Here is a 57671-nt window from a genome sequence, read left to right as displayed (position 1 = left end):
TACTGAACTAGCTATATAAAAAAGTGACGACTACTCGTCACCCTTTTCAAGCGTATTTTTAGAGCTACTATACAATCCGCTGGCAGCCAATCCAAGCATCGCCCCTACCAACACGCCTTGCTTCCAATCGTAATCAGCAACGTAGACCACGCCTACTGCAATACCTATCACCAATGCAATAAACGGTAAGTACTTCTTGCTAACCCCCGCTTTTTTAAACAACTCGACTAGTCCAATTATCAAAGGTATTATTACTACATCGTATATCTCAAACATCTAATCACCCCCTCCCTTTTAATATTTTATGCGCGACTTGTCCTTCCGGTAACGGCGGTTATATTTTTACAATCAAAAAAACGCCCCGAAAGGCGTTTCTAAATTAAAACTCTATTATTATTGGTGGATTTGATTCTGTTTTATTTAAAAGTTAGCTAATGTCATCGAATCACTTAATCCTTTGACTCAGCAACCTCTTTCACCCTTTGCACAAAACCCAGTGAAACTTTATTGCTCGCGAACATCGAAAACAACCTTACATATAATTTCAAAGCTCGGTTCGTTGACGTATATTTAAACAGTGTTTTATGATCATCTAGTTTGATCAGTTCATAACCCCTCGTCACTTCAAATATATCTGAAAGGGTGAACCCAATTTTCTTCTTTTTTCCATCAGGATTGTTTACGTATTCTAATGTTTCAACCATGTACTCCATTACCTGCTTACCTTCTTGGAATTTTTGTAAATGTATACTTCCTATTCCCTCTTCCGTTTGCTCTACTGGGTCATTTGCAATTACTTGCGGCATAATTTTTTGCATATCTTTCAGCGATCCATCAAACAACGCCCAAACCTTATCAATCGGTGCATCAATTTCTATTTCACTTGACCATTTCTTCATTATGTTTTGACTCCCTTTTTTAAAGTATTCACTCTTTCCTGTCCATAAAAAATAATACTTAGTTCATTATGATTATATATAAGTTGAACTAAAGATTATAGGAATACGGCGTACTTGAACGAACCGTTAATTTCTGTTTAAATAAAGCTCATCCATTACAAACGAATGTCAAACAATAAAATGAACTAAATACCTCTCTTCAATTCTAATTTATGGAATTCTACAATCGACTCCTATAGTATATTTCTTAGCTATGTAGCTCGAAATAAGTGCACCAAAAAGTCACAACTTCACTATTTACACTTGACAGTTTTGTGACTGCATACTTTTTTGATAAATCTTTGCTATAATCATTACTGTAGCAAATTCTGTCCATACACTGGGCAAGCATTCCACTGGATTTTGAAAGGAGTTTCCAAAAATGAATAATAAAAAGAAAAAACGGTTTTTCATACGCTTGATTGTCTTAATCGCGTTGGCCGCTGCAATTATTTTCACAATATATAATGCGCTAACAAAGGATACCAAAGATATGTTGAAGGTCGGCGACGCTGCCCCTAACTTTGAATTGGTTGACTTAGATGGTGAAACACATCAATTGTCTGATTATCAAGGACAAGGTGTATTCTTAAACTTCTGGGGAACTTGGTGCGCACCGTGTAAGAAGGAAATGCCTGCAATGGGTAGACAATACGAAGTTTATAAAGATCAAGGGGTTCAAATATTGGCAGTAAATATTGCGGAATCTGACTTAAAGGTACAAGCTTTCGCAGATCAATATGGAATGGTCTTCCCTACCTTAATTGATAAAACAAAAGGTGTCATGCAAGCTTATAGTATTCGACCTTTACCTACTACTCTGCTTATCAACAGCGAAGGTAAAATCGTGAAAATCATTACAGGTGAAATGAGCGAAGAAGACATCATAGAATATATGGAACAAATAAAACCAATTTAACAGCTTTTAATTAATCCAGTCCTTTTAAATGGTCGATGGCCCCTACAGTGGGATCATCGACCTTTTTCGTTCGCATTACAACAACGAATAACCATTTAACCGCACTACAAGGAATCTGCTATTCGTAAATTCTGCATCTATATAATAAACAATTTAATGTAGCGCCTTCTCTATAATGCCTGTCCTGTATAGTTCCAATATAACAAAAAAACTTAATCTTATTTTTTATGTGCTATTATTGAGTTAAGAGTTCATGGCCATTTTAGAAATGGTGATACTGTTGTGTATCCACAACAATTTTTCAGGAGGTAATATTGATGAATAATAATGATATATTAATTAGACTAAGATATGCTTTGGATTTAAAAAATTCGGAAATGAAGGAAATCTTTGAACTTGGTGGCGCTGAAGTAACTATAGAAGAAGTGGTCATGCTGCTAAAGAAATCAAAAAACAACTACCAAGATGAAAGCGAAAATGTCGGCAATATGGAATGCACGAATGACATGTTAGATGCATTTTTAAATGGCTTTATTACTTTTAAAAGAGGTAAACAGGAACCAAAACCAGGACAATCCGAAAAGCCAACACTCTCTATAACGAATAATGAAAGTGTGAATAATATCATTCTAAAGAAATTGAAAATAGCGCTGACATTAACAAGTGAAGAAATGCTTGATATATTGGACGAAGCAGGAATCACCGTTACAAAAGGTGAATTAAGTGCCGTATTAAGAAAAGAAGGCCATAAAAATTACAAAGAGTGCGGAGATAGATACGTGCGGAATTTCTTGAAAGGGTTAGCTCTAAAATACAGAGACCAATAAGCCGTTCGATTCTCAACAGATTTGACCTATCCTAGCACTCCAAAAAGAGCCTTAATCAGAATTTGATTAAGGCTCTTTTTAACTATTCATTATCGGGGTTCAATTTCTATTAAGATTAATTAACCTCTCGACTTCCATAAAAACAATGCTTCGATATGACCTTGGTTAATCATTTAGCAGTGTTGTCAGTACATAAATTCACATACATTAGTAAGCTTCCTTCATGGCATTATTTATAACTTTACAAATTAATTCATACAACTTTATTTAGTATCATTAATTTATATACTTTCCTAGGCCTTCCACGTCCTGGAGGTTGTTCTTCCCCTATTACTTTTGCCAAACCCGAAGTCTCCAAGTGCTTTAACAGTCTACTAGAAGTTCTTGCGGAAACATCAAATGCTTCGGCTAGTTGATGAACTGTTAAATTATCATTATTATTTTGTTCAAGCAAAGACAATATCCGAGATATTGTCACCGCACTTAAATTTGTTTGCTTCGAAATACTTTTTAAATGAGCATCCTCTAAAAGCGTAGAAAATGTAAGTGGTACATTGTCCCCTTTTTGTAAGGGCCCGCTAATATTCCCATTCGGGAAAGTAATATATGCACGTGAACCATTCTTACTTTCAGCAAACTTCATCGCTTTTTCAGCATTATATTCCGCTACCGATGTCTCATCACCGACCCCTATTCCAATAGAAATAATATTCCCCATGTTCTTTTCTAATTCTAATATTAATGGAAAACAGTGATAATTATTCGTGTATTTTTTCATGAAAAATTTGTTCGTGTAAATAGTAGCTTCATACTCATTAACAAATGTTAACGCTGCTTTATACTCTTCACAAAAATCGAGAATATGTTTCTCAAACTCCATTTTCTTTCGATAAAAATCATACCGGTTTTTTGAACGTCGATCTGATTCATGCCACTTTATCTTTATCGCTGTGGTCTGTAAATCATTGCTCAGAAGCACTTTATAGTTAGCATACAGAAGTTCTAGGCCTGCACGAATAGATGCAAAGGTCGGGCCTACTCTTTTAACCGGAACATTTCTATTCTCTAATTCTTTAGCAACGCTAGCCATACAGGTTAATGCAAACTTACTTCGCCCATTCTTATAATTTGCCTCGTGTAAATCAGCCCATTCATCCGTAGAAAATGATGTATTTCCTTCAACTTTAATGACATCCCTATCTAACAAATGTACTTCCTTCAGGACTTCTTGAATTTCAGAATTACTTAAAATGTCAATTGTAAAGGGTGTGAAAGACGAAAGATTCCCCTTACTTTCCATGGCAACATCAAACAAAGTCTTGTAAACAGCTGAGCCATCATAGCGTAGGGTGATTAAGGATGAATCATCATTTTCCCTACTCGTTAATCTATTTTCAAAATAAATATCGTACGTCAATTGCCCCGCGAAGAATAGTAAATCACATTTATTTAACATGCCATTATCAAGCATTCTAATCTCTTCAATTGTGTCTGTATTAAATTCTTTAATGTCAACATTCAGCATCTCTTTTGGATCTAACTGGTTCACGATTCTTGTAACTATATCCCCCGGACCTATAAATCCTACTACTAAGTTAGCCATTTTACACCATCCCCCTTGCATGATTAATATGCGAACACATATATTAAGCGTAATTTATGTATGAATAAACACTAAGAAAAAGCGCCCCTAAAAAGGTAGTATCTGACTCTTTTCGAAATAGTCTTGCAATCCCTTATACAATGTCATACTATTTAAACATAAGCAAATTAAAGACTATTAAACAACCATGTCAATAATTATTTTTGTTGTAATCGTCTGGACCTAAACAAGGGGGAAAATAATGAAACAATCAAAAGAAATGGCGCTTTTAAAAGATTGGAAGCTTCATTTAATCGTCTTTATTATCGTTTTAATTACCGAGAGGATTGGCCAGTTTTCAATTAAGGTAGGCCCAGGTGCAATTTTACTATTACCTATGCTTTATGCATTAATTATTGGATTAGCGCTTTATTTCACACCTATTATTAAAGAAAAGCAATCTATTAATGCTGAACCCTTAATTATAATTGGTGTGGGTATGTTAGTTGCAAAGATTGGTGTAATTATCGGACCCCAAATTATTAGTATCATTGAGATGGGACCGGCATTATTATTACAAGAGCTAGGTAATCTAGGCACCATATTCGTAGCATTGCCTATTGCAATTCTATTGGGTATGAAACGCGAAGCGATTGGTATGACTCACTCGATTGGTAGAGAGCCTAATATCGGCTTAATCGTTGATAAGTTTGGATTCGACTCTGCAGAAGGTCGCGGCGTTATGACAATGTATATTTTCGGAACTGTTTTCGGAGCAGCATTTCTAGGACTAATTTCGGGGTTTCTTGCTACATATACACCAATGAGCCCGTTATCATTTGCAATGGCATCTGGAGTTGGTAGCGGTAGCATGATGGCTGCAGGTAGTGGCGCATTAGTTGCTGCTTACCCCGAGATGGCTGATCAAATTGTTGCTTTAGCTGGTGCAAGTAACTTGATTTCAACTGCTTTCGGATTGTACTTCAGCATCTTTATTGGATTACCTATTGCAGAGAGACTATATAACTTAATGACGAGAAACAGAGATAAAAAAGCGTTAAAAGGAGTTGATTGATAAATGGCTAAAATTATAGAATGGTTTATAATTTTATTAATATTCGGTGCTGTTGCTGTAGTTGGTAACTGGGTGGGTTACGATGTTCTTCCGCTTACTGCAATTCCAGGTATGTTAATTTTAGTTCTCATAACTTTGACAGGTATGACTTTAGCTAAAATTATTCCTGGTAATTTCCCAAGTGTTGGTTATATCGCTCTTGTCGGCATTATCATTTCACTACCAGTATTCCCAGGCGGAGAACAAGTTGTAGAGTGGACAAGCCATATAAGTATCCTTGCAATTGCAACCCCTATTTTAGCCTATGCTGGTATATCAATCGGACGGAGCTGGGGAGACTTTACTAAATTAGGGTGGCGTGCTTTAGTCGTTGCCACATTTGTATTCTTAGGAACTTTCCTCGGTTCTGCAGTTATAGCCGAAATCGTTTTACGAATTCAAGGTATTATTTAAACTTTAATGGATCCCACCCTAATCACTTGATTAGGGTGTTTTTATTTCCAATAACATTAAGTTTTCTAGTATGAAGTAGCTCTATCTGCATTCTTCGAAGAAATATCGCAAGCATTTAAGCCCCGAACTCCACCTTATTCCCCTACATTCATCGAAGTTGGTCAAACCTTCTAGTTTTGCAAGGTGAAAACACTTCCCCTGGCGCAATAATCAGTTGATAATAATGACCATAAAACCGGCCAATATCATTTACGCTATAGAAAATGTTCGCGGTGGCTGTTGTGTAGCCACTAATATTTACGAATTAGTGCGAGCCGTACATTACTAGAAATTACTATACCAATACAAACCCCTAAAAGGTTAACTTCTCGGTAGTTGGCCTAACACAAAGCTCCTACAGTCGGTTGAAGTTCATCTTGAATGTTATTATTAAGGTTATAAGTTTCCAAACCTACAGCAGTAATAATAATTATGGTTGAGAGTATCGCAGATATAATCCATTTATAGGGTCGGGGCACCATTATTATCTTTCCGTTTTTCTTATTCGACTCCAAAGTAATGAGATGCGCAAAAAATGAGATGATAATAATAAAGAGAACTGTCATAAAGATGACCATCAGATTAAAATTACCGGGAATCATGTAGCCCAGCATCGCCCCCATCATACCGCCCATGACACCTGCCCCTAATCCTTCCATAATCGCTAGCTGATTTACCGATTTCCCCGCAAAATAGCCAAGTACAATTCCATATATGATTGAAACTATCGTTGATAAGGTCAGGTCATTTGCAAAATAAATCCCCACAATAATTCCTATGGTAACACTTGAGAGCGTAACAAAAACCATCACAACCGTCATCCCTATCATCTTTTCAAAGTTATCTTTGTTCACATTCATCTTAAAAATATAGACAACGGAATACAACAATACAATACATGAACAAATTAAGAGAATCATGCGCTGAACAACCTCCTATCATGTTTTAGTTGTGTATTTAGAAAAGAAGAAGCTGAGGGAGCATTCCCCTCAACTTCAGTGCCTGTTTCTATTCTATTTAATGACATGACGCCCCTTTTTCAGCTGTTGGACGTGGTAAATCTAATGCTGGGTTACCGTCAAAGAAGCCATGAGGTTTTAGTGTGAACCCGATGTATTCTGTCGGCATTACTGGCCAGTCTTCCGGCCGTACAATGTGATGCATCCCCATATTATACCAAACAACAATATCTTCATTTTCAATATTGCGGTTAGCTTTCACCCAGTGGTCTAGAGTGCCACTGCCACCTTTGTGTTGGTTAGGATATTTCCCAGAAGCATACATTTGATCTCGGTCATATTTTGTAACGTGTAAGTGATTTTTAATAAATCCTGCACGTTTCATTACGCTTGATTCCTCGCTAAGAAACGGAACAGAGTTGTGGCCAGGTACAAGCGTATAGCCCACTGGTTGTCCAACATAGTTCTTAGAATTCGGATTAATAATTCTCCAACCTCTTGCTGTTTCGAGATTCAATCTCCGCTGTGATTCTAATTCAGTTTGTAATATTGTCGTTTCACGATAGAAACCATTTAATTTTGGATTGTTTACTGGATCAGGCTTCGATGCAACTGTGTTCCATTCTTCAACAGAGTTCTTTTGTCCATCTATATTCATATCTATTCGATAGTTAAAGATGTGTTGGTGAATTGGGGCAGCAATTTGCGGTGCAACCTCCGTTGTATATCTTGTATTTTGTCCTTCTTCAATTGCGCCAGCATTTAATACACCTGTCAATTTGGCTTCATGTTCAATTTTCCCATCTGTATAGAAGTACCAGAAGAATCCATAGTCATAATTTGCGACTGTAGTGAAGAAAGATATTACTAATCTACGTGACCGACGTACTTCCACTTCTTCTGTTCTCCAGTCAGTATGCTTCCATGCAATTCCATAATCTTCTTCATGAATACATATTGCATTTGGAACTGTGTGAACTCCACCTTGACTCGTTGCCATTATGGCATCTAGATAACGGATTTCACCTAAGCAGTCACATCCCAAAGTTAAAGAGTTTGCTAATTGCCCTATACCGTACTCGCCGCCATCAAAAGCACATTGCCAATTATGAGCTGGATTCGTATCCCCATAAGGAACAACCATTTCTGATAATGCCGCACGATATAATACTGGCCTCTTTTTTCCTTTATCGTAATAATCGACCGTATTCAGTACTAGTCCTTCCCTAGCTGTATACCCAACTCGAATGTCCCACTTTTGCCATTTAATGTTGTGGCCGTTAACTTCAAAGCTTGGCCCTTCAGGTTGCGTAATATATAATGGCTTTAAGTCTGTTCGAACTTGGATTTCTGAGCTTTGCTCGGGAATATATGCGCCCGCTGTTGGTGCGATTGGCTTTACTCCGTGATCTTCAATTCGGACGACTTCCATTTTAGCTAGATCAACAATAGGAATTAGTCCTGTAAGTGGGTATGCATAAGCATTATCACCAGGGAATTTCCTCACAAAACATAAGGCTTTTGCAAGTCTTTTTCCATCGTCTTCTGGTATTCCAGTGTCACCAACCGACCATGGATCAACCATAACTAAATCTGGATCATCGATACCTCGTTTTTTTAGAGCCGCATGAAATTCAGGGCTACTTTTCACAGTTAATTCAAGTTCCGAATATTCTTCAAAAAGAAATGATGGCTGAACACCTGGAATGTGTTCATAGGATACAACTTCTTCGTCTGTAATAGAGACAACCGCTTCATACGTTTTACTATCGCTAGTGTTTACAACAATAGCAAATGCTTCCCGTATAATTGGATCGCCTTCTTTAAAGTTTAATACAACGTCCTTTAAAGGCTCATGTAACCCAACCTGTTCGAATCTTGAGGCTTGCGTCAAATTCTTTTTATCCTTTAAGATTGCAACCGCTTTCAAAATCTCTTGTCCCGTTAGAGGTTCTAGCGGATGGTCTACTCTCGTTAAAACCGAATCTTTCATTCCCATAAAAAATATCCCCCTCAGTATTGTCAGATGATTTTGATTCACCCCAACATTAACCCAGTTACGCTCAGAGTGTCAACGTTATAATTAACAAAATTTACGAGTTTTTCTTCTGTTTTTCACGCCTTTTTGCTGTAATTTGTCGTTTGGCGCGATTTCCCGGGAAAGGATTATTTTATCTAAACACTCTAAACACTGCTAGACGAGTTTAGCAGTCGGCATAACGAAAAACCTCCTAAACCGTTGATGTAACAGGGTTTAGGAGGTTCTAAATTTATTAAATTGGTACAAAAATACATAGTTAATTTCTTGATTATTTCCTAAAAGGTCTACAATTTTTTAGTTAAGGTAATGCTTAACCATAATTTGTTCACATTCGCTTGGCGATATTGGTTTGCTAAAGTAAAACCCTTGAGCTTCATCGCAGCCTAATGCTTTCAAGATAGCAGCTTGTTCTTCGCACTCAACACCCTCGGCAATAATATTAAGCCCGGCGATCTCTGCTAACTTTATAATTGCATTGACAATCGCCCGACTATCTTCGCATTTATGGATATCCCGCACAAAGGAAATATCGATTTTTAACGTATCAGCGGGCAACTCCTTTATATAGCTGAATGTACTATAGCCTGTCCCAAAATCGTCGATGGACACCGTAATACCAAGTGCTCTTATTTCTCGAATCGTCTCTCGCATGCATTCTTTATCTGCAAATGAACTTTCGGTTAATTCAATCTCAATCAAATCTGTTGTAACACCCGTTTCATCAAGAATATCTTTAATTGTATTTATTATGTATGGTTCTTCCAATTGGACCGCTGACATGTTGACTGCTATAGGAAGAGGCTTGTATCCTTTATCTTGCCATTCCCTCGCCTGTCTGCACGATTCACGTAAAATCAATTCTCCAAGAGGTAAAATAATTTTCGTTTCTTCAGCGACTGGTATGAATTTACCTGGTGATATCATTCCAAGTTCAGGATGATTCCAGCGAACTAACGCCTCAAGCCCAATCCATTCTTCAGTTAGCAAGTTTACCTTAGGCTGATAATCTAAGTGGAATTGTTCAAGATGAACACCTTTCCTTAATTCATTCTCTAGTAAGATTCTCTCCAATCTCCTAGAAGATATGCCAAGTTCATAAATTTTGTAATCCCTTCCGCCATTCTCCCTTACAGCAGAAATAGCTTTTTCGGATTTTACTGAAAGCTCTGATGAACTTGTAGCGTGTTCAGGATAAATTGCGACGCCAAAACTTATCGACAAGGTATATGGTTCTCCCATTATATCAATTGGTTCTTGCAAGGCTTTTTGTAATTGTTTCGTAAGCTGCTCAACATGTTCCGCTCCATTAATAGGTTTGAGAACTAATGCAAATTCATCGGCTGAAATTCTAGCGATAATATGTTGACCTTGTAGAACCTCTTTCAGCCTCTTTGCTACGACAGTCAAAATATAGTCACCCGCCTCAAATCCAAGTGAGTCGTTGACAAAACGGAAACCATCTATATTAAGAGTGACTAATGCTAGTTTCTCATCGTTCTTTTTTGCTTTCAGTACTGCTTCAAAAGACAATCTTTGGAATGAAGTACGATTCGGTAAATCAGTCAACTGATCATTATATGCCAAGTCTTGTATCATGAGCTCAGCATTTTTTTTTGCAGTAATATCATATCGAATAGATATATATTGATAAGGTCTCCCCTTATCATTTAGAAGTGGAACAATTGTCGTATCCACCCAATAGATAGTTTCGGCTTTTGTTTTATTACAGACTTCCCCACGCCAGATAGCTCCCCGCCCTATAGTACGCCACATATCTTTGAAAAACGTTGCTGGATGATATCCAGAGTTAATGATTCGATGATTAGCTCCCACAAGCTCAGAAACACTATATTGAGATATCTTGGTGAACAGCTCGTTGACATGTACAATATTCCCTTTTTGATCGGTAATAGCAACGATAGCCGACTTATCAAGTGCGTAAATAATATCACGAAGTAACTTTTCTTTGCTAAGGTTACCATTTTGACGAACTAGGTCATTAATCATGTTATTATCTTCCTGCATAAAATCACATCTCTTCTATTGAATATATTTTTTCTTTGGTTTCTTGACGTTCTTCCACACTGATCATCGAGAGGGTTATTCCGCCGATAGTATTTCATCAACTGGAATCTTCAAATATTAATTCGACATTTTTCGAGAAATCGCTACGTGCTTATCAGAAATAAGTAAACAAGTTCTTCCTTTTTATTATATCTAGTAGGCTTTTATCATACTATTACCTACTTAGAATGTCCCTTCTTTCGATTAAATATAGAGATTATAAAAAGCTATATTTCCAAAGAAAACAAACAATATAAGTGCAAATTATGACAGCATATTTTAAATTTCCTCCTTATATGACAGCTGTCACTAGTACTCTATTAATTTGTAGTGTACGTTATCGTTAGTAGAAACTTTATTCGGACATGAAATTTAGATTAAGAGGAGAAGATTTTAATGAAGAAAGTAGCTTGGATTACGGATACAGCTGCACAATTAGATGATGATTTCATCCAAAAACATAATGTACATATCCTGCCACTTGGTGTTGTTTTTTCCAATAAGTCATATAGAGAATCCATCGATCTTACACAGGAATTGTTTTACGAAAAATTACAACTATCGAAAGTGTCACCTAAAACTTCACAACCTGCAATTGGAGAAATCCAATCTTTATTTGATAAACTGGAGTTAGAAGGTTACGATTTTGCAATTGCTTTACACGTATCAAGTGGAATTTCCGGGACTTTTGAAACCGCACAGTCAGCTGCAAAAATGACGAACTTCAAAGTGTATACTATTGATTCGAAAATTGGTTCTTTTCCAATGGTTAAAATGATTGAAATTGGCAATGAGCTTTTTGAAGAAGGTAAAGACGTAGATGAAGTTGTTGCAACAATAAATGACATCACAACCAAATCGAGGTTGTCCTTTATTCCCGCCAGCCTCAACCAACTACATAAAAGTGGCCGAGTTTCTGGAACACAAACATTATTAAGTAATTTGCTGAACATTAAGGTGGTTATTAGTTTTGAGGATGGAGTACCTGTCACGACAGCAAAAGTCCGTTCAAATAAGCGAGCAAAGAATAACGTAACTTCTTTACTTCGTACAGATATGTCTATAGGTTCCGTACCAGAAGTTGCTGTTATTCATTGCAATAATGTCCGTGACGCTGAAGTATGGAAAAACGAGCTATTGCAAGAGTTTCCAACTTTAAAAGTACAAGTTATCCCACTCAGCGTCTGCGTAGGTGTACATGCAGGTTCAGGAACTACAGGATTAAGCTGGGTTACCTATTAATTTTGTATTACACGAGTTTATTGACACACTAGAATAAACATAAAAAGGCACCTGATTAGTTGGTTCAACTAATCAGGTGCCTTTCTGTGCCTAAATTTTATTTAAATATTACTTTCTTAATTAAGCAGCTTATCCTCTGTCAATATCTCTTTAAATGTTCCAGTACCATAAATAAGACGGGTTCCACTCACTTCAGATTGTATCCACTTATCCGCGATACCCCCCTCAGAGAATTCAAGGTATATTGGAATGTGAGGTAATTGATTGGATAATTCAATGCCTGCCAACAAATCCAGTTTATCCTCGTGTAAGCAAACATAGATATGAGTCAATTGCGTATCTTGTCCATTAATAATTGACTCTAACGGATCTACTTCAACATCAAAAGGGCGTAAGGAAATATTTATACGCGTATCTATTTGGGAATAATTTCGTTCCCAATCCTGTTTGATTTTATTCATATGTTTATCAATAGCCGTAATCTGCAGTGTGCTCTTTTCAAACTGCTCACTTTGAGTAGCTGCTTTAAGAGCTATCTGCTGTCCCAGCCGTCCAAAACCAATGATAAATATATGCTTAGAATCGCCTTCTTGGTCTGTAGTGTAGATCGGATGCTTTTCAAATAAGGTATCTACAAATAATTCGTATAGATTGATAAGTTTGACACTGAAATGTCGATCACTCTCCTCAACTGTACCTTCTAAATCTAGGTACAACTTTTTAGAAGTGACATCTTGAAGGTGTATATAGACTGAAAGTCCAAGATTCTTTTTCACACGTTTCTTAAAATAAGACTGAATTTCCATGAATTCATTTAAATTATCGACATCTTCTTCATGTAATAAAACAACTGTATTCGCTCGCGCCACTCTACATTTCGTATAGATATTTTCCCCAGTGTCACCAGGATTCAGGATGACAACTTTGAGTTCTTCTAAATAGTCGATGGCTTCATTTGACATTTGATCCGCCACTAAGATCACGCGCTTCTTTCTTTTGCGTAAATCTTCTATGAATGCAGCACTGTTTTCGTTATAACCAAAAACTACGTAATGATTACCTACGATTTGATAATAGACTAGTAAAATAGATGTTTCTAGCAGTCTGTACATTGCGATAAACAATGTTGAAATTGTATATAAAGCCGCGGACCAACGCGCAATTTCTAAAATCAACGGATATTGAAGTAAACTGGAACCATCTTCTGTAAATACTTCCGTCACAACAAGTAAATAAAGTTGAAAAGTAAAATAAAGTGCATTTAATATCGAATGTGACTCAACTGAATATTGATAGAAACTATAAAATCCAGTAATAAAAGCTAGTAATAATAAGAAAATATGTACAGCGTATTTCCGTGTATATAAAATTACAACTGGAAACAATACGACATATACCGCCAAAATTATTATGATCGTCGCATCAACCGTCTCGTCGTTCCTTACATACCATCCAAAGAGCAGTACAGCAATCCCAACCACTATGTAATAATGCGCAATTAGCCTTCTATTTTGCAGCAATTGCTCCATCATCAGTCCATCCCCCACTTCCACATATATATTATCTTAGTTTAGCATAGAACCGGGCCAGTTAAGAATACTACCTAATTATCACTACATCTTAGTCTATTTGTTTGAAACGCCAAAAACGGAAATGCCTCAACAGAGCACTACCGTTTTGTCTGATTTTCACATTTTTCATTTACTACACAAATTACTTTCAATATGTATTAATTTTCGACTACATCAATTAAATCAGCATGAATACTAATAAAGTATCTTTCTAATAAACTGTCTATCCCCTGATTAAGCTTGTCGTATTCATCGTCAGCTTTTTCAACGATATTATAAAATTCATCCTCATCAATCTCGTCATTCTCTAACGCAGCGTGCAATCTCCACATTTTTCGACCATAATTCTTCTCAATTTCGGCATAATCGTGTGCACCAATTTTCTCAAGGATAGCTATTAATTCGTTTAAATAACTTTCAATACTTACCTCATTGATATACGAACCCATCCAGGTGAGTAAGCTCTCGTGCCCCCCACTCTCAAGCTCAGAATGATATTGAAACACAATAAAAGCCTCTTTTAAAACTGTGTCTTTAGTTGACAAATCACAGTCACTTACCACCGACACAACAGCGTTCCATATATCGTTCTTGTCCAATAAATCTTTTCTATTCATTTTAGGTTTCATAGTATTCTCCTTTTTTTCTTGTAGCCAGCTCAAACTACTTAGCCTATTTTCGTTCCCAAGCATGTCTCCAAAACATGCAGAGATTATTGGTAGCACTTTTAGGTCTTTATCCAAACGCCACATCCAAAATCATCATAACTGTAAAACCAATCATTAAGCTAACTGATGCCAGATCTCTATTTCCATTTTCTTGAGAACCTGGAATAACTTCTTCTACTACAACAAAAATCATTGCTCCTGCTGCAAAACTTAAAGCGAACGGAAGAAGTGGCGCCATCAGCGTTACAGCCAGAACTCCTATCACCGCGGAAATAGGCTCAACCATTCCTGAAAACTGACCATATAAGAAACTTTTCCGACGAGACATTCCATCTCTTCGTAAAGGCATTGATACAGCTGTCCCCTCGGGAAAGTTTTGGATTCCTATACCAATCGCCAAAGCAATCGCCGCGGGCAACGTAGCAGAGGGAAAACCTGCGGCTACAGCACCAAATGCTACTCCAATTGCAAGCCCTTCTGGTATGTTGTGAAGCGTAATTGCAAAAACAAGTAGCGTGCTTCGTCGCTTATTTTCAGGATTTATTCCCTCTGCATCTTGCATTGGAGATGTTGGATGCACGTGAGGGATAACTTTGTCAGCCATCCACAGGAAAAAACCACCTAGTAAAAATCCTACAGCAGCGGGAAACCAGGATGGAAAAGGACCCGTTTTCGCCATTTCAATTGAAGGTGAAAGCAACGACCAAAAACTCGCTGCAATCATAACACCCCCTGCAAAGCCAAGCATTCCATCCATTAATTTTTGGTTAACCTTCTTAGTTGTAAATACTAATGCCGCTCCTAGCGCAGTCATTCCCCAGGTAAAAAAGGTTGCTATTAATGCCTGCATTACCGGACTTAGCGATGCAAAAAAATCAATCATATTATCCCCCCAACCATATCCGTAATATTGAAGTCTTTCCCTTATCCTATCCGTACGTAACATACTCAATAAGTTTTTGTTTAATATGATCAGGCTTATTATTCATTAAAAGGGAAAAATCCATTTTGTGAATTGGTACATACCAAATAACATAAAGAATGCAATGGATATTAGAACTACGAAGGCGCCGAAAATATACAATTTATCTCCCCATGTACCTTCGTAACCTTCGAATTCCTCTGATTCTAAATTCCTTCGAATTACTAGAATCGCTTGAAGTAACTCCATATCGTTTATTATATTAGGCTCACCTTTGAACTTCAGAGCTCTTGCTATTGATTTTACGTCGTTCCCATAGACTTTTCGAAAAGCGTACACGCCTCTTTCATTTCCACTGTTTTATTCTGCTCTAAATACTAATATCGACCTGCCATTGAAGGATCCTTAAGGGTAAGGTAAATTTCCCCTAACTTCCTGCGAAGTTCTAAGTCATTTGGATAAGTAGAGATTAAGCCATGCAACCTATCCCTAGCTTTACCTAAATCATTTCTTTCAATGTTCTCTTCTATCTTCTTTAAGGTTCCAGCAGGTATCTGTTTTATATCGAACACCTCATTCTTTAAATAGCCTAAATTTGAGCTTGTTTTTAATTTTCAACTGAATCATTCAAGGAAGATTTACCTTATTAAAAAATAATCAAACTTCAATTATTATTATAACATTAACTTTTCAGTCTAATAGGATTTATTATCTATGTTCATACAATCGTTTATTAATTCGCTCCAATGAACAGAATATTAGCTAAATTACGCTAAAAATGTTTATCCTTGGATTATCAAATCCTGTTGGCGATGCCGATTACTTCCTAACTCAATTATTCCACTCAGATAATCAAGGTGAAGCTGGAAACCGCTCATTCTACGAGAACAAAGAAGTAGATAAATTACTTGAAGCAGGTCGTCAAGATATTGATCCTGACAAACGTCAAGAGTATTATAATGAAGTTCAAGAGATTCTAATCGAAGAAGCACCAATGTTTTATGTACATCACCAAGCATACTTAACTGGTGTAAGTGATAAAATTGAAGGATACCGCATTAATAGTTCTGGATACTATATGCTACAACATGTTAAATTTGTAGATAAACCATCTTAAAATATTTTTGCGCAAAACCTTTTGAAAAGGTTTTGCGCTTTTTTATTATGTGGAAAATCATCAATAATTAGCGTATTAAATAAAAATAGGCTGGTTCAAGTCCAATAGAATACCGGACTCAAACCAACCAAATAACTCTTGAAGCACTCCATCAAATTTCGCTTTTTTTCTTGGAGCCTTCACTTTAGAGTATTACTTTACTACAATCACAATTTTCCCTTTAGCATGATGTGTCGCACTCAACTCATGTGCTTCACGTACCCCATCAGCCGTGAGTGGAAACTCATGACCTACCTGAGCCTTAACCTTCCCTTGTTCCATTAATTCACCAAGTTCGGCGAGCTGCTTACCGTTCGGGTTAAGCCAAAGTGACTCTGCTGTAATTTGATTCGCCTCTGCCTTTTCTGCATCAGGCTGTCCCGTGATCGAAACAAGACGACCACCTTTTTTTATGACACTTTGGCTTTTATCTAGAATATCGCCACCCATTGTGTCGACTACTAGATCTACATCCTTGACTACTTCAGTAAAATCAGTTGTTTCATAGTTAATGAATTCATCAACACCTAGTTCTTTCAAGAAAGCTTCATTTTTCCCACTAGCAGTTGAGATAACATGAGCTCCAAAACTTTTTGCGATTTGGATACCTAAACTCCCTACTCCGCCGGATCCAGCATGAATTAATACCTTATCTCCCTCTTTGATCTGACCAAAGTCGACCAGACACTGCCAGGCTGTTAATCCTGCAAGAGGCACTGATGCTGCTTCTTCAAAGCTCAGACTCTTTGGTTTTAAAGCAACTAAATCTTCTTCAACTGCAACATATTCACTATAAGTCCCGCTTGGCATAGCCGGACGGGCAAAGACCTCGTCCCCTACTTTGAAGTTCGTCACGTCTTCGCCTATCTCACTCACAACACCCGCAGCATCCCAACCTAAAATTAGCGGAAATTCAAAAGGAATCATTTCTTTCAAATATCCCTCTCGTACTTTCCAGTCAATTGGGTTGATTGACGTTGCACGCATTTCTATCAACACTTGATTATCTTGAATTACCGGTTTTGGAAGTTCTTTCTCTACGAGTTCTTCTGCCCCACCATATTGTTCTATAACGATTGCTTTCATCTGTAGCACTCTCCCTTTTTTTCATCATACAATACATACACTAATATTTACGTAAGTATGCTCATTTTAAAAACAGACATGCTATTACAAATTGCCAAAATATTATCATACAGAGGGAAAATTGGTTTATAATCCTATACTTTCCCATCATACAACTTTTAATATTCGTGCCCTTACGTCAAATAGTTGCCAAGTCATAATGAAAATAGTGTAGCTATCACTTTGGGATAATGTTTTATTACTACAGTTTCACATCCCTACCTTCTACCTCGCTTTCCATGGATAACGAAACCTTCAGATGATTCCCCGTTAATACTTATCAGGGCTGTTAACCGACTAACACCTAGTAAGCAAGGTTGTTATGCTACAGTATAGATAGAGCACAAGTAAATCTAGTCCCTTTTTGTATTGCAATTGTCTAGGTTAGAAGGATATAAACGTTTGTGATTCTACTATTTATGTATTGTCTAGACAATATTACAAATATCTACAAGAAAGACGCATAAATGCAAGTCTAGTTTAAGAGACTAACCTTTATTGTATAATTTGGTAATAGTAAATTGCATAACAAAATGGACTCTATTACAAATAAACATAAAAGGAGATACAACATGAGTATGAAAAACAGATTATCAAATGAAACTAAACATTACGATGCAATAGTTGTTGGAGCAGGTTTTGCAGGATTATACATGCTTCATCGCTTAAGAGAGGCCGGCCTTTCGGTTCTTGTTTATGAAGCAGCCAAAGGTGTGGGAGGGGTATGGCATTGGAATACTTATCCAGGGGCTCGTTGCGACACGGATTCAATTTATTATAATTACACATTTTCTGAAGAATTATACCAAGAATGGACTTGGTCAGAAAGATACGCAAGCCAACCAGAAATTCTTCGTTACTTAAACTACGTTGCGGATAAATTTGAGTTACGAGAAGATATACAATTTGAAACACGTGTTTCTGCCGCTCATTTTGAAGATTCAACCAATCAATGGGACATCTATTTAGCAGATGGAACGAACGTGACTTCGAAATACTTTATAACTGGTGTAGGTGTCTTATCCACATTGAACATCCCTGACTTTAAAGGCAAGGATTCATTTAAAGGACAAGCCTTCCATACAGCTGATTGGCCAGAAGATTTAGACCTCAAAGGAAAAAAGGTTGGCGTCATTGGCACAGGTTCCAGTGGTGTACAATCAATTCCAGAAATCGCCAAAGAAGCAGGTCATTTAACGATTTTCCAACGTTCAGGGCAATATACTGCACCAGCAAACAACTACTCATATGATGAAGAAGATGTAAAAGAAATTAAAGCAAACTTCAAAGCAATGCGAGCGAAAATGCATAGCACTTATGATGGTATACCTATCGACCGACCTGATCGATCAGTGTTGGATCATACACCAGAACAACAAAATCAAGTATTCAAAGAAGCATGGAATAAAGGTGGAGTCCCCTATTTACTTGCGACGTATAGTGACCTGAAAACAAATAAAGAGTCCAACGAGGCGATGGCCGACTTTGTTCGCAATAAGATATACGGTTTAGTCGAAGATCAGGAACTCGCAGAAAAGCTGCAGCCACTTGATTATTTCGGTACTAAACGACCAATTTCTCATATCGGCTTTTATGATGCCCTAGAACGGGACAACGTAACATTTCTAAATATGTCTGAAGCCCATATCGAAGAGATTACCCCAAATGGTGTAAAAACACCTGAAGCAGAATATGATTTGGATATTATCATTTATGCAACTGGTTTTGATGCAATTACAGGCAGTCTCTTCAAAATTGACCTTCGTGGCAAAGACGGTATTTCGCTCAAGGAAAAGTGGGATAACGGTAAAAAAACGAAAACGAATCTTGGACTCTCCACAGCAGGATTCCCGAACCTATTCATCATTACAGGTCCAGAAAGTCCTTCAGTAACGACCAACATGCCGATGGCTATTGAACAGCATGTCAACTGGATTACAGACTGCATCAATTACCTTGAAGAAAATAACATCGAGGCAATTGAAGCTACCACTGAAGCCGAAGACGCTTGGAGTAAATCTGTAAGCGACGTGGCTAATAAAACACTTTTCGTCAAGACAAAATCATGGTATACCGGCGGAAATATCGATGGAGAATCCTTGCGTTTCCCGATTTATTTAGGTGGTATGCCTAAGTATGGTAAAATTATTGATGATGTAGCGAAGAATGGCTATGAAGGTTTCCACTTAACTCACGAGAAGAATCTGTGAAAAATTAAGCTCACTTACCAAAATTTCAGATCTAATTCTTTCCCACAGATCCTCGTTTGACGACTTCAAACAGCATACTACTGCCTTTACTTCCAAACAGGAGTAGAGGCTTTCTCTTTCTTAATGACAAAATATCATTGAGCTAAGGATGAAGCTGTAGTAACCGCAATGGAAATTGAGTCAAATAGTAGCTTTGATATTCCTCCCGTTTACAAAACTGACATTAGAAACGCCAACATAAAACTTCACGAAAGCACCCTAATTTCGTTTACAGACTACTTCATTGATGTACCTATATAAATGTTCTTGACGCGCTAATATCAATGATTTTTGAACTTCTATGTGCTAAATTGAGCTAAGGCAACAACAAGAAAATTAAATACCCAGAGCCAGGCATGCATAAGGACGATAAGAGTTGTTAAAATGGATCAAAAACCACGTCAGTCTTTATGATCCATCTTGATTAAAATAGCACGACCACTACCTCCGAGAATTACTTTGTATAAAACAGATTTACTTTTTGTCGTTTTCTACAGACTTCCTAAAAACAAAAAGTGCTACTAACATTGTTGTAACGTTAGTAGCACTTTCTATAGTTTTTTCAATACTATCTTTTAGTACTTTACATAGAAATTGCAGTTATTAAATGTGACTAGAGTCTACCCTAATCAAGTTTCTCCTTAACCCTCTTTAGCGTCGCTACTATTAGAAAGCTAACTATCACTAATAAGACCCACGAACTTACCTTCCCTAAATGAACGAGACTCCATGTATCATTTTGGTTTGGATAGTTCCAAGCTCCAAAGAAGGTAGCGATATTTTCGGCTATCCATATAAAAAAACCGATGAGCATAAAAGAAAATACGAGTGGCATCCGGTACCGGGTTCCACCAACTACATATGTAACCCATGATTTCCAAAAGACGATAATTACAATTCCAGATAGCCACCAACGAAAATCAATCAAATAATGGTGGATAAAGAAATTCATATATATCGCAGTAGCAAGAGATACTACTACCATAAACGACGGCCACTTTACCAATTCAACATTAAACCTTCTCCATGCCTGGCATAGATAACTCGCCACGCTTGCGTACATGAATCCGCTATATAAAGGTACTCCAAAAAACTTAAAATATCCTTCCGCCGGATAAGACCAGGAGCCCATATGCACCTTGAATACTTCGAGAGCAAATCCAATGAGATGGAACAATGAGATGACTTTTAGTTCATCTATTGTTTCAAGCCCAGAGTGTATCATCCACCACTGCATCAGCAGACAGATGAACAGTATCCAGTCATACCTTGGCAGAAATGGAAGTGGAATAATCTGTGTAAGAGCTAAAGAGGCAAAAATAACGACAGGAAACAAACACGATAGGGCCTGCTCCCACCCAAAACGATAAAGTTCCTTTAGCGAACTCATGGTTTACTCCCCCGTAAATTCTCTACTAATATTACTAGTCAATTAATCGGTGGGATCTTCATCTTTTCGATATTCTAAGATATCTCCAGGCTGACAGTCTAATGCCTCACAAATAGCTTCCAAAGTAGAAAATCGTATCGCTTTTGCTTTGCCGTTCTTCAATATCGAAATATTCGCCATCGTTATTCCGACCTTCTCTGTAAGTTCTGTTACGCTCATTTTCCTTTTAGCCAGCATCACGTCAACATTTACTATAATTGCCATGTCATTCACCTCAGACCGTTAAATCATTTTCAGTTTTTATGTTAATGGCTTCTAGTAAGAGTCTTTGAATAACAGCTGCAAAGACCGCAATTACAACGGAACCAAATATAGGTATCATCCCAACTATTACTAGACCAGGAGCGTCGTCTATCTCAGCCATGATAAAGACAAATGGAAGAGCTACCACATACAAACCAGTGATTGCGACAGCACAGTATTTGATTTTCTTTAGAGCTCTAACAGATAATTCCGAGAAAGCATGGTTCTTGTCAATATAGCTTAATAGGTTAAAAGTTTGATACAAAGCGAAGTAAAATGGGATCACCGAAATATACATAACCATTAAAATAACATATACCACATAAGCAAAATCCCAACCTCTTTCGGCAGCTTCACTCGCTTCGCCCGCTATCTGTGGCAACAAAAATATGCACAAAGCAAGGACTGGCATCCCAATTAAAATGACAGCTATCTTTAAAAATAGGGTTGTTCCTTTTTTCATAAAAAGCACCTCACTTAAATTATTTATTTCAAATGCTACCTTAACACAATATTTATCGTTTATCAATAAACAAATGCCCCGTAACGATATATTTTAACCGAAAATAAAAAGCATTCCTAATTTCATAGAAATGCTTAATAAATATATATTATTCAATTTACAGCTTGTTTAGGACAGGTCAACTGCGGTACAAAAGAATCAGTGGCAATTCAACAAAAACGCTGAGCCATTTATAAAATATAAATGACTCAGCGTTTTATCGTTGTTACTTATTATACCCGCAAAATCTTCTCCATTGACTTACCCTTTGCTAACTCTTCAATTAACTTATCCAAATATCGAATTTCACGCATCGTTGGTTCCTCGACGTCTTCCACTCGGACGCCACATACAACCCCTTTAATCAAATCCCGTGATGGATTCAATTGGGGAGCTTCCGCAAAGAAGGTCTCACAGTCTATCTGTTTTTCCAGTTGCGCTTCTATTTCCTTCTGGCTATATCCTGTCAGCCAACTGATGATTTCATCGACTTCTGTTTTCGTACGTCCTTTTTTCTCCGCCTTCGTAACATAACAGGGATGGACCCTTGCGAAACTCATTGTGTAAATCTGATGTTTGGTCATGATCCATTCCCCTCTCAAATAAAAAAGTGCGCTAATCTTTTTTCCAGATTAGCGCCCAATTGTGAAATATCTCTCACGTCATTAGCAACCAGATTACTCTGGCAAGTTCAACTGCCATGATACACCAAACTGGTCATTCAACCATCCAAACTTTTTGCTGAACCCATAGTTATCTAGAGGCATGAGTGCTGTTCCTTTTTGCATCATTTTCTCATAAAGGCTGTCAATTTCCTCTTCCGTATCACACGTAAGATAGATAGAAAAAGAAGGAGTAAACGTAAACTCGTGATCAATATGGCTGTCGATACACATGAATTCCTGCCCCTTTAACGAGAATACAGCTTGTATAACTGTACCTTCTTTACCCGGCCCCTCAGCACCGTATCGACTAATGCTTTTAATTTCTGAATTCTCGATAAGTGTTGTGTAATATGTCATCGCATCTTCTGCAATACCGCCTTGAAACATTAAAAATGGTTTTACGTTTTTCATATTTAACTTCCCTTTCTTCACATAAACTTTATTGTTGTTTCTCTACTTCAACTAACTACTCAAACAAATTTTCAACCTTTGTAGCTAACCTCACCAGTCTCCAATAATTCTTAAAGTCCCATAAACATGTAATTCCAGCTATGTTCAGTCCCATCATGCAAATCGCCAAGTGCTTTTTCGATATCGGATTCCGTCCAATTCTCTTCTTGAGCAACATGAATCAATTGCGGTTTAGGATTTTGAGACCTCTCTGAAATACCAAAACTAATGTCAGTCCATAAAATCTACAGGAACAAAATACTCTTTGCTAATTATTAATAAATAGGTGGATACTTTTGTTCGAAATCATTCTCTCTACTTGTATTTTACCCTATTCATAAATTATTTAAAGGCTCCCCTTTATGTAATCCCTATACTATACTGATGTATACAAATCTAAAAAATATATGAGGTGTATTAGTATGTATGACAAAAAAGATGTCTTAGATAATGGTCCTTTTTTTCATGGCACTAAAGCGGAACTAAAAGTTGGTGATTTATTAGAGCCACAATACTTATCAAATTACCAAGATAAAAAATCTAACTATATATATTTTACTGCAACGTTAGAAGCTGCTAAATGGGGTGCCGAATTAGCAAGGTCTAAATCAAAAGAAAGAATTTACATTGTAGAACCAATAAGTGATTTTGAAAATGATCCGAACTTAACTAACAAAAGATTTCCTGGAAATCCAACACGCTCTTACAGGTCTAAATCTCCATTAAAAATCATAGCCGAGTTAAGTTCATGGGAAAGACATTCTGAAGAAGAAATAAATCAAATGCTTACTTCTTTAAAAAAGTTAAGTGATGAAGGTGAAAATGTAATATATAATTGATAATAAAATCAAATAAATGTGAAAAAGTCCGATTTCTCAGTGTAAAATTGAGTGATTGGACTTTTTCCGTTACTCCAGAAAATCGTCAATTATTGAAAAGGGTAAAAAGGACAACTATTTACGCCAAAAATGCTTATATTCTGCTTTATCTTGGATGTTAAATTCAATGATTTTCTTAAGTAATTCGTAATTTATTGGCTCATTCCACTTAATTCTAAACAACCCTTTGGTACCACTATAGCCAGCTTGTGTAATATCATCTGCAAAACTCGAAATTCCTGCTGGTTCAGGTGAAATACTCATATGATGCTTAGCTGTGGAAAAACCAATAATGAATGTGCCATGATTAGAAAACATTGGCGTATTCCATTTGATTACCTGTTCCAAATTTGGAAATTCATTAGCTACCCACTTCAATACTTCATCCATCCGGTAGCGGTGATCGGGATTATCGATGCCTGCTAAGTATTCTGCAAAAACCTCCATATTTTCTCCTCCTAAAGTATTCACTAACCTTCTATAACAACTACTTTTTAATATTTTGTTTTGGAATATTATTATTTAGTAAATTAGTAGAAATTGCATTTACTATGGATTTCGTTCCTCCGATATAATATTTCCCGCTATTCTAATATAATTTGCTAAACTTGTCAATCTACCGATGCAATTCATCTCTTGAATTAAGGTAAGTTACACTTATTGAACTATTCTCAACAACTCTATCAAGATCTTCTATAAATATAAATGATTGATTGCTATCCAAATAAAGCAGATGTATTTTTTATCCGTTCCATTCCCTTCCGTCTCTAATTGTTTTAATATCGAACGAAATGGTGTGATTCCGATTCCGCCTGCAATCAGAAGTGAAGGGTTGTTATCCTTAAGATAAAAATCCCCTACTGGTCCACTCATTTTAACGTGCATGCCCTGTTTTAATTCCAACATGGCTCTCTTAAAATCACTCGGTTGATCAACTAATACGCATAGTTAGCTTCACTACATTCTCCGTGGGAGCAGATGCTCTGGTAAATGGTCTTATGGGTGTTTTTATTTTCTTATGAGTAACAGAAAACAAACCATATTGCCCAGCTTTCCAGGTTAAACCCTCCTCTTTTTCAAACAGGAAGGAATATACATCTTCTGACTCTTTATTGCTTTCTATAAATAATAATTCTCTCTTTTTGAATATCGATAATGCATCTCGAATAAAGCTCACGATTTAGATTTCCTTATATCGAAAAAACAGATCACCAATTGTCAATGAAGAGCATTTAGTGACCTGTTTAACGTTGTCTATTTTACAATACTTGGGCCTGGTCATTTAGTTGAAGCAACAAGCAGTTATTGTTCCAACATTTTTTTAAGTTGTCTACCAAAATTCGTCCAACTATATTTGGCTCCCTCAAGAGCCCCTTTTGTTGCTTTTGTTGCCTCACTGAAACCAGTTTGTTCAAAATGCAAATGTGTAGCGCCATCTGAACCTGTTTTCAATGTCCATGTAATTGTAGTGGTTTCCCCAGCACTTGCCCAAGTGTAAGATAAGATATGAGGCTCATCTACTTCGAGTACCTCACCATTAACGATTCCATCCCACCACTCATTTGGCTCGGAACGAAATTGGAACTTTTCTCCGATAACAGGTTTAAAGTCATTTTTCCATATCCATTTTGCTAGCATATCTGAATCTGTTAACGCCTTCCACACTTGCTCAACTGAACTTGTAAATTGAAATTCTAATGTTACGTCTGCCATTGTCTATTCCTCCGATAATATGTTTTTTAATTGCGATACTCTTTCCGTCCAAAAATTCTCGTAAAAGGAAACCCAGTCTTTGACTTCTTGCAAGGGAGCCGCATTTATTCGATACCTAGTTTCCCTTCCTACCTTTCGAACAGTAACCAAATCAGCTTCTTTAAGGATAGCCAAATGTTTAGATACTGCTGTACGCCCCATTTGAAATTCTGCAGTTAGTTCATACAAAGGTAATTCATCACCATTTGCCAACATTTGTAGTAATTTACGTCTCGTTGGATCAGCGATGGCTACATAAACATCACGTTCTTGTTTTTTTTCGCTCAAAACCTCCCACCTCGCATGTAGGACACCCATTAGTGTCATTATCTTACGACACTAATTGGTGTCGTGTCAATGTTTATTCTTTGCATGACTAGCAAAGGTTTATTCACATGTCTTCGAGTAAATTCTCTTCCAATCTTTCCTCTTAATGCACTCATCAATTGTATAGTCGCTATTTGCAAGAACATATTTAGAGTAATAATCTGTAATAAACATGTTTAAAGTTTTCACCTTCCAATAAACAAAAAGCGCCACTAACGTTTTTTGTTTATTAACTTTGTTCGTATTAACTTGCTTATGTCCCAGTAGTACGTTTAAAAGTACTCATAAACCTTTATATAGCAATGTTTACACTAACAAATGTGTATAATATGCGTATAATGTTTTTATGCTAAAAAATCACTCAGCTTGGATCCATTCTAAAGGATAGACTAATTTCTTATGGTAATTTATTTACTTTTTATTATCAGCCTTTTTCAATCGTTTTCTTTTGTAACTTTACAATTAACGATATCCTTTTCATTAACCCTTGAATTTAGCCATTCAATTTCTATACTTGACAGTTTTCGCTCTTCTCCTTTCGCCATTTCTTCAACCCTCTTTCAATTCGCTTCTTCCCTTTCTAAGTGGGCGTCCCACTTACGTATTACTTTAACTGCCTTTTCTTTTTTTAGTTGCTGCCTAATTCCGAATAGTATTATTTGCCCATTTTTGTCACCTCACCCCATTATATATCTTCCTTCTATAATAAAGTTACCAATCAAAAGTATCAAAAAAGCCCAAACTATTTTAGTCTGGACAATCTCGTTATTACATTTTATTTTAGTTTCTAATATTTTTATTCCTTCTTCCAGTAACTTCCCATTCTTCTCTTTTGATTCATTAATATATAATCGCTCCTCTGATTCCCATTATCTAGCTATAACAGGAATTATATTAGTCTCAGTAACAGGGTCACTATTACTAGAGGAACAATTGATAAATTTTACTGCCGTAGTATGTTCAAACTTCAGATTTTGATATCACAGGATGTATTAATGACATATCCTATTGTCGATTCTAATTGATTGATTGGGTCGTAATTACGTAAGTCTTCAAAATTTAGACCTGTAATCGCTTCAATTTTTGAAATTGGTACTTGATATGTTTTATATTCACCGTAAGCAAATTCCAAATCTTCAATAAGAGTTTTTTGAGTCTGCAAGTAAGCAGTTGCAGATAGGTTCCCATCTTTCTTAACAATGACAGCTATTTTCCAAAACTCTGCCGGTATCTGAACTCCTCTGTAAATATTGTCATCTATTCGAAAAACTGGTCCAGTAAATACTGTCACTTTAAGATTCGAGTTTTCGGCATTGTCTAAAATATAATTCTCTAGATCCAGCCAGTTTTTTTGATTCAACTTACTATGCTGGGGAGCACAATTTGTAAAATGGAACGTATCCTTATTCGCCTTTTCCGCTAAATCTCCCCAAACAGGATCACGCCGGCGGACAAGATGTCCCCTATCAATTGAATTATTTTTATATAATTCAGGACCACACTGATACTCTACTTCAAGGCGGGAATCGAGATACCATTTGTCATTACGGCCAATCTTCCTCAATTGATTTCCGTCAATATTTACCACCGTATAATATGCTAAACGGCGTGACTTGCTCATGACAATTGAAAAATGCGTATAATGGAGCACGCTGCTTCCGTCTTTTAACTGCGCAATATCCTGTTCAAGATCAGACCGGAATATAGGAAGGGGAACTTCAAAATCATCACCAAGAAATTGGGCGTCATAACCGGCCAAACCTTCATACCATGAATCGCTTAACTCCTCAACTTCCAACTCTTCAGGAGTATGATCGGGGACTTCCCAATCCTTTAAAATGTCATTCATTAACATTTTTTGATCATCACTGAAGTTGGCGCCTTGCTCCAAGACAAACTGGATAATACTGCTTACGCGAATGCCTTCATTGGCTATAAATTCTGCTCGGTTCTTTGGATCTGGAACGCCTGCATGGTGGAGGGAGATTACGATCCAATCGTCATTATATACAGGTGAACCGGAGGATCCGGGCATGGTATCTGTTGAGTAGTGGATATAATCGTCAAATACATCCATAATTTTGTTCTCTCTAATCGCTACAGTTTTAGGTGCCCCTGAAGGATGTTGAATAATTGATACACATTCACCAACCAACCCTTTGCCCGTTTGCGAGAGAAGAGGCAAGAACCCAAAATCACTTACGTTTGTACCATCAGCAGACACTTCCTCTATCGCGACTAATGTGAAATCAAGCTTCTGATCCGTAATAAATAAACGCTCGGGTGTTAATCGGAAGGTTTTCATCGGTCGTTCCTTTAAGTCAAGACCAACTTCATAGTTGAATTGTGCGACACTGAACTGAGCCGTATCGCAGTTCTCCAAAACATGATTATTTGTTAGTAATAAAGAAGTTGAAACCAGAAATCCTGTAGCATGTCCGAGAACTCTGCCTATACTATCTCGTATTTCGATTCTACAAACTGAATTGGCTGCTCGTAAACCTGCTTCAAGATAAGAAATAGGAAATAGATCATCTTTACCAATAATACGCTCAATTGCAAATCCATCACGTGAATCGATAATCGCTTTACGAAGTTCGACTCGCTCAGGCGTATCTACTTCCAAAGGATTTTTTGTTTGCAGTTCACTAGCAATTCGTTCACGTTCACTAGAACGTGCGATGTAACGTTTTAATGCTTGCTGTCGTTGCAAATCTACAAGATCCATATTAAGATTTTGAAACTTATCCAGTCCTTTAATAGACATATTCACCCTCCTTAAATTATTAAATCGAGCTATACAAGCTGAAGTGATGATTTACTTTGAATCTGCTTCAGCTACCCCTGGTAATGAGCTCACGCAAAATTTATATATTTATTCAAATGTCCAAATTAAACATATTTCGATAGTCGCGACTACTTTAACACTTCTAGCATTTTATTAAAAGTTACTTTTTCAGTGTATTTCAAGAGATTATAAAACCAATAATAATCCCATACATGACTTTAGCTATTCGAAACCTTTTTTCATTGCTTTTAGTTGATCCTTATGCGTGAAAAAGAGGGGTTAATCGATAAAAGGTTATTAGGTTTTAGGTTTAGAAATTCAAAAAATCGTTCTGGACACTCTTCTGTCCAAAACGTTTTCCATTTTCCCCCAAACGAGCAGGATTTTCATTTAATAACTTGTGAAAACTGGTCCTCTAAATTTTAAAACTTACTAAAATAGGCATCTTGATTTCAATTTATTTACGGAGAAGATATGACAGGCAGTTAGGCACTCCCAATTGAAGGGTGGTGAAAACCAATGTCAACATACGTAATACTAAACTTATTCATTTAACAATCTGGTTAATGAATTGCTATAATAACGGTGTTTTTGTCAGCATCTTTTTCTAAACAAGACAGAAGTAACCGCCCCCCCATCGGCAGATGTGTGGACAATTACTTCTTTCTTCTCGGCCAAATGCATTTTCTAACCAACTATTTACACAGTCGGACGATATACAATATTGACCATCATTACATCTTATATTCTACCATTTCAGGACTGAATATTCAAACACTTATTCATTTTTTATTGGATGTCTCTTATATATATATATAATGAATTACCAGCAGGAGCGCAATAACTCAATCCTACATGCATTTGTTGACCTAAATATATTCATACTTAGACATTGATTAGAGATTCAACTTGAATCAATTCTTTTTCAGTAGCAAACTTATTTAGGACTTGCTACGACTCAATAGTTAAACAACATTCACCCATGATATGTAACATGGACTACAAATAAAAAAATTCTTTTATTATCTCATCCGCACTAGTAATTATGAGCTAAAGAGTATTCCTTTTTATTAAGGCTTCCGAATCAATTGTTCAATCTATTCAATATTAATTAGACTGAATAGTCCGACTATGCTATAATTATCAAGAGGATACCACAAAAACTTCTTTGGTATATAATGGATTCAGAACTCAAGTTCCCCTTTTTGTTACTGCACAGCAGAATGATAAGGGCGTAATCGGAGTAGCTCCTGAAGCAAGTTTAATTATTGTAAAGGTCTTGAATTTAAGGTGTAGGTTATCTTTATGTCGCTCAAATGATATAACTGTAATTTGGGGGCAATCAAAAAACGATATAAATACTCCCTTCACAGAGTATGAAGGCTGGTCCCCAGAACTTTTCCGGCATTTCCTGTAAAGATTAAGCATATACATACTAATTGTACATATACATAATAGTAGGGGTAACTATATCACAATTTCTCCCCTACAGAAACTGCATCTAGAATTCATTTCATTTACGGTGAATGCATGACCGCTTGTTGAGCACTTCCAATTGAAAGGAGGTGAAAACCAATGACAACATTCGAAATACTAAGCTTACTCCTTACACTATCTGGCGGATGGATTGCTTTTATGTCGGTGTCGTTGTCAGTTATCTTTTTCTTATCAAGAAAGGAGTAACCGCCCCCCCATCGGCAGAAGTGTGGACAATTACTTCTTTCTTCTCGGCCAAATGCTTTATGAAGCGAAGCAGTTACACCGTTGTACCTTACTCAAAGTCGACCATGATTTTGTCTTACAGTTTATTTTTGTAGGACTGAGTGTTAAAACGCCCAGTCCTTTTTTATTCTATGCCGCGTTTTTTATTATATGATGAATTTTCGGCGGAAGTTCTATGCTTTTCCGCTAGATTCATTGCAAAGTCTAGATTTCTTCGTACTTAGTTATTAATCATAAATCCAGCTTGCGCATCTAGGACCTACTACGACTTACTTTGTACGTTCCGTTCAATTATTTTATGTAGCAAGCACTACTAATAGAAACAACTATTATAGTAATTCCCCTATAACAACGACTAAATGCTGAAAAACTTCTTTTTAATTAAATTTTCGATAATCCAATGAGGAGGGATAAAGTGGCGAATTTTGCTCATGTAATTCCATTCGAAGTGATTATTCAAATGACAGAGGCCAATGAAGTTCCACCAGGCGTGGAATTAATTCAAGCACCCGCAATTTGGAAGGAAACAAAAGGAAAAGGTGTTACGGTTGCTATCCTGGATACAGGATGCGATAGTACACACCCCGATTTACAAGAACAGATTATAGGCGGTCAAAACTTTACGGACGATGATGGAAGCAATCCCGACATTTTCCTCGATTACAATGGACATGGCACTCACGTGGCTGGAACAATTGCTGCTCAGAAGGACGATAAGGGCGTAGTCGGAGTAGCTCCTGAGGCAAGTCTGCTTATTGTAAAGGTATTGAATAAAAAAGGTTCGGGGCAATATGAGTGGATTATCAATGGTATCGATTATGCCATTGAACAAAAAGTGGATATTATCTCCATGTCGCTGGGCGGTCCAACTGATTTGCCCGAACTTCATGAAGCAATAAAGAGAGCGGTCTCTAATAATATACTCGTAGTTTGTGCAGCCGGAAATGAAGGGGACGGTAACGATTTAACCGATGAATATGCCTTTCCAGGCCGTTATAACGAAGTCATTAGTGTAGGTGCTATAAATCTTGAACGGAGCCCTTCCGATTTTACCAACTCTCATGATGAAATCGATCTAGTTGCTCCGGGTGAGAAGATCCTCTCAACGTATTTAAACGGGAAATTTGCAACATTAAGCGGAACTTCAATGGCTGCCCCCCATGTTTCTGGAGCTCTTGCCCTCATAAAAGGGCTGGTCAACAACAGTTTCGGTCGGGAACTTTCAGAGCGAGAGCTATATGCCCAACTAATAAAAAGAACCGTTCCACTAGGTTTCCCTCAAAGAATTGAAGGTAACGGGCTCGTGTACTTGACGGTGCTTGAACAATTGACTGGTGTATTTGAGCGTGAAATTAAAGCGTTGGTTTTGAGTTCACAATGATTTGAATAAAAAGTGGTGCACTAGCTTTTTCAGACATCTATAATCATAAAATGCGGCTGGTATTTCCCGAAGTTTGACTAACCCAAATTACTGAGACAATATAAAACACCAACGTAAATGTACACTTCTTCAAAGTGCATATATCGGAGGTGTTTTTTCACGTCGAAAAAAATAAAGATCGTAAATTAATACGTCCTTCATCAATACTTTTAAATATATGGATGGGATACACTTTAAATGATATATGGAAGCTGGCGTAAACCGCTATTTCACTGAACTATTACCGTAGGAAAAGTAGATGCGATAAAACAATTGCAAGAAGAAGGATATCGTGTGGCAATGGTTGGGGATGGCATAAATGATGCCCCTGCACTCGCGACTGCAAACCTTGAAATAGCGATGGGTTGTGCTGGTACAGATACTGCAATGGAGACTGCAGATATCGTTTTAATGGCTGATAACTTAGAAAAGCTTCCCCATACAATGAAGTTGAGTCGAAAGGCATTAACGATCATCAAACAAAATATATCGTTTTCGTTAATTATAAAAGCTGTAGCCCTGATACTAATCTTCCCGGGCTGGTTGACCTCACGGATGGCTGTCTTAAGCGACACTGGTGCTGCACTAATCGTTATCCTAAATTCTCTTCGTCCTGTAAAAATCAAAGGGCAGTAATAGCTTTTTCCTAGACATAAAAACTTCATTTGAATTCCCTTGGCACACGATAAACTAAATAGTAGATGTATAAAACGCGGATAAAACGTGTATAAAAAGTGTATAATGGTTTCAATTTCTATCGTTTTCTAACGACTTTAGAAAAAAATATCCACTAACGTTGTTGGGGCAACGTTAGTGGATATTTTTAAATTTCTTAACATCTTCTAAATTAACTTAATTATGTCCCAGGAGGACGTATATTAATCGCTATAAACATTGGTATCAATGGCTTTTGTAGTCCCAATGTGTAATTTATGTGTATAATAATTTAGGGTGTAAATCGGTTCAATTGACTCCTGATTATTTCAAAATATTAAAAACGCGACAAACCTTCTCTTGGACACTCCCTTTTCCTCCCTCAAGGAATTTTTCAAAGTCGAAAAAAACCAAAAACTTTTTTTAATAATTTCCCTTGTTATTGTCCAACTAATCCCCTTCATATCGGTGTATATTAAGAGAGTTTATCATCCTATTAATTACCCAATCTGCCGATTCCCTGTTGAATTTCTGTGAATAACGTCACTATACCATGTTCTCCACAGAGTTTATGTAATTCAATACTTTTTATCTAAAACAGAAATGAATTTATCCACATTAAATAATTCTTCCCCTTTGGATATAAATAGCAATGCCAGGCGCCTTAGTGTAATCACCACATAGTCCCTAATCCCTGTATCATTATAGCCCGCAATATCATGGACACCTTTTGTTTCACTACACAGCTAAGAAACAGTTGACACCACACTAAATCCATAGACAAATCCTTTTTGATAATTCTCCTTTATATCGGAAATTGAATTTTTAATTTGCTGTGACGCATTGGTAAAACACACGTTCTCCATAAGATTATGGTAGGCCATTTCTTCTTGTGAATAATCAATTGGTTACTTTAGTTGTAGTAAATTGTGCAGTTGACACCAAAACCATAATCAGATAATAATTAACTTAAATCGTTACAATGTCTGTTAATCTAACTCTCCATACTTTTGAAAACATTTCTGCCAAAAAGGCCCTACGGAACTCCGTAGGGCCTTAAAATATAACTTTTATTAATTACTTACTGGAATAATTCCACTGTCAGATTGATAGCCTGCTAGCGGATAGGCGGGAATTTCTTCCCAACGATCCGGATCAACGTTTTGTACTTCACCCGCAGCAATTCCTGAAATCAAGTATTTTAATCCGAGATAATTTTGTTTTATTAAGTGACCATTTGATTTTTGTCCTAAATTTCCGTCTCTCGTGTTTCCTTTTGTTTCAAAGAAGATGGCCGGATTGCTATGATGAGTTGGATTTATGTTATCGTAATTAAGCCCTAACATCATCGCCGAAACGACTCCGCCCTTAATGTCAATTTCATACTTCTTATCACCGCTGCCAGTTTGGTAACGATCGATGTGCATATGCCCGTAGTCTTTTAGCGCATCATATACATACACGGACATTTGGCGAGTAAGATCATTGTATAAGCCATCTTTTATGCCCGGTAAAGTTGGCCCATTAGGCGCTAATGACACACCGAGTGACATAGATGTTGATTTATTTGTTCCGTATACCGTCTTAAATCCTTGATGATGAAGATCAATCGCGTAATCCGGCTTTACATCTGCCCAATATTTATACGTTGTGATTGACTCTTTCGCTTTAAATCCACCCTCTGCCCAATCTCGATTTAAATCAATCGTGATCGGCCGCTCTCTGTTGTCTAATCTAGGTTCGCCATTTTCATCATAAAGCATAGTCGTCCGTGTATTCATAATACTCCCGTCCGGATTGTTCATTGGGATTGCATAAATGGTCGTATTTTCCAAAATCGTTTTAATTTCTTTAGATCCACTGCTGCCAAATGTCTTTAATAATTCTAAAACAGCATCAGTTGTTAATTTTTCATCTCCATGAATTTGAGCTTGTACCCATACTTTGATAGGTCCCGTCCCAACTTTTGCAGCGTAGATGCTTCGTTCTTGTTCACTCTTTCCATACTCGTCCAAAGTAAATACTTCAACCTTACCTTTACTCGTATGTTCTATTTTCTTTAACGTATCGATCATATTCTCATAAGTGATCAAACTGTCCATGCTCGTGTTACCGTTAGTCGAAGGACCTCCGGGCACTGTATCTGCCGCAATAGCTTGAGATGAGAATGTCGTTGAAACAATTAAACCGAATGCAAAAACAAACATAAATATCTTTTTCAAATCAATACTACCTCCTGTTATTTTATACTTACCTACTTTTATAGTATAATTGATGGACTATTAAAGTAAATGGACAATTCGGACTATAACGAAAGTATGATTGAAGAAACTTCCTAACAATTCATATGGCCCCAAACAGATTCTAGCAGCGGAATTTCTTTCGCACGTCGTTTTTCCTCTTGAATCACTGGAAGCGATGTTCAACAATAGTCAAGATCAAGACAGAGTTCTCGAACAGCCCGGACCAGCTGGTCCTTGAAATAAACGATTAGGTTAACTGGTATAACAAGATTCTAATTCACGGCACGCTTGGTTATAAAAGTCCACCAGAGTACAGATTCCAGACCTTATAAGTATTGTTCTTTAGTGTTGTAAATCCACACTTAACGCCTAAGAGTCTGACTACCACTTATTTTCCCAAGTGTAAAGTGAACCTACTTGATTAACCCCCAAATAAATGACAACATTCGTTATGCTATTTTACCGAGAAGAAGATACATGATTATAATGAAGAATAAGCTTACTAAAAATGAAAAAATAAGTTTCGCTATGAAAGGGAGAAGTCTTTCAAAAGAGCATAAAAAAAAGCTATCTTTAGTTAAAAAAGGGACAATACGAACAGATTTAACAAAAGCGAAGATTAAACAAACGATGCTCGGAGATGAATTTAAATTTTTCAAAAAAGATCATCCTACAGTCCCGCAAGTCGAGTAATAGCCGCTCACATTTAACTGCAATAGATGTAAAAGAAATCCGAGAACGTTATAGTAATGAAAGAGAAGCCTATATACGACTACTAGCAAAGGATTTTAATGTGAGTAGACACACAATCCATTGTATTGTTACTTATAAATTGTGGACATAACAGTCCATACAAGACAACGAAGTGTTCCCGCGTTAGTGAGGACTACTCCCCCCATAGAGTTCGGGCTATTACAGTTATATACCTAATAGTACAAATCGCTATACATCAACATTCCGGAGTGTTTCATTCAAAATAATTATACTGGTTTTTATAAGTTCCCACATCAAATATGACCGCATCACTTCAGAAACAGATAGCTGAAAATATTAAATTTCACTGTCTGTTTTCTTGATTTCAAAGATTGCAGTATACCCTACTTTCCTAATTCAGTCTTCATCACTTCCGTTTGCATTTTACGATACTCGCACCATTTTACGAACCTCATTATAATACCTATCCATATATTTACCGGCCTCTCTTTTATGGAACAGCCACTTGCTCCCTAAACGTATTTTCGGAAATTATTCTTCATATAAAAGATGGGTTACAATCGTATTCCATGACATATTTAAATATGTAGCTAGTTGCTTTGAATTCATGATAAACACTTCTGATTCAAGTTTTTGTAAATGCTCATCTATTTTCTGAAGATAAAGCTCTTTTAGCTTCTAATGATCAACTTCTATCTTAATCATTTCTCTTCTCCCACCCAGTCATTCAGCCACTCAATTTCCTCCAGTGACAAGCTCTGTCCTTCTGTTTCTGTTTCTATTACATGATGCCAATTCGCTTCTTCCCATTCTAAATGGGCTTCCCAATCACGCATAACTTTAACCGCTTTTTCTGTCTCTAATTGGTGCCTCGTTTTGAAAGGAATTATTACCGCCATACATGCCACCTCTTCCGATAAGATCTGTTCCTTCTATTATATAGGCTCAAATTGAAAGAATCAAAAAGCCCAAACTATTTTAGTCTGGACAATCTTGATATCATATGCTTTTCATTTTTCCTTTTAGTACTTTAAATAGAAATTACAGTATTAAAAAAGGTCCTTAAACTGTAATAATTATTGACTAGCGTCTGTTCTAATGATTTTTCCCCTTAACCCGCTTTAACGTCGCTACTATTAGAAAGCTAACAATTACTAATAAGACCCACGAACTCACCTTTCCTAGATGCACGAGACTCCATGCATCATTTTGGTTTGGATAATTCCAAGCTCCAAAGAAGGTTGCGATATTTTCGGCTATCCAGATAAAAAATCCGATGAGCACAAAAGAAAGTGCGAGTGGCATACGGTAACGGGTTCCATCAACTACGTATGTGACCCATGATTTCCAAAAGACGAGAATTACAATTCCAGATAGCCACCAACGAACGTCAATCCAATAATGGTGGATGAAGAAATTCAAATATATCGCAGTTGCAAGAGATACTACTATCAAAAACGGTGGCCACTTTACCAGTTCAACATTAAACCTTCTCCATGCCTGGCAAAGATAACTTGCCACACTTGCGTACATGAATCCGCTATACAAAGGTACTCCAAAAAATTTAAAATATCCTTCTTCTGGATATGACCAGGAACCCATATGTACCTTAAAAAGTTCAAGAGCAAGTCCAATAAGGTGGAACAATGTAATGACTTTTAGTTCATCTCGTGTTTCAAGTCCAGAGCGTACCATCCACCACTGCATCAGAAGTAAGATGATGAGCAGCCAGTCATACCGTGGTAGGAAGGGGAGGGATATGATTTGTGTAAGAGCCAAAGAGGCAAAAATAACGACAGGAAACAAACATGATAGGGCCTGCTCCCAACCAAAACCAACGAGTTGTTTTAGTGCTCTCATGATTCGTGCCTTCAAAGGTTTTTTCTGAACATCATTTTGAATGGTTAAATTCATGAGTAACGCCTCTTTCCATTTTCAGTATAGAAATGTTTTCGGTTTTTTACCAACTTACTCCGAAAGATCTGTAACGCTCATATTCCTTTTCGCCAACATTACGTCAATGTTGATTATAATCCTCATTGTTTTCACCTCAAACCGTCAAATCATTTTCTGATTTTATGTTAATAGCTTCTTGTAAGAGACTTTGAAGAACAGCAGCGAAGATTGCTATTACCATAGAAGCAAAAATAATGATCAATCCGATTACAATAATACCGGGTGCATCTTCTATTTCCGCCATGAAATAAAAAATCGGCATGCCTACCACATACAAAATACTAATTATGATTGCACAGTACTTGATTTTCTTTAAAGCTCTTACCGATAACACCGAAAATGCTTTGTTCCTGTCAATATAGCTCAATAGTTTAAAAGCTTGGTACAAAGCAAAGTAAAAAGGTATCGCCGCTGCATACATATCAATTAATACGAGATATTTCAAATAAGCAATATCTGGATACAATTCTACTGCATAATTGGCTATCTCAGGCACCAAAAATATGCACAAAGCTAGTATTGGAATTCCAATTAGAATGACAGCTATCTTTAAAAATAGGGTTGTTCCTCGTTTCATAAAAAGCACCTCACTTAACTTATATAATGTAATTTTTACTTTAATACGCCATTAAAAGGCGCACGTAATTAGATTTCAATCCGAACTAATTGATAAGGAGCCTGGAGTCTTTCATTAATAATGCCTCTATTTTGATAATCTTTTAAACCACCTTCATACATCAATTGAATATTAGCTAAATGAGTCAAGTCACTTGGTTTAACCAGTGAAATATCCTCTTCTTCATAGTTAATGATTTTACTTTCCTTTAGTACAGATGCCACAAACTGAGAACAGAAGAATGCATTTTTTCTTTTTATCGGTATTTTAAATAGTACTCCAAATAATCCTATGAAGTTGTAGCGATATTTCTCCTTTTTAGAAGCTATTTCTTGGATATATTGGTACATCTTTTGAAATTCAGCATTTGATATGTTTAAAGAATAGATGGCACAATCTGACTGTCTAAATAATTCGGAATGAATATCCTCTCGAACAAATCCCCCAATAAAAGGATTTTTCGCAGTTTTTCTTCCAAAACTATATACCTCCATTAACTCAGCATCAAAGGCGATTGAGGCATGGTTATAAGGTTTTTTCGTATATGACTTAATAAGTCTTGTTAACATCGTTCCTGTATCGGATAAAAGGATATAAACCTTTTTTTCCTTGATCATAATCCTCACCTTTTTGATGTAAAGCAGGTTGTCTCTTATACACCTGCTTAATTCATATTACCCTTCTTTATCTTCGTCTCTTTTGTATTCTATAATATCTCCAGGCTGACAGTCTAATGCCTCACATATAGCTTCTAAGGTAGAAAATCGAATCGCTTTTGCTTTACCATTCTTTAGTATCGAGATATTTGCCATTGTTATCCCGACCTTCTCCGTAAGTTCTGTTACGCTCATCTTCCTTTTAGCCAACATCACATCAATATTAATTATAATTGCCATGTTATTCACCTCAGCTCAAATTATTAAATCATTTTCCTCTTTAATATCTATGGCTTCTTTCAAAAGCCTTTGAAGAACAGCAGCAAAGACAGCAATCACCATGGAAGCAAAAATAGGAATCATTCCGACTATTGCTAGACCTGGGGCGTCGTCTATCTCCGCCATAATAAAGACGAATGGAAGGGCTACCACATAAAAGCCGCTAATTGCGACAGCACAGTATTTTATTTTCTTTAGAGCTCTTACAGATAATTCCGAGAAAGCTTGGTTCTTGTCAATAAAGCCTAATAGGGTAAATGTTTGATACAAAGCCAAGTAAAATGGGATCACAGAAATATACATGATTATTAAAATAGAATATACTACATAAGCGAAATCCCAACCTCTCCCCGCAGCTTCATTTGCTTCACTCGCTATCTGAGGCAACAAAAATATGCACAAAGCAAGAACTGGAATTCCAATAAAAATGACCGCTATCTTTAAAAATAGGGTTGTTCCTCGTTTCATAAAAAGCACTCCCTTAACTTATTTATTGCAAATTTTACTTTAACACTTAATTTATCGAATATCAACAAATATATGTCGCATATCAACGTATGTTTTTCGTTACATAAATATTTTTCTCGTTTTTGACAAAGCTAAAAAGCATTCCTAATTACATAGAAATACTCTGTACAACTTAAATCTATTCAATTTATAAATTGTTCAACTAACGGTTACTTGAATAAGAAGTCTCTCAACCGCTAATACGTTAATAATAAATAAGAAATCTCATTGGTTGGTAGCTGCCAATCAAAAGGCACTCGAATAGTTAATCACCTCATCATAACAATTTTTCCATCTTTGAAACTTTGTCCATATTGGATTTCTCCCTAAACTTCATAATTTCCACAAAGGTATTTCCCATTCCAAACGAAAAGCACTGCCCGAAGACAGTGCCAATTAAAGTTCTCAATATGTTAATTTATAGTTCAAACGCAGTAAAACTTCCTGCGTCATCAAAGTCTTTAACTGTTACTACCTTGTCTGAAAACTGGTTAACTGTTTTTATATTACTTCCTATCGTAAGGGATAATACATTGCAGTTCTTTTCTTTTTTCTTTTTATTGAACGACTCAAGAAACGATTCTTTTACTTTGTCCTCCCCATCTGTAATGAAAACTAAATCAGCTTGTTTAAAACGACTTTCGTTTATTACATTCATCGCTCTTTCAAGAGGTAATGCAAAGTCCGTTCCTCCTCCTAAGAAAGATTGAGCTAAATTGATCATATCTGAACTTTTTATTTTCCCTCTTTCATATTTAAAGATTTGTGTACGAGTAGAAAATAGGATTAAACAAAAATCCCTCTTCTGTTTCCTTGCAATAGACATAAGCGCTAACGTAAACCCTTTTGATTGGGTATCTAACTTGTGCATGCTGCCTGACTGATCCAGACAAAGTACAATTGGACCTTTCCCTAATACCTCATGCCCTTTCTGTTCATATTGCATCGTTTGACCTTCCATAAAGCGACGTAGGAAGTCTTTCTTCGTTATTGGATGTGTGTACAATCCTAGTTCCATTGGCAATAACCGTTCAATATCGCTACCTAACGTAACCCCGCTTCTTTCCATTGTTTCACTATGCTTGGATTTCTGCTTGTTACGGGCAATCTGTTTAAATCGGCCAGCCCAATCTGCAATTTCTTTCATCTGTATATTAGATGCAATTTTCTCTGCTAATGAAATTTGGTCCCGCAAAGGAACTTTTTTCAGCTCTGCATCGCCACTACCAGCACTTGTGCCACCAAGTAATGATTTCAAACTATCTTTCGTTTGTTTGGTTTCTTGCATAGCTTGTGCCATTGCTTGTGAAAAGCTATAGCTGTTATTTTGTAACGACAGTTGAAATTGGCTATCTAAGTCCGACATCGCTTCTTTTAAGTCTTCTTGAAGTTTCTCATTACCATTTCCAGTTCCATTTTGTTGCTTCTGCATTTGAAGTTGTCTTTGCATCGCCTGTATTTCTTGCATCAGCGTTTGTAAATCTTTATCCTGTTCTTTTTGTTCAGTCAACCATTCCTTTGTTTTCTCCCCGAATTTCACAGTTCCGATGGCTGACGATAATTCATCCAGTCGGGTAAATTTTCGGTAGTTTTCAAACGAATCATCACTCATAATTTTCTCCATAAGAGATTCGTTCACTTTCAAGTCTTTTGGGATTTCTTCTTTAGTCAATTCAGGTTTCATCTTGTATAAAGAAGCCCAAATGTCAGCGAGTAAGGACTCGAACGTAGCTAATTCTCCATCACCACTTAGCTTTTGTAGACCGTGCGACATAGAATAAATTTCGTTGAAACGTCTTTTATCAAATGCATCTGTATTTAACACAGATTGATTTCCACTTTTCGCTTTTGTTGATTCCAATAGAAACACTTCCCTTCATTTGAATGAATAGAAAGCCAAGGATTAATTCCCCGGCTTTCAATCTACAATCCTAACGCTTAAAACCGCATTTCAACAGCAGATTTTGTACTTGAAGTATCAATATCCATTGGCTCTAAAATACTGTCAAGAACCTCTTGCTGAATCGTCTTCACTTTATCGAGCAACGGACCTATATCCTCATCTCTACTTTGATTATGCTTTTTCAACTTATTTAAATCAGCAACCAACGATTTCAGTTTTTGAGTAGCTTCCATACCAGCGTCAGTAGAAGCATCCTTCTGAATAAGTGAATATATTTCACTCGCCTCTTCCTGAATCCTATCCAGTTTTTGAGTAACCACATCTTGTGCATGGCTACGAACAATCAAAGAAACGCTATCCTTTTGATCCACTGTTTCCCAAAGTGCATTTTCAAGAATGACAATATCATCAACTTTTACAACTTGCCTTTGGTTTATCAAAGCCTTCGCCTGAAGCACTGAGAGCGACTGTTTAAATCGTCTGTCAGATGGACGGATTCCTTCATCGCGTAATTCATTACGGATTTTTGAAAGCGTGTCATAGACTTCATCAGGAATTGTAACCATGTCAGTAAAAAACTGAAGTTGAACCAACTCATCCATAGTCATGGAAGGCATAGCGATAACTTGACCGGCCCCCTTCATCATAGAAACAAAATTCGTTTCATCTGCAATATAATCTAGCTCGAATCGAAGTAAGAATCTGTCGAAAAGAGCTTCTAGTCCTTCTCCTTCTTCGGGGTATTCATTTGAAGCTCCAATGACTGACATCAAAGGTACCTTTACAGGTGTCCCGTTATTATAGAAAAGCCTTTCGTTTATAAGCGTTAGCAAACTATTTAAGATTGCTGAATTAGCTTTAAATATCTCATCTAAAAATACAAGATTGGCTTCTGGCATTTTAGTGGCTGTATTCCGCTTGTACACGCCCTGTTCAAGGTCTTTTAACGACAACGGCCCAAAGACTTCTTCGGGTGTACTGAACCTCGTCAGCAACCACTGGAAGTATTCTGTTCCCTCTACTATTTGTGCTAACTCAACCGACAATGCGGATTTCGCTGTTCCAGCAGGTCCAATCATGAGCATATGCTGCCTAGAAAGTAGAGCAACAAGAATCCCCTCAACCTCTTCTTCGCGTTCAAAAAACTTTGTATTGAGTGCCATTTTAATTTCCTCTAACTTGGTAAAATTAGTGTTTGTCATTTTGATTAACTCCTTTTTTAAGTTTAGATAGAAAAAGGAAGCAGGCTTCTAATGAAACCCTACTTCCCTTTTTAAGATTCATTTTAGTTTTTCGCTGAAAGAATATATAATTCTTGTTCTTTTATCGACAGCTCCCGCATTTTTAACTGCAACTCCTTTTCTTTCAATTCATTTGAACGCTCAAGTTCTTGTGCGATTTTCTTTATAGATTGCACACACTCGACAACATCACGCTCATAGAATTTTCTTCCCATTATTGTTTGAAAAAACTCAGGCATTCTAATCGCTCCATTTCTATACTTTTTAAAAATCCGCGACCATTTTCGCAATCGCTGCACGAATCGTCATGATTTTATTTTCTAGCGTGTCTGCTTCATTGGTGACAATACCCTTGTAATTACGATAGTTGGCAATTACAGACTTCGCATTTTCAATAATCTCTTTCACTTGTCCCTTTTTCAGCCCACCACTCGACTTACAATCATTTAAAATGGATTCCAAATGATCATTTAGCTTCGTGTTCACCATTTGTCGGTTGTCGAATGTATTAACGACAGGTATCTTGAACCCTTCACTGTTCTCAAGAGAGGACGTAAAGTTTACAAGTTGATTCAACCCTTCCGTATGTGAATCTGGTACAAAATAAACACCGCCATTAGGACGCACAGGTGTGGGTGCTAACGATTGAAGGATTTTACTCACCATTACTCTTACTTGCTGGGCTGAATAATGATCTTTATAAATATTGAAATTCCGCTCTGCTTCAAAACAAAGCTCCTTTGCCATTTTATCCTCAGCAACAAACGTTAGAGAACTATTTTGCTTATCCAATGTAATTACGCCCGCTTGACTGTTGTAATCAAGACGTTTACCAGCCTGATTCACTTTTTCCACTACAATGTTTCTTTGCACGTGGCTCTTGTCCGAGAACACTTCACGTATAAGGAAGTTCTCGAATACACCAGCGCGTCCAGTAGATTTTCTAGTCTCAATCTCCTTAGTACTTCTTCGGAAAGCATCGGCTGGACGAATCGCATTTGGCATCCACTCAACAGGTAACCCTGATTGAACAAGACCCCGCTCTAAATCATCCATTTTGACTAATTGCTTGCCAACTGAAAACCACATTAAGTGTCCTAAAATACCGCCTTGTTGCTCGTTTTGAACAGCTGTCATTTGATCAAGATTAATTGACATACCTATCTACCCTCTCTGTTTTGTATTTAAAATAAGTAAAAAAACGCACTTAACCTAGCAATCGCTAAGTAAATGCGTTTTAAAATAAACCGTTTTATGCTAGTTAAATAAACCTTCTTCAATCTCCCTCCATTACCTTTTCAAATGCAAAAAATCGACCTCTCCTGAATAGGAAAAATCGATTTTAATATATATATCACGCAAAATGCGTAAGTATCCTCTTTGAATTGCATGTGCAAATTTTTGACGTGTCTAGCGTCTGCCTAACTTTTCCACTAAAAAAGGAATACAAAGGCTTAAAACTTATGCCGAATCTCTTTCTGCGTATGCATAAAGTGTAACGACTTTCACCAGTAGGTAAGGTGACTAAGAAATAATTGGATATGAACTCATTTTAACAAAAACAGAATCACATAGCAAAAACATCAGAATAAGAGCAATAGTTCAATTCGTTCCGTGCGAAGCTCACGCACAAATAGGCGAAGCCTGGGTGCTAAATTGCGAAGTATATCTCCATTATTTTCCAGTATTCATTGTACAGTTGAACCTTTTAGAACATAATGCTGATTTGGATCAGTAGGTGAGGCGCTTATTAATACTAAAATATCCTTTTCACACAAGCCTTTTAATATTCTCAAGCTAAAATTTTTACTTCGTTATATATATTGATGGAGCTGTGCAATTGTAATGGAACCTTTACTATAAGTGTGTTCAATAGCTTTTTTTCATAATCATTTAAACTATCCCATTTCGGAAAAATAAGCGAACTAATACGTTCTTCCCGTCTTATACGACGCATTACAATATTACTTTTAAGAGTTAGAATGATTGACCCCAGTTTTTCTATATTCTCCGGGTCGTCAAGAAAAACGTTTCCTATCTCTAGGTACATTCTTTTTACACCTTCACCAAGCTCCCTACCCCAGCCGAGATTGGTCAGCGCCCTTCCTACTCTAGAATTTCGTGAATCTCTCATCGCTTGCCGTTTTGTGTACAGTGTTAGGCGATGCATCTATCTGAATAAGAAGTACCTGGTTTGATTGCCCCTTATTATTAACGACTGACAGAAAGCGTTATATTGCCCTAACATTAGGAAAATAGTGTGTTATTTTGCATTGGATAAAATCATTTATTTTAACATTTCCTTGAACCCTAATTCCTTCAACTCTTCCGTTTCCAACACCAATAACAATTATACCACCATCTGCATTGGCCATAGCAGTAAGCGGACTATTCAGCTTGGCTGCTTTCAAATCAGCCGACTTCTGTTCAAAGTAATGACTTTCTGGCAGCTCTAAAACATCTCCAATCGTTATATTCCCAAAGTTAGGTGTTTTGAATAACATCTTCCCCTTCTCTATAGCTTACAATTTTCCCGACAGAAAAAGAAATTACCCATCTTTCAATACTCTCATAAGTACAGTTCTCCCTTTTATAAAAAGGCAAGAAAAAACAGGTTTCATTCATTGGTTGAATGAAACCTGTTTTATGTAAGTTAACAACGTATAAATTGTATCATCTGGAAAACAATAAAATTGTATGAAACCTTATCCCTGTGCCACAATAGGCGCCCGATTATTGTAGTAACTTTGCTGAATAGTTTCGTGCATAAGCAACTTTTCCATGCATGTACTGTTATTCAATAACACCACATACGATGCGATCGCCGGAATCTCCAGATGGTTGAGTTTTTCCATCGTCTGCTTCAGCATGAATAATAAGAGCAGTTCCACCTTCTTGCAACAGTGAGTTTTCTTCTCCGCCCTTAAGCGTTACATGTTCAGCTAAGAATTCTTCATTTACCTCACCGTCTTCGCCTACTTCAAGATTCGGCAAATCACCCGCATGCGGACCTTCTTCGTGATTGATTCCATGGCTTGTGTCAGCCGGATTAAAATGACCCCCTGCTGACTCGAAGTCAGGAACTTCACATTTTCCCACTTCATGAAAATGGATACCATGCGTGCCTTCAGACAAACCTTTCGCATTCAACTTAACTTGAACACCGTCATCTTTATCAGTCAATTCTGCTGTTCCAATCGAATCCCCACTACTGTCCATCAAATCAACTTTAACAATTAGTAGGTCTTCATCTTCAACCATCTCATCTTCTTTAGATGGACTTGTATTATCTCCGTCGGTCTTTTCTGTCGTCTTATCATTCACCCCATCAGTTTCGGATGATTCATTTTTATCCCCACAAGCAACAAGAACAAAAACGAGAACGAATCCTGGAATTAACAAAAGCCATTTTTTCATCATTATACTTCCCTTCTATTGAAAAGTTCCAATACTCATGCATTCCACTAATTGCATAAGTTAAACCTAAATGGCTGGGATCGTTGTTAAACAAGGTGGATTTTAAACAGACTCTTGCACTTGCCACTTGCTTATCAAAACAATGAGATAATCGATTACTTTTCGTTTCTTTTTCACCCAATCGTTCGACAGACCTGGTTCTTCTCTTGATCTGTGAAGCAACCAATCACGCTAGAAACATTCATGATTATTTCTAGCATAAGTACCCGAAATTCAATTTCAAGTTCCAACAATTTTCTTTCCTTTAGGCTGTTTACTTTTAGTATTCGGTTCCAAAGTAATCCCGATAGTGTCAAATGAATTAAGTTTTGACATGTCAACTGTTAGGACACCGTAACCTTCCTTATCTGGTCTAAAGACACCCGCACTTTGGCGTTGACCGTTGTCAATCAACCACACTTGGTATACTTCTTGCCCTTTCGTTTGAGGAAAATCGAATACATTTACGACAAGCTCCTCTTTTCCACTTTTGTTTATCAAAAATGCTTGACCGTGTACTTCGCCATTTTCTCCCTCTGCAACATTTAACTTCATGGTAGCTGATATCTCACTGAAGCTCTTTACTGATGGACCCTGAATAAGGGGAGTAATTAACAAAAATATACCTAACAACATCGCGGCACTCAAACTAGTCGTCAGCGGTGTAAACTGGTTACGTACCGATTGGATTAGAGATTTCACTTTTTCCCATGGCGTTACGTTCTCATCTTCATTCTCAAGCACAAAATTCAACACTTCTTCTTTTAACCCTAATGGTTCCTCAACAACTTCAAAGTCGAAATGCATAGCTTCCCACATTTCATCATCCGCTCCAATCAAATCACTTAAGAGGGATTGATCAGACATAGACTTTTTCACACCTTGATCTTTACGGTCATTTTTCATTGTTGCTCCCCCCTTTCTATGTTTAATCGCAACTGTTTTAATGACTGATGAAGCCGGCTTTTTACCGTTCCAATTGGTTCTTTTTCAATTTTGGCGATTTCCTTAAGTGTGCAACCTTTCCAATATAAAAGATCGATTAAACGCCTTTGTTTCTCTGTGAGTTTAAGTTTTGCATTCTGTATTAACTGTGCGTCGATATGCTCGTCAATTATATTTTTCGGATCCGCTATGTATTCAATCGTAGTATCGTCGCTCATAAACTTGTGTCGCCGTTCTTTCTTTACATAATCTAGACAAATATTTCTCGTAATTGTTAATAGCCAATTGATAAACTTCCCTTTTGACGCAGTATAGTGACTTTGAGTCGTCCAAAGCCTTAAATAGACAAGTTGGGTAATCTCCTTTGACATTTCCATTTGATTATTGGAAAACTTATAAGCATAGCTATAGACAAGCTTACCGTATCGGTCATATAATTCCTCAAGTGCGTTACGGCTCTTCACTTTAACCAATCGAAACAGTTCCTCATCGTTTTTTGTACGCACACAACTGCACCCCTTCCCGAGTGAATATTCTTACTTCTCTAATCATACCAATAAGATCGCTTGCTGTTAACAGGAAGAAAGTTATGGGCATACAAAAATACAGGAGAAACCATTCAGGTTTCTCCTTTTACAAAAATTATTTTCCGAACTCAGTCTTATTATTCACTACATACCAGACATCTTTGACGCCTTCTCCATTTACATCTCCTTGTGCCTCGTCTTTCACAAAGTAATAAAGTGGATACCCTTTATACGTCAACTGTTCTTCACCATTGTCTTCCCGAGTGATGCTACCGAAGTCGGCCTTATCATATCCATCTGGCACTTCATAATTACTAGCTTTTACAAGCGGCCAGGTTGCAAGGCAATCATCTGTACAGTTACTTTTTCCTTCGGCGTCTTTTTTGAAATAATATAATGTCATTCCTTCATCATCCGCTAAATACTCGCCAGTGTTGTCATTCGATAAGACTTGTAGGGCCGGTCCTGTCGGTTCCGAACCCTTGTCATCGTCTTTGACTGATTCTGTAGGTTCTGACCCTTTGTCTTCGTCTTTGACTGATTCTGTACTTTCATTTCCACATGCAGCTAATACCCCAAGTACAATTAACAACAGCAATCCCAATAACCATTTCCTCATTATTTATTCCTCCTTAACCAAAGTTTTTTACGCGTTCACTTAAGGTAACGACTTGAATGCATAAACGGTTTGATATTTTTTAAAAGTTCATTACTTCCATCCCCATTTTTGAAAAACTTCTTGGGCTTCTTCTGTTTGTAAATAAGTCAAAAAGTTTACCGCTGCCTTTTTATCCGTACCTTTTACTGTTAAAGCCGCTGGCGTCCCTCTATATAACTTATCTTCTTCCGGAAATGTCACCAAGTCCGTTTCGTTTTGAAGGCGATAATGCCAAGATTCATATGTGATCCATGCATCAATTGTTGAATCTGAGTTCCAAAGCTCTATTGCTTCGGCACTTGTTTTAACCGAAACCGCGATATTTTGTTGAATTTCGGGGATTAGTCCCTTACGACCCGCCAAATCCTCCCAAAGCCCAAGTTGACCCGCTCCGTTGACATCGACAATGCGGACATGTTCTTTCGTTAAATCAGCAAACGTTTGAATACTTTTTGGATTTCCCTTCCTCACAAGAATTCCTGCGGGACGGGAATATAATTCAACCCAAGAATCTTCGTTTAATAATCCTCGATGTGAAAATAAAAAGTTGCTTAACATGTAGGAAGAGCCGCCGTAAATAATATCCCCATCCTGTTTTGCATTTTCAATCCATTTCCCCTCCGGTCCCGCAATCACTTGAACTTGAATGCCTTTCTCATTTGAAAAACGCTTCGCCAATTCTTCCATTGGACCAAGAGGACCACCGGGACCATAAACATAAACAACGTTGTCAACCTTTTTCGACTTCACTTTCTTTTCACTAGCCATGCCAGTCACCACAATCAACCCAGCAACAATCAGAATGACAAAAAACACGAAACCAATTTTCTTCAATCCTATTGACCACCTTTCAAATAGTTACTTCTACTAAAGGAAACGACTGAATGGACAAAACGGTTTGAAAGAACATCATTTTAAGGGAACAGAAGAAAAGAGGAAGGGTTCCGAGTTAGCTTTTCTCTATCGAGTTCCCACATCCGTTAGTTTAATAGGTGTAACCCCTTTTGAGATCTAATTGAAATGGAATTCCTCTTCTCCAAGGGGCCACTCTTTTCAATTCGCTTATTCTAATATTATTTTGTTTCGAACATCATTGGGGTATCGTTTTCTAAAATGAAAAGATGACTGCCAGTGAAATGAGAAACAATTACTGCACCTAATATTTGTTTGTAAACCTCCTAATTTCCCCCTCTAATATTCTACTAATTTTTTCACTTTAATCATCGACCAATAAATCAAGGTTATTTTTTCTTTGAAGCTACGAAAAAGCATAATTATGCTTTTTTAAGGTCATCGAATCCCCTATGTGCACGATTAAATATTCATTACCGATAATATGGAATAAGTCCCTTTTTATAAAGAAAAGCCACGATATTTAAGAAAGGGTAAGGAATTTTCTTCAAAAAGAAACGTTTGCGGTAAAATTGACGATGGGCTTTTTTAAGATTACTCCATTGCCTGCAGTCTTTCATTTGTCTAAATCGTGCAACATCAATGAGCTTTATTTCATCAGTAGATGTGATGAAAATATTACGTAAGTGAATGTCAGAAGGATTTAATCCCAAATCTGAAGCCAATGATAGTGCATAATCAATTTCATTAATATGATCAGATGTAATGATTCTCCCGTGTGTCATACATTCAAAAAGCGTATAACCATCGACGTAATCCATGACAACATAATTCAATCCAGTTTCATAAATAGATGGAAAATAATTAATATCTTGTAGTAATTTATAAATTTCAGCTTCTTCTTTAGCAATGTGCGTAAAATCAGGAAAGAACACTTTAATTGCTTTATTTGATGACCGCATTCTGAAAACAAATGCACTTCTCCCTGTTCCAACAAGTTTTAAAGATTTGTCGTGGCTAATGAGACGATTCTTCTTGTTAATGATGACTGAATTTACAAGTTCTAGATAATTACCCAAAGGTTAACCTCCAATTACTTTCAAAAAATAAAAAAAGACATTATAACCAATTCTGGTCATAATGTCTCAAATAATACAAAAGACCTCACCAAATAATTGGTAAGGTCTCGCAAACAACGATTGTTGCCAATAAAGCCGAGGATTTAAATCCTGTGTTGACGACTTTTACTGTATTAGCTACTCCCCTTAGTGGAAGTTGGATATATTATATTGTAAGTTTACTATAAGTTTAAACAGCTTAGATGTCAATCATAATACAGTAATCGTATCAGAAAGCAGTTAGTTATGAGTGGGTTGCCAATGATATGATTGTTACTTCTATTAATTCTGATATAACCCTTCAGTTTCCATAAATCTAAAACTGCCTGACCTTTACCGAAATTGTGTGACCACATTTCATTTGAATCAGGAACGTTTCGCACCCACAAACGCGCCCAATAATTTACCATGTGTTTTATTTAAATTTGTCCGTTAAGTTAGATAGAAAATCTTGTGCTTTCTCTGTAACATTTCCAGTTGCTTCTTTTGCTTGATCAGCTACACCGTCCACGTTTAAAGCTTCCGCTCCTTGATCCAAAGACTCATTCACTTGATCGGTTAGGCCTTCTACATTCACGCTTTCGCTCACTTGATCTTTGAACTCATTTGCCTTATCTGAAAGTCCATCGACATTTAAAATCTCGCCAGCTTTATTCTTTAATTCTTCTACATTCAAATCTGGTACAACCTCACTTACCTTTCCAACGATAAGCTCTTTCAACGATTGGAATAAACTCATACAAACATCTCCTCATGTTTTCTACTTTATCGTATCTTTCCCCACTTAACCAAAAAAACGACTTTATTTCAGCCTGTCAATTTATAGAAGCAGAATACTTTAATTCCCCTTCTTTTTTCTTGACAATTAGTGTCTGCTACGTTCTTTTCCCTTAATTAAAACCAATCAGATTCGACACAATAGTAATGGCTACATCAACACCTATAATTGCGACCACCTCCATTATTGTAATCATAGTTTTGTAAACATCCTCTCTATTTTATTGAACATCAAAAACACCGATAGCACTCAATAGCAAACGGGTAATGCCTACAATGGCTAGACGGAGTTGATGGGAATAAACTATCCGCTTCTTCTGGTAGTAAGTCTAAAATCTCCCGTTTGGAATTGATTTCGTTTGCTACACCCAAAGCCCACTTTCTGGAATCTTCCATAGCAGCCTGATTGAAAACGTGTTTGCTCGTTCTTCTGAATCGAAGAAAGAACGTTATCTTCAACCGCAAATTGACTCTTCAATAGATCAATGACCCAAGCATAAAGTCCGATTGGAATATAGTTTAATTACTTTTTGCTAACAACTTTGTTGAACTATGTCGCTGGTCAGTCAATTTTACTGCTAGGTAACTTCCAAATACGCACACCCACCCGTATATTTTCATGCATAACCAGATCTGCAAAAAGGCTAGTTAAAATTGCTGACACCATCGAGAAATGAAGTGGATTTGAACGGAACACCATTCGTGGCTGAACATTACTGGATGAGACAACTAGAGCAAAAGGTCATAAACCTGGAAGACCTAAGGTTAATCAGATAAAATTTAATAAGGCAATCACCCTGTATTTTCTAAGAATGACAGTTAAGAAATTTAAAGAAGCTATCAAGGTTTCGGCTGCTACAAACCATTGATGTCTTTTAAAAGAGTAAACTCCCTAACGGACGTACTCTTTTATACTTCATATTCAATTTATGCTGGACTTTGTGAGCTCTACTAGTACATAAAATCTCTAAAGTTTGATAATTAATGGGTTTTAAGCCTTGTGTAAGATCCTAATTTTAAAGAAGAGGTGAGGGAAGTTTCAATTTTGCGTTCAATTCGAAAAATTTATCAATTTTTTGTAGATATACCTATTGAAGAAGGTACGGTTTTGAACGAACGCTACGAAGTTCTGAATGTTATAGGGACTGGAAGCTATGGCATTGTTTATCTCTGCAAAGATTTGAAGTCACAAGAGAATAGAGTGGTTAAACAGCTTCGTCCAAGTAAATGTCGTAACAAAAAAGAAGTTAAGCTGTTTGAAAGTGAAACCTCTGTTTTGCGTACACTAAACCATAAAAACATGCCAGTATTATATGAAGGTTTTTCAAATAACGAATATTATTTTTATGTAATGAGTCTCATTGAAGGGGAGAATTTGGAAGACCTTATTTTTTTTAGCAAGAAAACCTTTAATGAAAAAGAGTCTCTACTAATTCTTAATCAGATGCTCGAATTAGTCGATTATCTTCACAAAAAAAGTATTTACCATCAAGATTTACGTATTCCAAACATTTTACTAAAAAATGATGAGCCCTTTTTGATCGATTTTGGTTTGTCTAAGCAGAGTGTCTCGGTTGACCCATTTCAATTTCCGTCTAGTTCTTTACAGAACAAACATAAAGATATCCTAGAAATGAAACAACAGGACTACTTTGATTTAGGTGAAATACTTTTATATTTGCTTTATACGACATACTCTTTAAAAAATAAAGAAGCTCTTCCTTGGACAGAAGAACTTTCTTTAGAAAAGGAAACCGTTTATTTGCTGAAAAGACTATTACAAATTAATGAACCATATTCAACTATTAGTGAAATTTCAACCGATCTTCATGCTGCACTTAAAGCGAAAGAAAAAGTATATTAATCGTAACGGGGAAGGTTAGCTGCTGCTCCGACCCTTCTGTCTATAGCGGTTACTTCCACTCATTGGAGATCGCTTATACCCCCGATTGCTGCTACTACTGCCTCGGCGATTGTGACCATATCTTCGCTCGCTGCTGCCTTGGGAGAGTTGCTTGAGTTGCTTGAGTTGCTTCATTATTTTTTTTATCATTTTTTCCCTCTTCTCATTATTTTTTAGAGCCTGTCGTTATTTATTTTGTTTAGTCTAGCATAAAGTTAGGACAAAACTTAAATAATTAGTACTCCTCTCAGCTAAGTCTAACTATTTTACATGTCTAAAATCTGATGAGTAAATATCTCTACTTTCTACACCTTCAGTGGGCTTGGTTTAAAATGGCACGATATATCTTCTGTCGAAACTCGGACAGATGTTGGTGGATTAAAAATAAAAGATCCTTTCCTAAATTGCAATATAAAATGCAACAGTAGGGAGAAACCAGATAAACCGTGAAGCCTATTGTCTCGTAGTCATTAAAACAAGACAGCTCCCCATCATTCATTTACGTGAAACGGTCTCTCTTTTTTCTCACGTTTATTTTGGAAATAAGCAGAAACTGAAGTCGCAATCGTCAGCCAAAGAGCACTTGCCACGAATCCCCCGACAATATCGCTTGGGTAATGGACACCAAGGTAAACACGGCTCGTGCCAATCATGATAATCATGAAGGGTGTGAATACAACAAGAAGAACACGGCTCACCGTTCTTTTCACATCACGCCAGGCGATATACGCAATGATTGCATAAAGAGCGAACGCCATCATCGAATGACCACTCGGGAAACTGTAGCCGTTTGCATCCATGATACGGTGGATTTCTGGCCGCTCTCGCTTGAAATAGTTTTTCAGCAGTTTGTTCAACAAAACGGATCCGGCGACCACGGAAATCAATAGAAATGCCTGCTGTCGGTAGCACAATACAAAATATAAGACAATAAACCCCATCAAAGCAATTGCCACAACAACATAACGGGAGCCAACCCACGTAAACAGTTTCATAATAGATGTCAGCCAGGGTGTTTCCAATCCTTGAACAAATACGATGACAGCAGTGTCGAATCCTACAATTGCTTCGTTGCCGATAGCGGCAGAGATATATCCGAATGCTACGCCGAGGCCGATGCAAATGATAAACGTTATTAGAAGCCGTAGCGAGAGTTCGCGCATGACATGCACTTCTTTCATTTTAATCATAATTGTATACTATTTCTATTTCTATTTCTAAAGGGAAACTATAAAAATAATTCTAACCTAAAAGATACCTTATTCGATTCTTCTGAAAAAATAAGCCTTGATGACAAAATAGTTACTGAATCTAATACTTACTCTAGATTAATCAATCATTCCTATACAGAGTCAATTCATTTTTTTCAACAGTAACGCCATTATTAAGAAACACTCGTTAATATGTTCATCAGGACTATACGTTTCTTTAGGTAAAATAAAATATATTCGAGCTGAACAAATACCTAAAAATAAACACGAACTATCCTGTTTTTAAAGCTTGGGAAATTATACACTTCCATTAAATTATTTACCAGAAGGAAGTTCTTTTTTCTCCTTTGATAAAAACCAGCCGCCCAGTGCGATTAGAACAAGTACCACATAAAAAGTTATTTTCCATTCAGGTGACTTGACAAACTCTTCAGGTAATATCGCCACCCCTGGGTGTGATAATGTTAAAACAGACAGCTTTACTCCAACCCAACCTACAATGAGAAAGGCGGAAATTTCCAAGCCTGGTTTCGTTTGAAGCAATTTCACAAAGAAATTAGCAGCAAAGCACATAATAATTAAGCCAATTATTCCCTCAGCAAAGATAACGAGGAATTTTCCTCCATCTAGCCCACCAATTTTGGGCAGATTTTTATTTGGAAGCGTAACTGCTAGTGCTACTGCTGCTAGAATCGAATCAACTGCAAATGCTATATCAGCCAATTCTATTTTGAAAACAGTTCCCCAAAACAAACCCTGACTGTTTCTTCTCTTCTGCTTCTTTGTTCTTTTCTTTTCCTTTATTTACAATCAGCCTTCTAACAATATGATTGACTGCAATAAATAAAAGATAAAGAGCACCTATCGCTTGAACCTGCCATACATCAACAAGGAAGGAAATTACAAATAATGAGGCTAAACGGAAAACAAATGCACCCGCGAGTCCATAAAACAGTGCTCCCTTTCTTTCCTCTTCTGGAAGATGCTTGACCATGATAGCTAAAACAAGTGCATTATCCGCTACTAATAGTCCCTCTATTGCAATTAAAAGTAATAATACCCAGCCGTACTCTATTAAAATTGAAGGTTCAAAGTAATCTTATTCCTCCTTTGGTATTCCGTTATTACGCTTTCTAAATGACGTTATATTTTTCTTTAAGGGATTGCGGAGCTATATTCACCATTCTTTCTAGTACAAAACCTGCGATAACAACATCATCTATGATTCCAATCAAATACAGGAAGTCCGGAATCAAATCAAAAGGAAAGAAGGCATATGTGAGTATCAGTAAGACTCCTAGTGCTTTTTTATGAAGCTGCACATCTTTTGATACGTAAAACTCTTTTAAAAAGGGGAGGAATCTCCAAGGTTTCAACATGAATTTAATTCTTTTTAGATGCTTGAACAAAAAAATCATCCTTTTCTAATTTTCAACTAAAATCTTCTGCCCTATGCATATCACTGGATAATTTGAATGATATCTTGGTCCCTACTCACTACACCTTTGCTAAAAGTAAGCCTTGTTTTAAAATGATACGATACTTCATGTGATGATACTGGGACACAAACTGGCAACTGAAAAGCAAATGAAATTTTATTCAATTCTTCTGTATGAATAAGTCTTGACGTTAAAATCGTTGTTGTATCGATTACTTTCTCTACAAGTGCAGTACAATCACTCATAATCAAATCACAGTCAATTCGTTTTATTTGTTGTTCGATGGTACCGCCTTTGATCAAAAAATACCCATGAACAGAATCACCGAACTTATATGTTTCCTTTTGCAAGATAAGATCGATTTGTGCTGAACCTATTCCTAAAAGAGACATATATTTCCTTAGCATCAACAAAGACCCTCCTTGATTATTTATTTAGATTTAAGCACTTTTTCTTCAACACGTTTTTCAATTTTTTCAATCAATACCTTATCCTTAAGAATTTCCTCTTTGTTTTTTCTAATTGAATCCAATATGGATACCCTTTCCTTCCCCATGACGTTATCACCTCCCTTTAGTTGACGATTTGTTAAAATAACGTAGTCTTATTTCTAGTCGTGCAAGCGTGTTACATCACTGTTGATCCATAGCACAGAGAAAGTACCTGTTATTTCCAAACAAAAAAACCTTTACCATTTGTATGGTAAAGGTTTTTACGTGCATAAAGAGACCTTTACCAATTGGTAAAGGTCTCGCTAACAACATTATATTGCCAACAAAGCCGAGAGTGTTAAACTCCGTATTGACGACTTTGTTATAAAAGCTACTCCCCTTTAGGAGATACTATTCAACTGTATGTAATAATAATAAACAATCTTTATTGATTTGTCAATATATTATTTTCTGTTTTTCTATAATCACCATAATTCGTCCAAGACGACTGGGGAAGGGAGGGACAAAGAATGAGTACACTCCAGATTTTCAACAATTTTGTCTTCAATATTCCTCGCCAAGTCTCCTATTGAAAATATCCCCATATTCTTCAATGACTTTTACGGGTGGCGACCAATCCCCCACAATTCTCTAAATGGATAAACTGGCCATAGTTTCGTCGGTACATCCTCAAAAGTTCATTTTGAAAAGCCTGTTTTCTTTGCTTCTAAATCTAGTGCTAGCTTTGCTATTAACATGTTTGACCCCACACCTACTGTGGATGGTAAATTTAGCGTCTCAATTACTTCTCGTTGAATAGCTTTAACAGTTTACACTGGATCACCCCACAACCTTTTTATTTCGAGTTAAATCAATGAAGCTTCCATTGACACTTCAAGCGTGGATTGCTTTAGCAGGAACATATTTATGAAGTATTCGAGTGACAACCAATGACATTTCTATAAAATAGCTTATTTCAGAATCGAATAGCTTAATGTCAGGGTGGTCTGGTATTTCGTACATACGGGTACCTGTTTTTACACGAAATCATTTTTTCATTGGAGGCGATGCCGCAAGCACAACAGATCCTTTTCGTTCAATATTCCAAACGACCGCAAATGAATGTATCAATGCCATCGGCAATAATTTAGTTCCAATTGCGAATTTCTCTTTGCTACGCTACGTTTGTGCACCCCACATTTTATCTTCGGGTACTTGAATCTCTCCGATAGAATCGTGCTCTTTTCGAAATTTAGTCATACGGGAATTCCTCTTTCTACCAAGTGCAAATATAATTTACTTGACAATTCAACCAAATAAGCTTAAATTCGCATAGCCGTTTTCAATTTGATACAATTACAAAAAAAGGAGTTTACAATGACTTATTTATTATTACTGGTAGGTTTCGCATTACTGATAATAGGAGCCGATTATTTTGTCAAAGGTGCATCCGCTATTTCGGCGCTCCTCCGTGTACCACCCATTCTAGTGGGGCTGACAATCGTGTCGTTTGGGACTAGCTCGCCTGAAGCGACGGTCAGTATTATTGCGGCGTTAA

The 57671-nt window shown here is 36.9% G+C and carries 57 protein-coding genes and 6 pseudogenes; 13 read left to right on the top strand and 50 right to left on the bottom strand.

Annotated elements, in window-relative coordinates; genetic code table 11:
• Window positions 1–30 precede the first annotated feature (30 nt).
• Window positions 31–276, bottom strand: a complete 246-nt coding sequence (locus KSU66_RS14985) for a hypothetical protein (RefSeq protein WP_269052277.1) — start codon at window positions 274–276, stop codon at window positions 31–33.
• A gap of 173 nt (window positions 277–449) precedes the next feature.
• Window positions 450–899, bottom strand: a complete 450-nt coding sequence (locus tag KSU66_RS14980) for an SRPBCC family protein (RefSeq protein WP_269052276.1) — start codon at window positions 897–899, stop codon at window positions 450–452.
• A gap of 421 nt (window positions 900–1320) precedes the next feature.
• Here KSU66_RS14980 and resA point away from each other — a divergent pair, with 421 nt between their 5' ends.
• Entirely contained in the window at window positions 1321–1857 is a 537-nt protein-coding gene (gene resA / locus KSU66_RS14975; RefSeq protein WP_269052275.1) for a thiol-disulfide oxidoreductase ResA, read from the top strand.
• Between the two features lie 311 nt (window positions 1858–2168).
• Entirely contained in the window at window positions 2169–2684 is a 516-nt protein-coding gene (locus KSU66_RS14970; RefSeq protein WP_269052350.1) for a DUF1456 family protein, read from the top strand.
• A 253-nt stretch (window positions 2685–2937) separates the two neighbouring features.
• On the opposite strand, the gene KSU66_RS14965 is transcribed toward KSU66_RS14970, so the two are convergent.
• On the bottom strand, window positions 2938–4287 hold the full coding sequence (locus KSU66_RS14965) for a MarR family transcriptional regulator (protein ID WP_269052274.1): 1350 nt from the start codon (window positions 4285–4287) through the stop codon (window positions 2938–2940).
• A 241-nt stretch (window positions 4288–4528) separates the two neighbouring features.
• Here KSU66_RS14965 and KSU66_RS14960 point away from each other — a divergent pair, with 241 nt between their 5' ends.
• Together KSU66_RS14960 and KSU66_RS14955 are read left to right on the top strand one after the other, a co-directional pair.
• The gene (locus KSU66_RS14960) at window positions 4529–5341 is read left to right on the top strand and encodes a DUF3100 domain-containing protein (protein ID WP_269052273.1); all 813 of its coding nucleotides are present in this window, start codon (window positions 4529–4531) and stop codon (window positions 5339–5341) included.
• Window positions 5342–5344: 3 nt separating this feature from the next.
• Entirely contained in the window at window positions 5345–5794 is a 450-nt protein-coding gene (locus tag KSU66_RS14955) for a hypothetical protein (protein WP_269052272.1), read from the top strand.
• Window positions 5795–6174: 380 nt separating this feature from the next.
• Here KSU66_RS14955 and KSU66_RS14950 read toward each other — a convergent pair whose 3' ends face one another.
• From KSU66_RS14950 to KSU66_RS14940, 3 genes are all read right to left on the bottom strand, one after another.
• The gene (locus KSU66_RS14950; RefSeq protein ID WP_269052271.1) at window positions 6175–6753 is read right to left on the bottom strand and encodes a hypothetical protein; all 579 of its coding nucleotides are present in this window, start codon (window positions 6751–6753) and stop codon (window positions 6175–6177) included.
• Window positions 6754–6850: 97 nt separating this feature from the next.
• Window positions 6851–8791, bottom strand: coding sequence for a primary-amine oxidase (locus KSU66_RS14945; protein WP_329958830.1), 1941 nt, complete (start codon window positions 8789–8791; stop codon window positions 6851–6853).
• Between the two features lie 336 nt (window positions 8792–9127).
• Window positions 9128–10840 (bottom strand): putative bifunctional diguanylate cyclase/phosphodiesterase, encoded by a 1713-nt coding sequence (locus KSU66_RS14940; RefSeq protein ID WP_269052270.1) that lies wholly within the window; start codon window positions 10838–10840, stop codon window positions 9128–9130.
• Window positions 10841–11293: 453 nt separating this feature from the next.
• Between KSU66_RS14940 and KSU66_RS14935 the strand changes: the two genes are divergently transcribed.
• On the top strand, window positions 11294–12139 hold the full coding sequence (locus KSU66_RS14935; protein WP_269052269.1) for a DegV family protein: 846 nt from the start codon (window positions 11294–11296) through the stop codon (window positions 12137–12139).
• A gap of 116 nt (window positions 12140–12255) precedes the next feature.
• Here KSU66_RS14935 and KSU66_RS14930 read toward each other — a convergent pair whose 3' ends face one another.
• The 4 genes and pseudogenes from KSU66_RS14930 to KSU66_RS21350 all read right to left on the bottom strand — a co-directional run bounded on the left by KSU66_RS14930 (window position 12256) and on the right by KSU66_RS21350 (window position 15863).
• Complete coding sequence (locus tag KSU66_RS14930) at window positions 12256–13671, bottom strand: hypothetical protein (RefSeq protein ID WP_269052268.1); 1416 nt, start codon at window positions 13669–13671, stop codon at window positions 12256–12258.
• A 197-nt stretch (window positions 13672–13868) separates the two neighbouring features.
• Window positions 13869–14453 (bottom strand): DMP19 family protein, encoded by a 585-nt coding sequence (locus KSU66_RS14925; protein WP_269052267.1) that lies wholly within the window; start codon window positions 14451–14453, stop codon window positions 13869–13871.
• Complete coding sequence (locus KSU66_RS14920) at window positions 14446–15261, bottom strand: ZIP family metal transporter (RefSeq protein ID WP_269052266.1); 816 nt, start codon at window positions 15259–15261, stop codon at window positions 14446–14448. The genes KSU66_RS14925 and KSU66_RS14920 overlap by 8 nt, the downstream gene beginning before the upstream one ends.
• Window positions 15262–15366: 105 nt before the next feature.
• Window positions 15367–15863, bottom strand: a pseudogene (locus tag KSU66_RS21350) (DUF6584 family protein).
• A gap of 215 nt (window positions 15864–16078) precedes the next feature.
• Here KSU66_RS21350 and KSU66_RS14915 point away from each other — a divergent pair.
• On the top strand, window positions 16079–16417 hold the full coding sequence (locus KSU66_RS14915) for a hypothetical protein (RefSeq protein ID WP_269052265.1): 339 nt from the start codon (window positions 16079–16081) through the stop codon (window positions 16415–16417).
• 192 nt (window positions 16418–16609) lie between these two features.
• Here the strand turns inward: KSU66_RS14915 and KSU66_RS14910 are convergent, their stop codons facing one another.
• A complete protein-coding gene (locus tag KSU66_RS14910; RefSeq protein WP_269052264.1) occupies window positions 16610–17542 on the bottom strand; it encodes an NADP-dependent oxidoreductase in 933 nt (310 codons plus the stop codon).
• Between the two features lie 611 nt (window positions 17543–18153).
• Between KSU66_RS14910 and KSU66_RS14905 the strand changes: the two genes are divergently transcribed.
• Window positions 18154–19791 carry a flavin-containing monooxygenase gene (locus KSU66_RS14905; RefSeq protein ID WP_269052263.1) on the top strand — a complete coding sequence of 546 codons (1638 nt, stop codon included), beginning with the start codon at window positions 18154–18156 and terminating at the stop codon, window positions 19789–19791.
• A gap of 664 nt (window positions 19792–20455) precedes the next feature.
• Here the strand turns inward: KSU66_RS14905 and KSU66_RS14900 are convergent.
• The 5 genes from KSU66_RS14900 to KSU66_RS14880 form a co-directional block, all read right to left on the bottom strand.
• On the bottom strand, window positions 20456–21220 hold the full coding sequence (locus KSU66_RS14900) for a DUF817 domain-containing protein (RefSeq protein WP_269052262.1): 765 nt from the start codon (window positions 21218–21220) through the stop codon (window positions 20456–20458).
• 42 nt (window positions 21221–21262) lie between these two features.
• Window positions 21263–21484 (bottom strand): helix-turn-helix domain-containing protein, encoded by a 222-nt coding sequence (locus tag KSU66_RS14895; protein WP_269052261.1) that lies wholly within the window; start codon window positions 21482–21484, stop codon window positions 21263–21265.
• A gap of 10 nt (window positions 21485–21494) precedes the next feature.
• The gene (locus KSU66_RS14890) at window positions 21495–21986 is read right to left on the bottom strand and encodes a DUF2975 domain-containing protein (RefSeq protein ID WP_269052260.1); all 492 of its coding nucleotides are present in this window, start codon (window positions 21984–21986) and stop codon (window positions 21495–21497) included.
• 272 nt (window positions 21987–22258) lie between these two features.
• Window positions 22259–22609: a DUF2200 domain-containing protein gene (locus KSU66_RS14885; RefSeq protein WP_269052259.1), complete on the bottom strand. Its 351-nt coding sequence runs from the start codon at window positions 22607–22609 to the stop codon at window positions 22259–22261.
• Between the two features lie 93 nt (window positions 22610–22702).
• The gene (locus KSU66_RS14880; protein ID WP_269052258.1) at window positions 22703–23101 is read right to left on the bottom strand and encodes a VOC family protein; all 399 of its coding nucleotides are present in this window, start codon (window positions 23099–23101) and stop codon (window positions 22703–22705) included.
• Between the two features lie 461 nt (window positions 23102–23562).
• Between KSU66_RS14880 and arr the strand changes: the two genes are divergently transcribed.
• On the top strand, window positions 23563–23979 hold the full coding sequence (gene arr / locus KSU66_RS14875) for an NAD(+)--rifampin ADP-ribosyltransferase (RefSeq protein ID WP_269052257.1): 417 nt from the start codon (window positions 23563–23565) through the stop codon (window positions 23977–23979).
• A 114-nt stretch (window positions 23980–24093) separates the two neighbouring features.
• On the opposite strand, the gene KSU66_RS14870 is transcribed toward arr, so the two are convergent.
• From KSU66_RS14870 to KSU66_RS14850, 6 genes are all read right to left on the bottom strand, one after another.
• Window positions 24094–24465: an iron chaperone gene (locus KSU66_RS14870; protein ID WP_269052256.1), complete on the bottom strand. Its 372-nt coding sequence runs from the start codon at window positions 24463–24465 to the stop codon at window positions 24094–24096.
• A 246-nt stretch (window positions 24466–24711) separates the two neighbouring features.
• Complete coding sequence (locus KSU66_RS21345) at window positions 24712–24921, bottom strand: hypothetical protein (RefSeq protein WP_329958829.1); 210 nt, start codon at window positions 24919–24921, stop codon at window positions 24712–24714.
• 28 nt (window positions 24922–24949) lie between these two features.
• Window positions 24950–25195 (bottom strand): hypothetical protein, encoded by a 246-nt coding sequence (locus KSU66_RS21340; RefSeq protein WP_329958828.1) that lies wholly within the window; start codon window positions 25193–25195, stop codon window positions 24950–24952.
• Between the two features lie 125 nt (window positions 25196–25320).
• Entirely contained in the window at window positions 25321–25731 is a 411-nt protein-coding gene (locus tag KSU66_RS14860) for an SRPBCC family protein (protein WP_269052255.1), read from the bottom strand.
• Between the two features lie 3 nt (window positions 25732–25734).
• Window positions 25735–26058, bottom strand: a complete 324-nt coding sequence (locus KSU66_RS14855) for an ArsR/SmtB family transcription factor (protein WP_269052254.1) — start codon at window positions 26056–26058, stop codon at window positions 25735–25737.
• A gap of 1006 nt (window positions 26059–27064) precedes the next feature.
• Window positions 27065–28864, bottom strand: a complete 1800-nt coding sequence (locus KSU66_RS14850) for a DNA/RNA non-specific endonuclease (RefSeq protein ID WP_269052253.1) — start codon at window positions 28862–28864, stop codon at window positions 27065–27067.
• A gap of 2158 nt (window positions 28865–31022) precedes the next feature.
• On the opposite strand from KSU66_RS14850, the gene KSU66_RS14845 reads away from it, so the two are divergent.
• On the top strand, window positions 31023–31988 hold the full coding sequence (locus KSU66_RS14845) for a S8 family peptidase (protein ID WP_443028989.1): 966 nt from the start codon (window positions 31023–31025) through the stop codon (window positions 31986–31988).
• Between the two features lie 247 nt (window positions 31989–32235).
• Window positions 32236–32663: pseudogene (locus KSU66_RS14840) on the top strand (HAD-IC family P-type ATPase); the annotation flags it as partial.
• A 1091-nt stretch (window positions 32664–33754) separates the two neighbouring features.
• On the opposite strand, the gene KSU66_RS14835 reads toward KSU66_RS14840, so the two are convergent.
• Window positions 33755–34903, bottom strand: coding sequence for a M14 family zinc carboxypeptidase (locus KSU66_RS14835; RefSeq protein ID WP_269052252.1), 1149 nt, complete (start codon window positions 34901–34903; stop codon window positions 33755–33757).
• A gap of 507 nt (window positions 34904–35410) precedes the next feature.
• On the opposite strand from KSU66_RS14835, the gene KSU66_RS14830 reads away from it, so the two are divergent.
• Window positions 35411–35617, top strand: a complete 207-nt coding sequence (locus KSU66_RS14830) for a hypothetical protein (RefSeq protein WP_269052251.1) — start codon at window positions 35411–35413, stop codon at window positions 35615–35617.
• 722 nt (window positions 35618–36339) lie between these two features.
• Here KSU66_RS14830 and KSU66_RS14825 read toward each other — a convergent pair.
• The 20 genes and pseudogenes from KSU66_RS14825 to KSU66_RS14730 form a co-directional block, all read right to left on the bottom strand.
• A complete protein-coding gene (locus tag KSU66_RS14825) occupies window positions 36340–36537 on the bottom strand; it encodes a hypothetical protein (protein WP_269052250.1) in 198 nt (65 codons plus the stop codon).
• A 196-nt stretch (window positions 36538–36733) separates the two neighbouring features.
• Window positions 36734–37498 (bottom strand): DUF817 domain-containing protein, encoded by a 765-nt coding sequence (locus KSU66_RS14820; protein ID WP_269052347.1) that lies wholly within the window; start codon window positions 37496–37498, stop codon window positions 36734–36736.
• Between the two features lie 111 nt (window positions 37499–37609).
• Window positions 37610–37687 (bottom strand): annotated as a pseudogene (locus tag KSU66_RS14815) (helix-turn-helix domain-containing protein); the annotation flags it as partial.
• Between the two features lies 1 nt (window position 37688).
• On the bottom strand, window positions 37689–38171 hold the full coding sequence (locus KSU66_RS14810; RefSeq protein ID WP_269052249.1) for a DUF2975 domain-containing protein: 483 nt from the start codon (window positions 38169–38171) through the stop codon (window positions 37689–37691).
• 68 nt (window positions 38172–38239) lie between these two features.
• Window positions 38240–38827 carry a hypothetical protein gene (locus KSU66_RS14805; RefSeq protein ID WP_269052248.1) on the bottom strand — a complete coding sequence of 196 codons (588 nt, stop codon included), beginning with the start codon at window positions 38825–38827 and terminating at the stop codon, window positions 38240–38242.
• A 57-nt stretch (window positions 38828–38884) separates the two neighbouring features.
• A complete protein-coding gene (locus KSU66_RS14800; protein ID WP_269052247.1) occupies window positions 38885–39106 on the bottom strand; it encodes a helix-turn-helix domain-containing protein in 222 nt (73 codons plus the stop codon).
• Window positions 39107–39121: 15 nt separating this feature from the next.
• Window positions 39122–39613, bottom strand: coding sequence for a DUF2975 domain-containing protein (locus KSU66_RS14795; protein ID WP_269052246.1), 492 nt, complete (start codon window positions 39611–39613; stop codon window positions 39122–39124).
• Between the two features lie 457 nt (window positions 39614–40070).
• Complete coding sequence (locus KSU66_RS14790; RefSeq protein ID WP_269052245.1) at window positions 40071–41522, bottom strand: vWA domain-containing protein; 1452 nt, start codon at window positions 41520–41522, stop codon at window positions 40071–40073.
• Window positions 41523–41590: 68 nt separating this feature from the next.
• Window positions 41591–42757, bottom strand: a complete 1167-nt coding sequence (locus KSU66_RS14785; protein ID WP_269052244.1) for an AAA family ATPase — start codon at window positions 42755–42757, stop codon at window positions 41591–41593.
• 83 nt (window positions 42758–42840) lie between these two features.
• A complete protein-coding gene (locus KSU66_RS14780) occupies window positions 42841–43035 on the bottom strand; it encodes a hypothetical protein (RefSeq protein WP_269052243.1) in 195 nt (64 codons plus the stop codon).
• A 25-nt stretch (window positions 43036–43060) separates the two neighbouring features.
• Window positions 43061–43954, bottom strand: coding sequence for a DUF6744 family protein (locus KSU66_RS14775; RefSeq protein WP_269052242.1), 894 nt, complete (start codon window positions 43952–43954; stop codon window positions 43061–43063).
• 634 nt (window positions 43955–44588) lie between these two features.
• The gene (locus KSU66_RS14770; protein ID WP_269052241.1) at window positions 44589–44966 is read right to left on the bottom strand and encodes a hypothetical protein; all 378 of its coding nucleotides are present in this window, start codon (window positions 44964–44966) and stop codon (window positions 44589–44591) included.
• A gap of 61 nt (window positions 44967–45027) precedes the next feature.
• The gene (locus KSU66_RS14765) at window positions 45028–45300 is read right to left on the bottom strand and encodes an AlbA family DNA-binding domain-containing protein (RefSeq protein ID WP_269052240.1); all 273 of its coding nucleotides are present in this window, start codon (window positions 45298–45300) and stop codon (window positions 45028–45030) included.
• A gap of 289 nt (window positions 45301–45589) precedes the next feature.
• Window positions 45590–46213, bottom strand: coding sequence for a superoxide dismutase family protein (locus KSU66_RS14760; RefSeq protein ID WP_269052239.1), 624 nt, complete (start codon window positions 46211–46213; stop codon window positions 45590–45592).
• A 279-nt stretch (window positions 46214–46492) separates the two neighbouring features.
• Window positions 46493–47158: an anti-sigma factor gene (locus KSU66_RS14755; RefSeq protein WP_269052238.1), complete on the bottom strand. Its 666-nt coding sequence runs from the start codon at window positions 47156–47158 to the stop codon at window positions 46493–46495.
• Window positions 47155–47703 (bottom strand): RNA polymerase sigma factor, encoded by a 549-nt coding sequence (locus tag KSU66_RS14750; protein WP_269052237.1) that lies wholly within the window; start codon window positions 47701–47703, stop codon window positions 47155–47157. Before KSU66_RS14750 ends, KSU66_RS14755 begins: the two co-directional genes overlap by 4 nt.
• A gap of 136 nt (window positions 47704–47839) precedes the next feature.
• Window positions 47840–48343: a COG4315 family predicted lipoprotein gene (locus KSU66_RS14745; protein WP_269052236.1), complete on the bottom strand. Its 504-nt coding sequence runs from the start codon at window positions 48341–48343 to the stop codon at window positions 47840–47842.
• Between the two features lie 90 nt (window positions 48344–48433).
• The gene (locus tag KSU66_RS14740) at window positions 48434–49216 is read right to left on the bottom strand and encodes a substrate-binding domain-containing protein (protein ID WP_269052235.1); all 783 of its coding nucleotides are present in this window, start codon (window positions 49214–49216) and stop codon (window positions 48434–48436) included.
• Between the two features lie 491 nt (window positions 49217–49707).
• Window positions 49708–50313 carry a protein kinase family protein gene (locus KSU66_RS14735; RefSeq protein ID WP_269052234.1) on the bottom strand — a complete coding sequence of 202 codons (606 nt, stop codon included), beginning with the start codon at window positions 50311–50313 and terminating at the stop codon, window positions 49708–49710.
• A 454-nt stretch (window positions 50314–50767) separates the two neighbouring features.
• On the bottom strand, window positions 50768–51091 hold the full coding sequence (locus tag KSU66_RS14730; RefSeq protein ID WP_269052233.1) for a hypothetical protein: 324 nt from the start codon (window positions 51089–51091) through the stop codon (window positions 50768–50770).
• Window positions 51092–52174: 1083 nt separating this feature from the next.
• On the opposite strand from KSU66_RS14730, the gene KSU66_RS14725 reads away from it, so the two are divergent.
• On the top strand, window positions 52175–52993 hold the full coding sequence (locus KSU66_RS14725) for a serine/threonine protein kinase (protein ID WP_269052232.1): 819 nt from the start codon (window positions 52175–52177) through the stop codon (window positions 52991–52993).
• Between the two features lie 530 nt (window positions 52994–53523).
• Here KSU66_RS14725 and KSU66_RS14720 read toward each other — a convergent pair.
• From KSU66_RS14720 to KSU66_RS21445, 7 genes and pseudogenes are all read right to left on the bottom strand, one after another.
• The gene (locus KSU66_RS14720) at window positions 53524–54195 is read right to left on the bottom strand and encodes a phosphatase PAP2 family protein (protein WP_269052231.1); all 672 of its coding nucleotides are present in this window, start codon (window positions 54193–54195) and stop codon (window positions 53524–53526) included.
• A 363-nt stretch (window positions 54196–54558) separates the two neighbouring features.
• A pseudogene (locus KSU66_RS14715) lies at window positions 54559–55324 on the bottom strand (TerC family protein).
• 52 nt (window positions 55325–55376) lie between these two features.
• Window positions 55377–55652 (bottom strand): YkvA family protein, encoded by a 276-nt coding sequence (locus tag KSU66_RS14710; RefSeq protein ID WP_443028988.1) that lies wholly within the window; start codon window positions 55650–55652, stop codon window positions 55377–55379.
• A 50-nt stretch (window positions 55653–55702) separates the two neighbouring features.
• Window positions 55703–56089 carry a sporulation protein gene (locus KSU66_RS14705; protein ID WP_269052229.1) on the bottom strand — a complete coding sequence of 129 codons (387 nt, stop codon included), beginning with the start codon at window positions 56087–56089 and terminating at the stop codon, window positions 55703–55705.
• A 23-nt stretch (window positions 56090–56112) separates the two neighbouring features.
• Entirely contained in the window at window positions 56113–56238 is a 126-nt protein-coding gene (locus KSU66_RS14700) for an FbpB family small basic protein (RefSeq protein ID WP_269052228.1), read from the bottom strand.
• A 495-nt stretch (window positions 56239–56733) separates the two neighbouring features.
• Window positions 56734–56778 (bottom strand): annotated as a pseudogene (locus KSU66_RS21450) (hypothetical protein); the annotation flags it as partial.
• 33 nt (window positions 56779–56811) lie between these two features.
• The gene (locus KSU66_RS21445; RefSeq protein WP_443028991.1) at window positions 56812–56916 is read right to left on the bottom strand and encodes a hypothetical protein; all 105 of its coding nucleotides are present in this window, start codon (window positions 56914–56916) and stop codon (window positions 56812–56814) included.
• A gap of 574 nt (window positions 56917–57490) precedes the next feature.
• Between KSU66_RS21445 and KSU66_RS14695 the strand changes: the two are divergent.
• Window positions 57491–57671 (top strand): annotated as a pseudogene (locus KSU66_RS14695) (sodium:calcium antiporter); the annotation flags it as partial.

The sequence above is a fragment of the Sporosarcina sp. G11-34 genome, from assembly GCF_026931025.1.
The sequence above is the reverse complement of the archived record's forward strand: the minus strand, read 5'-3'. Positions and strand labels throughout refer to the sequence as shown.

Coding starts and splice junctions, on each gene's coding strand:
- KSU66_RS14985 (WP_269052277.1), bottom strand. CDS start 276: ATGTTTGAGATATACGATGTAGTAATAATACCTTTGATAATTGGACTA.
- KSU66_RS14980 (WP_269052276.1), bottom strand. CDS start 899: ATGAAGAAATGGTCAAGTGAAATAGAAATTGATGCACCGATTGATAAG.
- resA (WP_269052275.1), top strand. CDS start 1,321: ATGAATAATAAAAAGAAAAAACGGTTTTTCATACGCTTGATTGTCTTA.
- KSU66_RS14965 (WP_269052274.1), bottom strand. CDS start 4,287: ATGGCTAACTTAGTAGTAGGATTTATAGGTCCGGGGGATATAGTTACA.
- KSU66_RS14960 (WP_269052273.1), top strand. CDS start 4,529: ATGAAACAATCAAAAGAAATGGCGCTTTTAAAAGATTGGAAGCTTCAT.
- KSU66_RS14955 (WP_269052272.1), top strand. CDS start 5,345: ATGGCTAAAATTATAGAATGGTTTATAATTTTATTAATATTCGGTGCT.
- KSU66_RS14950 (WP_269052271.1), bottom strand. CDS start 6,753: ATGATTCTCTTAATTTGTTCATGTATTGTATTGTTGTATTCCGTTGTC.
- KSU66_RS14945 (WP_329958830.1), bottom strand. CDS start 8,791: ATGGGAATGAAAGATTCGGTTTTAACGAGAGTAGACCATCCGCTAGAA.
- KSU66_RS14940 (WP_269052270.1), bottom strand. CDS start 10,840: ATGATTAATGACCTAGTTCGTCAAAATGGTAACCTTAGCAAAGAAAAG.
- KSU66_RS14935 (WP_269052269.1), top strand. CDS start 11,294: ATGAAGAAAGTAGCTTGGATTACGGATACAGCTGCACAATTAGATGAT.
- KSU66_RS14930 (WP_269052268.1), bottom strand. CDS start 13,671: ATGATGGAGCAATTGCTGCAAAATAGAAGGCTAATTGCGCATTATTAC.
- KSU66_RS14920 (WP_269052266.1), bottom strand. CDS start 15,261: ATGATTGATTTTTTTGCATCGCTAAGTCCGGTAATGCAGGCATTAATA.
- KSU66_RS14915 (WP_269052265.1), top strand. CDS start 16,079: ATGTTTATCCTTGGATTATCAAATCCTGTTGGCGATGCCGATTACTTC.
- KSU66_RS14910 (WP_269052264.1), bottom strand. CDS start 17,542: ATGAAAGCAATCGTTATAGAACAATATGGTGGGGCAGAAGAACTCGTA.
- KSU66_RS14905 (WP_269052263.1), top strand. CDS start 18,154: ATGAGTATGAAAAACAGATTATCAAATGAAACTAAACATTACGATGCA.
- KSU66_RS14900 (WP_269052262.1), bottom strand. CDS start 21,220: ATGAGTTCGCTAAAGGAACTTTATCGTTTTGGGTGGGAGCAGGCCCTA.
- KSU66_RS14895 (WP_269052261.1), bottom strand. CDS start 21,484: ATGGCAATTATAGTAAATGTTGACGTGATGCTGGCTAAAAGGAAAATG.
- KSU66_RS14890 (WP_269052260.1), bottom strand. CDS start 21,986: ATGAAAAAAGGAACAACCCTATTTTTAAAGATAGCTGTCATTTTAATT.
- KSU66_RS14885 (WP_269052259.1), bottom strand. CDS start 22,609: ATGACCAAACATCAGATTTACACAATGAGTTTCGCAAGGGTCCATCCC.
- KSU66_RS14880 (WP_269052258.1), bottom strand. CDS start 23,101: ATGAAAAACGTAAAACCATTTTTAATGTTTCAAGGCGGTATTGCAGAA.
- arr (WP_269052257.1), top strand. CDS start 23,563: ATGTATGACAAAAAAGATGTCTTAGATAATGGTCCTTTTTTTCATGGC.
- KSU66_RS14870 (WP_269052256.1), bottom strand. CDS start 24,465: ATGGAGGTTTTTGCAGAATACTTAGCAGGCATCGATAATCCCGATCAC.
- KSU66_RS14860 (WP_269052255.1), bottom strand. CDS start 25,731: ATGGCAGACGTAACATTAGAATTTCAATTTACAAGTTCAGTTGAGCAA.
- KSU66_RS14850 (WP_269052253.1), bottom strand. CDS start 28,864: ATGTCTATTAAAGGACTGGATAAGTTTCAAAATCTTAATATGGATCTT.
- KSU66_RS14830 (WP_269052251.1), top strand. CDS start 35,411: ATGAAGAATAAGCTTACTAAAAATGAAAAAATAAGTTTCGCTATGAAA.
- KSU66_RS14825 (WP_269052250.1), bottom strand. CDS start 36,537: ATGGCGGTAATAATTCCTTTCAAAACGAGGCACCAATTAGAGACAGAA.
- KSU66_RS14820 (WP_269052347.1), bottom strand. CDS start 37,498: ATGAGAGCACTAAAACAACTCGTTGGTTTTGGTTGGGAGCAGGCCCTA.
- KSU66_RS14810 (WP_269052249.1), bottom strand. CDS start 38,171: ATGAAACGAGGAACAACCCTATTTTTAAAGATAGCTGTCATTCTAATT.
- KSU66_RS14805 (WP_269052248.1), bottom strand. CDS start 38,827: ATGATCAAGGAAAAAAAGGTTTATATCCTTTTATCCGATACAGGAACG.
- KSU66_RS14800 (WP_269052247.1), bottom strand. CDS start 39,106: ATGGCAATTATAATTAATATTGATGTGATGTTGGCTAAAAGGAAGATG.
- KSU66_RS14795 (WP_269052246.1), bottom strand. CDS start 39,613: ATGAAACGAGGAACAACCCTATTTTTAAAGATAGCGGTCATTTTTATT.
- KSU66_RS14785 (WP_269052244.1), bottom strand. CDS start 42,757: ATGACAAACACTAATTTTACCAAGTTAGAGGAAATTAAAATGGCACTC.
- KSU66_RS14780 (WP_269052243.1), bottom strand. CDS start 43,035: ATGCCTGAGTTTTTTCAAACAATAATGGGAAGAAAATTCTATGAGCGT.
- KSU66_RS14775 (WP_269052242.1), bottom strand. CDS start 43,954: ATGTCAATTAATCTTGATCAAATGACAGCTGTTCAAAACGAGCAACAA.
- KSU66_RS14770 (WP_269052241.1), bottom strand. CDS start 44,966: ATGCATCGCCTAACACTGTACACAAAACGGCAAGCGATGAGAGATTCA.
- KSU66_RS14765 (WP_269052240.1), bottom strand. CDS start 45,300: ATGTTATTCAAAACACCTAACTTTGGGAATATAACGATTGGAGATGTT.
- KSU66_RS14760 (WP_269052239.1), bottom strand. CDS start 46,213: ATGAAAAAATGGCTTTTGTTAATTCCAGGATTCGTTCTCGTTTTTGTT.
- KSU66_RS14755 (WP_269052238.1), bottom strand. CDS start 47,158: ATGAAAAATGACCGTAAAGATCAAGGTGTGAAAAAGTCTATGTCTGAT.
- KSU66_RS14745 (WP_269052236.1), bottom strand. CDS start 48,343: ATGAGGAAATGGTTATTGGGATTGCTGTTGTTAATTGTACTTGGGGTA.
- KSU66_RS14730 (WP_269052233.1), bottom strand. CDS start 51,091: ATGAGTTTATTCCAATCGTTGAAAGAGCTTATCGTTGGAAAGGTAAGT.
- KSU66_RS14720 (WP_269052231.1), bottom strand. CDS start 54,195: ATGCGCGAACTCTCGCTACGGCTTCTAATAACGTTTATCATTTGCATC.
- KSU66_RS14705 (WP_269052229.1), bottom strand. CDS start 56,089: ATGCTAAGGAAATATATGTCTCTTTTAGGAATAGGTTCAGCACAAATC.
- KSU66_RS14700 (WP_269052228.1), bottom strand. CDS start 56,238: ATGGGGAAGGAAAGGGTATCCATATTGGATTCAATTAGAAAAAACAAA.